Consider the following 50,351-nt stretch of genomic DNA (forward strand, 5'->3'; position numbering starts at 1 on the left):
TCCAAAGGGTGGCCCCCCGCCCGCGCCCCCGGGGCCCCGGCCGGGGGGGGGGGGGGGGGGGGGGCCCGACCCCCCCCCCCCCCCGCCTCCATTTCCGGAAACCTTCTTTAACACCAGGAAAACAACGCTCGCCCCCGCTGGGCTCAACCGTTACTCTCCCAGGCAACACCGGCCTCCGCAGCCGGCACATCAGATTTGGGAGACCGACCGTCCATGGCGAGCATCAGCGAGGTCCTGCTCAGCGCCCTGAAGGATCACGGCGCGCGGGAAATCTTCGGCATTCCGGGCGATTTCGCCCTGCCCTTCTTCCGCTACATCGAATCCACCGGCATTCTGCCGCTGTACTGCCTGAGCCACGAGCCCGGAGTCGGCTTCGCGGCGGACGCGGCGGCGCGCATTCACAAGGGCATCGGCGTCGCCTGCGTTACCTACGGCGCCGGCGCGCTGAACATGGTGAACCCGGTGGCCGGGGCGTATTCCGAGAAGACCCCGCTTGTGGTCATCTCGGGCGCACCGGGCAAGGGCGAGAAGGGGCGCGGCCTGCTGCTGCACCACCAGGCCAAGACCATCGAGAGCCAGTTCAAGGTCTACCAGGAAATCACCTGCGCGCAGGCCGTGCTGGACGACGCCCGCACCGCGCCGCGGGAGATCGCCCGCGTGCTGCGCGCCTGTATCGACGAAAGCCGCCCCGTTTACATCGAGATCCCCCGCGACATGGTGGCCGAGCCCTGCGAGCCGGTGGAGCCCCTGCCCCGCCGCCGCGCAGAGCCCGATGCCGTGGCCGCCTGCGCCGCCGAAATCCTGGAGAAGCTGAAGACCGCCTCGGCACCGGCGCTGCTGATCGGCGTTGAGGTGCGCCGCCACGACATCGAGGACGAGGTCGCGCGCCTCGCCCGGCGCCTCAACATTCCTGTCGCCACCACATTCATGGGCCGCGGCCTGCTGGCCGGGACCGACGCGCCGCTGGTCGGTGTCTACATGGGGCTCGCCGGCAAGCCCGATGTGCGCGACATCATCGAGGATGCCGACGCGCTGCTGGCGCTGGGCGTCATCCTGTCGGACACCAACTTCGGCGTCTCGGGCCGCAACATCGACTTGCGCCGCGCCGTCATCGCCGCCGATGGCGAGGTCGGCCTTGGCTATCACAAGTATCCCGGCATCCCGCTTGCCGACCTGGTGGAGGAACTGCTGCGCCAGGCCGAGGAACCCGGCGCGGCCGCCGCCGCCCGCAAGCCCTCGCCGCAGATCTGCCCCGAGGGACTGGAGGCCGACGACACCCCCGTCGGCCCCATGGACATCGCGCGGGCCGTCAACGACCTGTTCAAGGCCCATGGGCCCATGCCCATCGCCGCCGACATGGGCGACTGCCTGTTTACCGCCATGGACATGCACAACACGGCCCTTGTCGCACCCGGCTACTACGCCACCATGGGCTTTGGCGTGCCTGCCGGCCTGGGCGTGGCGGCGGCGACGGGCGAGCGTCCGCTGATCCTGGTGGGCGACGGCGCCTTCCAGATGACGGGGTGGGAGTTGGGCAACTGCAACGCCAACGGATGGGCGCCCATCGTGATCGTCTTCAACAACGCCAGTTGGGAAATGCTGCGCACCTTCCAGCCCGAGGGCAGCTACAACAACCTGGCCGAATGGCGCTTCGCCGACCTGGCCCAGGCCCTGAACGGCCGGGGCCACCGGGCGACGACGCGGGCGGAGTTGAAGAAGGCGCTTGATGCCGCCGTGGCCGATGCCGAGCGGTTCCACCTGATCGAGGTGATGCTGGAGCGCGGCGCCATTTCCGACACGCTGTCGCGCTTCGTGGCGACCATCAAGGGCAGCAACGCCCCGCCGCGCACCGAATAGGCCCGGCCCGCGCCGCTCGCTCCGCACCGGACGCGAGCGGCGCCCGGCTCTCCCGCGTTGCTGGACTGGCAGACGTGAGGGGAGCATGAGCATCGATACCTATGCAGCGGCGATTGCCGGCATCGGCCTCCTGATCCTCCTCGTCGCCTGGGTTCCGCTTGTCATCCGCCGGATGCCGCTGTCGCTGCCCATGATCTGCATGGGGCTGGGCGTTCTGCTGGACCTCCTGCTCGGCCCGGGCGTGACGATGGATTTCCGGGCACACCCGGCCCTTACCGAGCGCCTGACCGAATTGCTGGTCCTGATTTCGCTCACCAGCGCGGGCCTGCGCATCGACGAGCGGCTGCCGCTGCGCCAATGGCGCGCCACCTTCCTGCTGCTGGGCGTGACCATGCCGCTGTCCATCGTGACGGGCGCGCTGGTCGGCGGCTCCATGCTCGGCCTGTCGCTGGCCACGGCGCTGCTTCTGGGCGCGGTGCTTGCACCCACCGACCCGGTGCTGGCGGGCGACGTGCAGGTCGGGCCGCCCCGGTCCGGTCCCGGCGGCCACGCCCGCTTCACCCTGACCACGGAAGCCGGACTGAACGACGGCCTCGCCTTCCCGTTCGTCTGGTTCGCCATCGGGGCTGCGACCTACGAGGGCCTGGGCGGCGACTGGACGCTCGGCTGGCTCGCCTACGACGTCGGCTGGCGGATCGCCGCCGGGTGCGCCGCCGGCTGGGCCGTGGGCTGGCTGCTCGGCTGGCTGACGTTCCGCCACCCGCGCAGGTTCCACCTCGCCGCCAGCCGGCGCGGATTCGTCTCGCTCGGGATCACCTTCCTGTCCTACGGCGTGGCGGAGCTGGTCCACGGCTACGGCTTTCTTGCAGTGTTCCTGGCCGCCCTCATGGTGCGTCGGACCGAGCAGCGCTATGAACACACCTTCGTCCACGACCTCCATCAGTTCACCGACCAGATAGAGCACCTGATGATGATGGGGCTGCTCATCATCTTCGGCTTCAACCTGACGGGCGGTCTCCTCGCCCCGCTGACCTGGAGCGACATGCTCGTCTGCCTGGTGCTGGTCGTCGTGGTGCGCCCCGCCTGCGGGCTTGTCGGCCTGGCGGTCTCCGGCCAGGGCTGGCGCGAGGCGCTTGTGACGTCGTTCTTCGGCGTCCGGGGCGTGGGGTCGTTCTTTTACCTCGCCTTCGGCATCAACCACGCCGGTTTCGCCGACGTGGAGCGGACCTGGGCAATCGTGTCCTGTACGGTCGCGATCTCCATCGTGCTGCACGGCTTGCTGTCGACGCCGGTCATGGACTGGCTGGACCGTGCCGTGCGCGCCAAACGGAAACAGGTCGCGGAAAACGATGGCTGAACCTGGGCGGCCTTGCGCGGCCGTACCGCCACCAAATGACGAAAGTAAAAGAGAAAAGGCCGGATGCGGTGGGCACCCGGCCTTTTCGTATCGCCATTCCGGCGGTCAGTCGGTCAATCGCTGGCCGAGGAGGCTTCGGCGTTCTCCGCCTCGGGAGCCGGCGCCTCGTCCGCCGCCGGCTTCTTGCGGGAGCGGGTCGCCGTCGCCTTCTTGGCCGGCGCCTTGCGCGTCGCCGTCTTTTTCGCCGTGGTGGACGCCTTGGCGCGCGTCCGCTTGGGCTTGGCCGGCGCCTCGGCATCGGCGGCAGGCTCCGGCGTCGCCGTGGTGGCGGCCTCGCCTTCCACCGGCGCGGCGGGTTTCTCCCCCGCATCCGCAGCCGGCGCCGCCTTCTTGCGGGTTCGCGTCGTGGTGGACTTGCGGGCCGTGGTCGTCTTCTTCGCCGCGGTCCGGCGCGCCGGCGCCTTCTTCTTCGGCGCTTCCGCCTCGGCGTCCGTGGCCTCGTCCGCCGACGCCGCAGCCTCGCCGGTTTCGGCCTCCGCCGGCGCGTCCTTCTTGGCGGCGGTCCGGCGCGGCTTCGCCGGAGTGGCCTTGGCCTTGGTGGTCCGCGTGCGGCGGGTCTTGCCCTTGGGCTCGGCGCCCTCCTCCGCCGGCGGCTCCGTCGAGACCGGCTCACCGGCCGGTTCGGCAACGGATTCCCCGGACGCGTCCGACGCCACCTCGGCCTGGGTGCCTTGGTCTGGCGCCGCTTCCATGGAAACGGGTTCGCCGGCCGGCTCAACGGTGGTTTCCGGCGCCTTGGGCCCCTCCGCTTCGCCGTTCAACACCTCGTCCACCGCCTGCACGGCGGCATCGACGGCGGCAGCCGGCGGCTGGGCGGGCTTTTCCGATTTGCGCGGGCGGCGCGTGCGGCGGCGCTTCTTCGGCTCCTCGGCGGCGGCTTCTGCCGCGTCCGTGGAGACAACGGGTGCGTCCTCGCCGGCCGGCGCCTCGGCCTCGGCCGTTTCGGCGGCCGTCTCCTCGGCTTCCGCCTGGGCGGCTTCCTTTTCGGCGCGACGGGCCTCGGCGGCGGCGCGGCGCTTCTCGGCCTCGGCCTCCTTGCGGTCCTTCTCGGCGCGGATGCGCAGGCCCTCGGCCTCCGGGTCCACCAGCATGAACGCCGGCGTGTGCCCACCGAAGGCGACGGCATCACGCGGCATCTCGATCTCCTCGACCTCCCACGCCGGGTGATCGTCGCGGCGGCGGCTGTTGCGCCGGCCGTTGCCCCGCTCCGGGCGGCGGCGGTCGCCGCCCCGGACCTCGGCCTCGCGGTCGGGCTTCTCCTGAGGCGCCGGCGGCGCGGCCGTTTCCTCTTCCTTGCGCGGCTCCTCGGCGGCGACAGGGGGCTGCTTGTCCTCGCTCCGGCGCGGCTTCTCGGGCCGGTCGGCCTTGCGCCCGCCGCGCTTTGCACCACGACGGCGGCCACGGCCCTCGTCGGCATCCAAATCCGCGGTCTCGACGCTTTCCACCTCGACACGCGGAATGCTATTGCCGATCAGCTTCTCGATGCCCTCCACGTACTTGGTGTCCTCGGGCGTTGCCAGGGTGTAGGCGTGGCCTTCCTTGCCTGCGCGGCCGGTGCGGCCGATGCGGTGGACGTAGTCCTCGGAATGGCTGGGCACGTCGAAGTTGAACACGTGGCTGACGTCGGAAATGTCGATGCCGCGCGCCGCCACATCGGAGCAGACCATCAGCTTGGCGTCGCCCTTCTTGAAGCGGTCGAGCATGACGGTGCGCTCGTTCTGCGGCATGTCGCCGTGCAGCTGCACCGCGTCGTAGCCATGCTTGGTCAGCGAGCGGAACAGCACGCCGACGTCGCGCTTGCGGTTACAGAAGATGAAGGCGTTGCGGACGTCTTCCTTGTCGAGCAGCTCGCGCAGGGCGCGGCGCTTGTCGTGCTGGTCGACGATGACCAGCGCCTGCTTGACGGTGGCGGCCGTGGACGTCTTGGGGCTGACGCGGATTTCTTTCGGGTTCATCAGGAACGCGTCGGCCAGCTTGCGAATCTGGGCGTCCATGGTGGCCGAGAAGAACAGCGTCTGCCGGATCTTGGGCAGGAACGACACGATGCGCTCGACGTCGGGGATGAAGCCCATGTCGAGCATGCGGTCGGCCTCGTCGATCACCAGGATCTTCACGTCCTGCAGCAGGATGCGGCCGCGGTCAAACAGGTCCATGAGGCGGCCCGGCGTGGCGATCAGCACGTCCACGCCCTTGTCGAGCGCCGCTTCCTGTTCCTTGAAGCTCTCGCCGCCGATCAGCAGCGCCATGGCCAGCTTGTGGTACTTGCCGTAGAGCTTGAAGTTCTCCGCCACCTGCGAGGCCAGCTCGCGCGTCGGCGCCAGGATCAGCGAGCGCGGCATGCGCGCCTTGGCCCGGCCCTGCGCCAGGATGTCGATCATGGGCAGGGTGAAGCTCGCCGTCTTGCCGGTGCCGGTCTGGGCAATGCCCAGCACGTCGCGGCACATCAGCACATAGGGGATCGCCTGCTCCTGAATCGGCGTCGGCTCGTTGTAGCCGACGTCTTCAATGGCGCGGAGGGTTTCCGGAGTCAGTCCGAGATCGGAAAAGGTCATGCGAATAAAGTCTGGCCTTTTAGGATTTGGCGGGGGCGGCTGTTCGGCCCGTGTAAAGGCAACGCGCGGCCCAGGGCCAAATTGGTTTGTGCCCGGATAATAGAGCGCCACGGCCCGCTGTCAACGATCGCAAGAAAAAGCTGAACCGGCGCGCCTTGGCGAGGCCCGTGAATTGGTCTACCGTTCGTGGAACCGCGCGCCGCCCCAAGGGCCGGAAACGACGCGAAAAGCCAGGAGGACCGCCATGTTGATGACTGCCGACCAGTCGTCCCTGCTCATCGTCGACGTGCAGGAAAAATTGTGCCCCGTCATGGACGACCCGCGCGCCGTCATCCACAACTGCGGCCGCCTGATGAAGGGCGCGGCGCGGCTGGACGTGCCGGTGACGGTTTCGGAACAATACCCCAAGGGCCTGGGCCCGACCATGGTGGACCTGCGCGACCTGACGGCGCCGGAGAACTTTCTGGAAAAAACCTCGTTCTCCTGCGCCGGCGCTCCCAACATCGTGGAGCGCCTGCGGGGCCTGGACCGTCCCAAGGTAATCGTCGCGGGCATCGAAACCCACGTATGCGTCTGCCAGACCGCGCTGGGCCTGCTGCAGAGCGGCTACGAGGTCTTCGTGGTGGCCGACGCCTGCTCGTCCCGCCATCCTCGGGACCGCGAGGCCGGTCTCGAACGTATGCAGGCCAGCGGCGTGCGCATCGTGCCGACGGAAAGCGTGCTGTTCGAGTGGCTCGGCGACGCCCGGCACGACGCGTTCCGCGAGATAAGCCAGACGCTCATCAAGTAACACCGCCCGAATACATTTTCGATACCCCCATATAAGAAACGGGAGATTACCGCATGTCCAAGACTCCGCTCGTGCTGGTGCCGGGCCTGCTGACCGACGACGAACTGTTCGCGCCGCAGGTGGATGCACTGGCCGACGAGGCCGACATCACCATCGCCGACGTCGCCAACGACGACAGCATGGAGGGCTTCGCCGCGCGCCTGCTGAAGGACGCGCCCCAGCGCTTCGCCATCGCCGGACTGTCCATGGGCGGCTACATCGCGCAGGAGGTGATGCGCCAGGCGCCGGAGCGGGTCACGGGCCTTGGCCTTCTCGACACCAACGCGCGGGCCGACCGGCCCGAGCAGCAGGAGGCCCGCCGCAAGTACATGGAGCGCGCCGAAAGCGGCGACTTCGACATCGTGTGCGACGAGATGTGGCCCATGCTGGTCGCGCCCGGCCGCACCGGCGACGAGGCGCTGAAGGCGCGCGTCGCGGCCATGGCGGCCCGCGTGGGCGTGGTCGGGTTCCTCAAGCAGCAGGAAGCCATCATCAACCGTCCCGACGGACGCGGCGATCTTTCCAACGTGACGGTGCCCGCGCTGGTGCTGTGCGGTGCCGAGGATCAGATGACTCCGCCCAAGGTCCACCAGGAAATGGTCGACAAGCTGCCCGACGCCCAGTACGTGGAGATCGAGGGCTGCGGCCACCTTTCCACCCTGGAAGCGCCGGAAAAGGTGAACGAGGCCATGCGCGCGTGGCTCGCCCGCCTGTAGTCCTTCGACCGGCCGGATAAGGCCCCTTCACAGCCCCCGCTTTCAACGGCATGAAAGCGGGGGTGATTTTTTTGCTACGCTGCGCTAGTAGTAGCCTTACCGTATGGCGTAGGCGCGAAGAGAAGGAGGGGTCTTGGCCCGCTCGGAGAGCGATACGAAACCGGCCAGGGGTCTTTTGGGGCGTCTGCGGCGGGGCAAAAAGGAACGCGCGCAGGCCGACGCCTCCGCCGCGCGTGCCACCGCCGCGGCGGAGGCGCGCAAGAAAAGCCTGTACAAGCCCGAACGCCCTCCGGAAAAACCCATCGACCCGGCCTGGCCGCCCCACCGGGTGCGCCTGATGGATCGCTTGTGGGGCATGGGACACAGCCTGCCCGGCGGCGACGAATACATCCTGGAGCAGTTCCGCGTCTTCTCGCCGTCGAGCGCCATGTCCATGTTGCAGGTCAACGCCGGCATGGGCGGCGACGGGCGCTCGCTGGCGCTGAACTTCGGCACCTGGGTGACCAGCATCGAGGTGTCCGATCCGCTGGTCGAAAGCGGCATGAAGGAAAGCTACAAGCACGGCCTGGAGAAAAAGGCACCGGTCATTTCCTTCAACCCCGAGCGCATGAAGGTCCGCCCCAACGGCTTCGACGTCGTGTTCTCGCGCCTGGGGCTGCACCGGCTGCCGGACAAGGAGAAGACCATCGAGCAGATGTGCGCCGGCGTGAAGCCGGCCGGCCACCTGCTGCTGATCGAGTTCATGCCCGGCGACAAGCCCGACCCCGGCGCACTGGAACACTGGGCGGAGAACGAGCCCTCGCGCCCCCACCTCATCCCCGGCCCGCGGCTGGCCGAACTGATCCGGGCAGAGGACATGGACCTGCGCGTGGTTCAGGACGTCAGCCCCGATTACCGCAAGATGGTGATGCAGGGCTTCGCCACCCTCATGGCCGGCCTCAAGAAGAAGCACCTGCAGGAAGACCGGGAGCTTGGCGTTGCGCTGATGCGCGAGGCGGAAATCTGGATGCGGCGCCTGGCGCTGATGGATTCCGGGGTGCTGAAGATCGTGCGGTTTCACGCCATCGCGCCGGCCAGCAAGCGCAAGAAGAAGAAACCGCCGGAACTTTCCTGATTTTCCTGCCGGAAGCGGGCGGAAAAGCCCCATTCCGGCGTTGACACACCGGGGGCGCGACCGTATGGTGCGCGCTCTCTTTTGATCGGAACCCAGGGCTTCGAGGAACTGGTTATGAAGGTGCGCAACTCTCTGAAGTCGGCCAAGACCCGCGACAAGAACTGCCGCGTCGTGCGTCGTAAAGGCCGTGTCTACGTCATCAACAAGAAGAACCCGCGTTTCAAGGCCCGCCAGGGCTGAGGACAACGGCGGCCGCCATGGCCGCCGGCGGGGCCGGCCCGGTCCGGGATCGGTCTTCTTCGTCGACAGGACACGAAAAAGCCGCGCGAAAGCGCGGCTTTTTCGTTTGCATGGTGAGCATAAAGCCTTAACGCATTGCTCGGCATTGTTTCGGCACCCCCTTCCCCCATATGATGTTCACAAGGACCGCCGACACGACGCGGCCGCATCAACCAGGGAGGAGCCGGCATGAAAATGCCCGCACCGGACCAGGGCACCATCGCCCGCCGGTCGGAAATCGTCGAGGCGCTGCGCCGTATCGTTCCCGGCGAAGGCGTCATCGTCGATGAAGACGAGCTTCAGGCCTACGAGTGCGACGGCCTGACCGCCTACAAGCAACTGCCGCTGGTGGTCGTCCTGCCCGAAACGACGGAGCAGGTCAGCCGCGTCATGCGCTGGTGCCATGAAAACAACGTGAAGATCGTCCCGCGGGGCGCCGGCACCTCGCTGTCGGGCGGCTCGTTCCCGCTGGCCGATGCGGTGACCATCGGTCTTGGCAAGTTCAACAAGATCCTGGACGTCGACTTCGACAACCGCACCGTAGTCGCCCAGCCGGGCGTGACCAACCTGGCGATCACCTCAGCCGTGGCGCACGAAGGCTTCTATTACGCTCCCGATCCTTCCAGCCAGATCGCCTGCTCCATCGGCGGCAACGTGGCGGAGAACGCGGGCGGCGTGCACTGCCTGAAATACGGCCTGACCACCAACAACCTGCTGGGCCTGGAGATGGTCCTGCCCGATGGAGAGGTCGTGCGCCTGGGCGGCAAGCACCTGGATTCGGGCGGCTACGACCTCATGGGCATCGTCACGGGGTCGGAGGGGATGCTGGGCGTCATCACCGAGTTGACCGTGCGCATCCTGAAAAGCCCGGAGACCGCAAAGGCCGTGCTCATGGGCTTCCCGTCGAACGAGCAGGCGGGCGACTGCGTGGCTGACATCATCGGCAACGGCATCATCCCCGCCGGGCTGGAGATGATGGACAAGCCGGCGATTCGCGCGGCGGAGGATTTCGTCCACGCCAACTACCCGCTGGACGTGGAAGCCCTGCTCATCTGCGAGCTGGACGGCCCCGCCGCCGAGGTCGAGCACCTGATCGAGCGGGTGGAGCAGATCGCCAAGGACAACGGCGCGACGGAGCTTCGCATCTCCCGCGACGACGCCGAGCGCGCCACCTTCTGGGCCGGGCGCAAGGCCGCCTTCCCCGCCGTCGGCCGCATCAGCCCCGACTACCTGTGCATGGACGGCACCATCCCCCGCAAGGCCCTGCCCGAGGTGCTGCGGCGCATGCGCGAGATGTCCGACAAGTACGGCCTGCGGGTCGCCAACGTCTTCCACGCCGGAGACGGCAACCTGCATCCGCTGATCCTGTTCGACGCCAACCAGCCCGACGAGTTGGAAAAAGCCGAAGCCTTCGGCGCCGACATCCTGACCATGTGCGTGGAGGTCGGCGGCGTTCTGACCGGCGAGCATGGGGTGGGCATCGAGAAGCGCGACCTGATGCCGGTGATGTTCGGCGAGGACGACATCAAGCAGCAGCAGCGCATCAAGTGCGCCTTCGACCCCGACCACCTGGTGAATCCGGGCAAGGTCTACCCGACGCTCCATCGCTGCGCAGAATTGGGCAAGCTGCACGTCACCGGCGGCCGCCTGCCGTTCCCGGACATCCCGCGTTTCTGAGGCCCGATGACAACCGACATCGTCACCCCCGAAAACGCCGACCAGGTGCGCGACATGGTCGCCTGGGCGGTGGACAGCCAGGCACCGCTCAACGTCCAGGGCCACGGCTCCAAGGCCGGGCTGGGCCGCGCCGTCAACATCGGCACGACGCTGGACCTGTCCCGCCTGTCGGGCATCACCGAGTACAGCGCGCCGGAACTGGTGCTGACCGCCCAGGCCGGCACGCCCATGACCGACATTCATGCCGCATTGGCCGACGCCGGGCAGCATCTGGCCTTCGAACCGCCCGACCTGACGGGCCTGCTGGGCGGCGACCCCGGCCGGGGAACGCTGGGCGGGCTGGTCGCCACCAACCTGGCCGGGCCGCGCCGGGTGCAGGTGGGGGCGGCGCGGGACCATTTCCTGGGCTGCCAGGCCGTCGGCGCGCGCGGCGAGATCTTCAAGGCCGGTGGCAAGGTGGTGAAGAACGTCACCGGCTTCGACCTGTGCAAGCTGCTGGCGGGTTCCTACGGCACGCTGGCCGTGATGACGGAACTGACGCTCAAGGTCCTGCCGGCGCCGGAGGATACGCGCACCGTGCTGGTGCTGGGTGCGTCCGACGCCGACGCGGCCCGGTGCATGAGCCGCGCGCTCACCTCCAGCCACGAGGTTTCGGGCGCCGCGCACATGCCAGCCGCTGCCGCCAGCGCCTGTGAAGCCGAGGCGGTGTCCTCGCGCGGGACGTCGGTTACCCTGATCCGCGTGGAGGGCCCCGGCCCCTCGGTGGAATATCGCGCCAAGGCGCTGTGCCGGGAACTGGCGGATTTTGGCGAGACGGTTGAGGTCGGCTCCGGCGAAAGCCGTCTGGCCTGGGCCGCCGTGCGCGACGTTCAGCCCCTGACCGAGCCGCTGGACCGCCCGGTGTGGCGGGTTTCCGTCGCGCCGACGGAGGGGCCAGGCGTGGTCGACGCCCTGCGCCGCCAGAGCGGGTCCGTCGACTGCCTCTACGACTGGGGCGGCGGTCTCGTGTGGCTGAGCCTGGAGAACGGCGACGTGGCAGGCCAGGCGGAGCGGGTTCGCAACGCCGTCGCTCACGCCGGCGGCGGTCATGCCACCCTGGTGCGCGCCGCGGCCGACGTGCGCGCCGCCGTTCCCGTCTTTCACCCCCAGCCCGAGCCGCTGGCCGCCCTGTCGCGCCGCCTGAAGGACAACTTCGACCCGGCGCGCGTGCTCAATCCGGGCCGCATGGCCGAGGGACTCTGATTTCATGCAGACGAAGTTCACGCCCGAACAGCTTCAGGACCCGGCGATCCAGGAGGCCGACTCCATCCTGCGGAAGTGCGTCCACTGCGGTTTCTGCACGGCCACCTGCCCCACCTACGTGCTGCTGGGGGACGAGTTGGACAGCCCGCGCGGGCGCATCTACCTCATCAAGGACATGCTGGAGAACGACAAGCCGGCCAGCGACAAGGTGGTCAAGCACATCGACCGCTGCCTGTCCTGCCTGTCGTGCCTGAGTACCTGTCCGTCGGGCGTCGATTACATGCACCTGGTCGACCAGGCCCGCGCGCGGATCGAGGAAACCTACACCCGGCCGCCCATGGACCGGCTGACGCGCGCCATGCTGGCCTTCGTCATGCCCAACACCAGCCGCTTCCGCGCCGCCATGACGGCCGCGCGCCTGGGCCGCCCCTTCGCCGGCATCATGCCCAAGCAGCTGCGCACGATGCTGGAGCTGGCACCGGGCAAGCTGCCGCCCATGACGAAGAACAACAAGCCCGGCACCTTCAAGGCCGACGGACCGCGCAAGAAGCGTGTCGCGCTGCTGCAGGGGTGCGTGCAACCGGCGCTGGACCCGCGCATCAACGACGCCACCGTGCGGCTGCTCAACCGCCTGGGCGTGGAGGTGGTCGTCCCGCCGGATGCCGGGTGCTGCGGCGCGCTGGTCCACCACATGGGGCGCGAGGCCGAAGGCCAGGATTACGTTCGGAACAACGTGCGCGCCTGGATGAAGGAGATCGAGGGCGACGGCCTGGACGCCATCGTCATCAATGCGTCGGGTTGCGGAACCACGGTCAAGGACTACGGCCACATGCTCTCGCGCGATCCGGAGTGGGCGGAGAAGGCGGCGAAGGTGTCCGGCTTGACCATGGACATCAGCGAGTTCCTGTCCAGCCTGGACCTGCCGCAGCCCAAGATCGACCTCAGCGACCTGACGGTGGCCTACCACTCCGCCTGTTCGCTGCAACACGGCCAGCAGGTCAAGCTGCCGCCCAAGCAGCTGCTGGCGAAGGCGGGATTCAAGGTTAAGGACGTGCCGGAGGCGCACCTCTGCTGCGGCTCGGCGGGCACCTACAACCTCACACAGCCCGAGATCGCCGGCAAGCTGCTGGCCCGCAAGTGCGCCAACATCGAATCGGTGAAGCCCGACGTCATCGCCGCCGGCAACATCGGCTGCATGACCCAGATCGGCCAGGGCACCCACATTCCCATCGTTCATACGGTGGAGCTTCTGGACTGGGCCCACGGTGGCCCGAAGCCGGCAGGAATGGCGGAGAAGTAAGCCCCGGTGTGGAGGCGGCGGCGAGAGTGCCGCAAGGGCGGCTGACGGCGTCCTTGGGCCCTGCTTCCCCAGGGGCCGACGGATTTTGCACGTTGATGTTTTAGAACAGAAAATTACCCCTTATTCCTGCGAAAGCAGGAATCCACATACAACACCCACCGTCCTGCCGGGCACCGTTTACCGACCTCTTTACAGCCTCGAACGGAGGCACCCGCCTCTGGCGTCGGCCATCCCGTACCGACCCGAAAAAGGGGCGCCGGCGGGTAACCGGCGCCCCTTCTCCTTGCCCGGCGGGCCGGGCTACTTCTTGATGATCACCCACAGCGCGTGGATGATGCCCGGGATATAGCCCAGGATCGTCAGGATCACGTTGATCCAGAAGTGCTTGCCGAGCCCGACCTCGAAAAACACGCCGAGCGGCGGCAGGATGATTGCCAGGATGATGCGGATGATGTCGCCACCGGTACTATCGCCGGTGCCGGTGTTGTGGCGTCCGTCGGCCATGGGGACCTCCGTGCTTCCGTACGTTTGCAAGTCGGCATAGTAACGGCCGGCGGCCCCACCGTGTTCACGGGTGCCCTGCCCTGCACGCAAGGCCCCGGCCGTCAGCGCCTCAGTTCGATCTCCACGCCCGGCTCGCCGCTGAATTCCACCAGGATGTCCTCGTCGCGGACGATGTACTGGCAGGCCAGGCGATAGGGCGGCGGGACGTCGTTGGTCTCGGCCTCGTACAGCTGCTGCTTGGTCAGCTTGCCGTTGACGGACAGCGTCAGCTTTTCCTTGTCGGTCAGCGTGATCGCCATGGGCTTCTTGTCGCCCAGCGTCGTGATCTTCACCAGGCACGCGCCGCACTCGCCGTCCTGGCACTGCAGGGGAATGGGAATCTCGTGGCGCTTGGCGAGCGCCAGGATGGTGGAGGTGTCGCCCGCCACCGCGTAGACGGTTGCGTCACGCGGCATGGCAGGGCTGGAAAAAGTGACGTTCGCCATGGAAAAACCTCATGCGCTCCAGGGGTCCAGGGATATGGACGTTCTCGCCGGTCCTGAGGGGAGTCGCCAAGGCTTTGCATATTTTTTGGGCGCAGGCGCGGCAGGGCCTATTATCTCATCATTTTTCGGGTTATCAAGGATGCCGTCATGCGGACGCGTCGACGGTGCCGAGCGTGCCCCCAGGCTCGACCGGCGACGACGCCGCGCGCCTCATGATGAAGGAGACCCGATCCATGGCGCACATCGTCTTCTACGGCAAGCCGGACTGCCCGGCCAACGCGCGCCAGCGCAAGCAACTGGAGGCCGCCGGCCACACGCTGGAGGTCCGCGACCTGACGGCCGAGCCCTGGACCGCCGAGACCCTGCGGCCCTTTTTCTCCAGCCGGCCGGTGAACACCTGGCTGAACAAGCTGCACCCCAAGGTGCGTACCAACGCCATCGACCCAGACGCGCAGACGCCGGACAAGGCGCTGGAGCACATGATCGCCGACCCGACGCTGATCCGCCGCCCGCTCATGGCGGCCAAGGGCGAGATGCGGTTCGGCTTCGATCCGGTGGCGGTAGACGACTGGATCGGCCTGCGCGCCAAGGCCGACGGCCAATCATGCGACGAGAAGCACGCGCAAGGCCGCTGCGACCACGGCCACCACCAGTTCCCGAAGGCCAGTTGAGTGCGATCCAACGAAGGGACGGTGCCCCCGGCTAGCGGCTTTCCGCCGCCTGCCCGGCACCGTCCCGGCGCTCGCTCCACGCGCCACGGCGCTTGTGGTCGAGCACCGAGAACACCGTGTGCGCCAGCAGACCGACGGCGCACAACAGCGTGAGCGACAGCCACGGCGTGGCGGCGGGGCCGAGGATCATAAGCTCCGCCGTCAATTCGAACGACGCGACGAGCAGGCCGATGACCAGGCTTTTCAGCCAGGCCGGCGGCCCGAGATCCGGTTCGGGAGCGGGAGGCAGGGTCTGAGGCATGAGGCTCATCCTCGGCGATGCGTTTGGAAACCTACGCGCGACCCTCCCGAAGGATCATTTCCGGGCGTGTCAGCCTTTCGGCGCGTCCGGGTCCCGCCCTTCCGAGATCATGTTGCGACGGCGCCGAATCCAGACCTCGTAGGCCAGGAAACCAAGCCCCAGCCCAACCCCGATGCCGAGCGACCGCCACCACCGAGGCTCCACCGCGTTGAAGATCAACTCTAGCGTGAGGGCCAGCGCCGCCCCCACCAGCGCGATGACCACCGCTTTCAGGAAGGGCGGCGGCCCGTATTTGGCGGGTGGCGCGGCCGTGGGCTCGGCCTGCTTCCGGTTGCGGGTTGTCATGGGCGGCTCTCCGGTTCTTGCGACGGAGCGACAGTGTCGTCGGCCGGACCGTTCGCACGCAAGGAAAACCGCGCTGCGACTCGGGCCGGACCGGCTTGACCTTCCACCGGCTGGAAGCGCTACCTATGTTGCCGGAAGACGCCGGGGGAAACCCGGCCCGCATGGGAGATTCTGACGATGCGCAAACCCGCCGCCATCTTGTCCGCCGCCGGCCTGGCTCTGGCTCTCGGCCTCGGCTTTTCCGCCGCCCACGCCGAGCCGTCGCAGCACGGCACCATGACCGTCTACAAGGACCCGTCCTGCGGCTGCTGCGGCGCCTGGGTGGACCACGCCCGCGCCGCCGGCTTCGATGTGGAGGTCAAGGACACCGATGAGATGCATGTGGTGAAGGGCATGCTGGGCGTGCCCGAGCAGCTCGGCAGCTGCCATACCGCCACCATCGACGGCAAGGTCGTGGAAGGGCATGTGCCCGCCGACACGCTCGCCCGCTTCCTGAAGGAAGCTCCGGCCGATGCCCGCGGCATCGCCGTGCCCGGCATGCCCATCGGCAGCCCCGGCATGGAACAGGGCGGCTACACCGAGCCCTACGACATCGTGACCTTCGAGTCCGATGGCGACGTCGAGGTCTACGAAAGCCGCAACTGACGCCTTCACCGGAACATGAAAACGGCGCGCTATCCCGTTGATGGCGCGCCGTTTTTGTGCGTTGAAGGATGATTGCCGGGCGGCGTCTGGCAGCGGATGTGAATTCCCGCTTTCGCGGGAATGACGATTATTTTTCCTTCAATGACAACAACTTAAAAAACCGTCGTCCCTGCGAAAGCAGGGACCCGCGCTCGACGCCCGCCACACTGCCGCGGCCTCCCCCTACTGCGCCGTCCAGCCGCCGTCCATGGGCAGGGACACGCCGGTGATGCCGTCGGCAGCCTCCGAACACAGGAAGACGCACATGGCGGCCAGGTTTTCGGGCATGACGAACCGCTGCGACGGTTGCTTCTCGCTCAGCAGGTCGCGGATGCCGGCATCCTCGTCGCCGCCGAACGTTTCCGCCCGCGCGTCAATCTGGGCCTGGATCAGCGGCGTGCGCGTCCAGCCGGGGCAGATGGCGTTGCAGGTGATGTGACTCTGGGCGTTCTCCAGTGCCACCACCTTGGTCATGCCCACCAGCCCGTGCTTTGCCGCCACATAGGCCGCCTTGTCCTTGCTGGCGACCAGCCCGTGCACGGAGGCCGTGTTGATGATGCGGCCCCAGTTGCGCTTCTGCATGCCCGGAATGGCCGCGCGCATGGTATGGAAGCACGACGACAGATTCACGGCGATGATGGCGTCCCACTTTTCCGCCGGGAAGTCCTGGATGGGCGCGGTGTGCTGGATGCCGGCGTTGTTGACCAGGATGTCGACCGACCCCAGCTCCGCCTCCGCCGCCGTCACCAGATCATGGGCAGCCTGCCCATCCGACAGGTCGGCATGGCGATAGAGGGCGCGGACGCCGAACTCATCCTCGATGCCCTTGCGCGCCGCCTCGATCTCGGCGGCGTCGCCGAATCCGTTGAGCATGACGTTGGCGCCGTCCTTGGCCAGCGCGCGGGCGATGGCAAGCCCGATGCCGCTGGTCGATCCAGTCACGACCGCCGATCTGCCTTTCAGCACCTGTGCGTCCTCCCTTCCTGTCGAAGCGTTGGAGTGGTGTGGTTACTTCTTGAAGAAACTCTCGGCACCTGCGCGGGCCGCCTTCTTGCGGCCGATGACCTCGCGCGTGCGGGCGATTTCCGCCTCCAGGTCCTGGATGTGCTCCTCCAGCCCCTCGATCGACATGGTTTCCAGGTCCACGGCCTTGGGCATCGGGCGTTTGGGTTCCAGATCGTCGGGATTGATGACCATGGCGTTGTCTCCGCGAGTGAAATCGGCGCTTGCCGAACTGGTGTCGGACACACTACCAGACAAGAGGCCCCGGAACACAAGCAGGAGGACCCCAACCATGGCGCCCACCATGTCGTGCATCGAGATCGCCGAGCCCGGCGGACCCGACGTGCTCAAACCCGCCACGCGCCCCCTGCCCGAGGCCGGCCCCGGCGAGGTGCTGATTCGCGTCGCCGCCGCAGGCGTCAACCGGCCCGACGTAATGCAGCGCCAGGGCCTCTACCCGCCGCCCAAGGGCGCCTCCGACATTCCCGGCCTGGAAGTGGCCGGCACCGTGGAGCGCATCGGCGAGGGCGTCACCTCCGTCAGCCCCGGCGACAAGGTCTGCGCGCTGCTGTCGGGCGGCGGCTACGCCGAATACGCCACCACGCCCGACGACCTGTGCCTGCCGCTGCCCAAGGGGTACGACATGCTGTCGGCGGCGGCCCTGCCGGAAACCTTCTTCACCGTATGGCACAACGTGTTCCAGCGCGGCCAGTTGAAGGCGGGCCAGGCGTTCCTCATCCACGGCGGCACCAGCGGCATCGGCACCACGGCCATCCAGCTCGCGAAAGCCTTCGGCGCCACCGTTTTCGCCACGGCCGGCTCCGACGAAAAGTGCCAGGCCTGCCGCGACCTGGGCGCCGACTACGCCATCAACTACCGGGACGAGGACTACGTCTCCGTGGTGCGCGAGAAGACCGGCAAGGGCGTGGACGTCATCCTGGACATGGTCGGCGGCGACTATATCGGCCGCGACATGAAGGCCATGGCGCCGGAAGCGCGCCACGTCTCCATCGCCTTCCTCAAAGGGTCGAAGGTGGAGGTGGACCTGATGCCCATGATGCTCAAGCGCCTGACCTTTACCGGCTCCGTCCTGCGCTCGCGCCCCACCGGGGACAAGGCGGCCATCGCCAAGGAATTGCGCGCCAAGGTCTGGCCGCTGCTCGACCAGGGCAAGGTCAAGCCGATGATCCACAAGGTTTTTCCCCTTGCCGAGGCAGCCCAGGCGCACCACTTGATGGAAAGCAGCGCGCACATCGGCAAGATCATGCTGACGACCGGAGAATGAGCCCGCACAAGGCGCGCATGGCGGTTGAGTCTGGCGGCGGAATACCGTAAACGAACAGTCTCATTTCGCATTCATACCCCAACCCGTTTGTTTGGAAGGAAGTCCCATGGCGCTGCCGCTCATGCCGAAGGCAACGGCCGTCTGGCTGGTGGAGAACACGGCCCTCACGTTCGATCAGATTGCCGAGTTCTGCGGCATGCACGAGCTTGAGGTGCAGGCCATTGCCGACGGCGAGGTCGCGACCGGCATCGTGGGCGCCGATCCCATCGCCAACGGCCAGCTCTCGCGCGAGGAGATCGAGCGCTGCGAGAAGAACCCGGACGCCCGCCTGAAGCTGCGCGTCAGCGACATTCCGACGCCGCAGCAGCGGTCGAAGGGCGCGCGCTACACGCCGGTCTCCAAGCGTCACGACCGCCCGGACGCCATTGCGTGGCTGCTCAAGCATCATCCGGAGTTGTCGGACGCCCAGCTGTCCAAGCTGATCGGCACCACCAAGCCGACCATCAACGCCGTGCGCGACCGCACCCACTGGAATTCGGCGGCCATCAAGCCGCGCAACCCGGTGACGTTGGGCCTGTGCAGCGAGGCCGACCTGGAAAAGGCGCTCATCATCGCCGCCCCGCGCCGCAAGCAGCTTGAGGCCGAACAGGCGCCCGAGCCCGAGGTGCAGCCCGTGCAGATGGACGAACCCAGCATCGAGAAGGTGTTCGGCCGCGACGCCCAGCACGGCGACCAGGCGCCCGAGCCCGAAGAAATGAATCCCGAGGACGTGTTCGAGTCCCGCTCCTCCAGCGAAGAATAAGGTCCGCCGCAGACGGCGCCGCACGACCATGACCAAGGCCGCCCCGCGATCGGGGCGGCCTTTGACGTTCCGGCGTCACGTCCCGTCGGGTTCCGGCGGAACGACGGCTTTCAGAAGGCGCGGGGGCACGGGCTCGCGCAGAACGTCCTCGCCAAGGCGGCGCAACGCCGTCTCCAATCCAGCCAGGTCCAGCGATGCCGACGCCGGCGCTTGGAACGCCGTCGTTTCATCGACCAACGCCCTCTCCGCCTCCCGGCTGTCATGCGGCACGTCAGCCCCGGTCCACCGGGTCAGCGCCCGGGCGGATACGGCAAGCTCCATCAGGACATCGCGCAGCGCCGACTTGGGCACATCCCGCCAGGACAGGGCCTCGCCCAGGCCCTGATAGATGTAGAACGCCGCGACACCGGGATAGCGCTGGCGGGCCGCGTCCAAGGCGCGGCTGACAAGCGGGTGCATGGTCACGCGCCGGTCGGTGTCCTCCACCTCCTCGTCCAGGAGTACGAGGGCCCGTTCCAACGTCGCAGCAAGATCGACCAATGGGTCGTCGATCATGATTACAGTCTCCACACGAGTACAGGGACTACGTGCGGCGCCGCCAGCGCGGATCAGGCGCGCATCAGAATTTCCTGTTTCATGAAAAAGATCGTGACGCCACCCCTGGCGTCAGGGCGGCGCCACGACCAGGCGTTCGACGACGCAGCAAATCAGGCCGCAGTGGCGCGGAGCATCCAGGCGGTCTTGTCGTGCGCCGCCATGCGCTCGTTCATGAGGTCCTCGGTCACCGTATCCTCCGCCTCATGGCAGATCGCGACAACCTGCTTGCAGGCGCGGCTCAGCGCCTCGTTATCCTCGGCCAGCTGGCGGACCATGTCCATGGCGTCGGGCGCATTGCGCGTGTCCACGATGTCGGACATGCGCAGGAAATCCGACAGCGAGCCCGGAGCGACGAAGCCCAGGGCGCGGATGCGCTCGGCAACCTCATCCACGGCGTCCTGCAGGTCCTGATACTGCTCCTCAAACATCTCATGCAGGCTGTGGAACTGAAGGCCCGTGACGTTCCAGTGGAACCCGTGGGTCTTGCCCAGCAGGACGTAGGAGTCGGCCAGCACCTTGGCGAGGCCGTCCGTCAGGCGCTTGCGATGTTCCTCGGGGATGCCGATGCGCACATCCATGCGTTCGGTGGAAGGGGTCAGCGGCGTGTCGTCAGGCATGATGCCTCCTCGCGGCTTGGTTCGACAGGACGACCGGCACCGGGGTGCCGGCCGCTTTCTGCCCAGGGCTACGGGAGGGCCGGCCGCGGCGGATCACGAAAAATTCAGCTGAACGCCTCAGGCCAGCATGTCGAACAGGGGGCTGTCGGCGGGTACACCGTTAGCGCCGCGCAGGCTCATGACCACTTCCTGGTCCACGTTCCGCACCTCGTAGGCGAAGGCGGACCCACCGCCGCCCTGCCCGTTGACGAAGTAGCGGTGCAGGCCGAAGTTGAAGTCCTTGCGGTCGACGGCATAGAAGACCGAGTAGGCACCCAGGCGCCGCGTGCCGTCGTCCAGCACTTCCAACCCGCCGCCCTGGAAACCGTAAGCCTCCAGATCCTCGCGCGCCTTGGCGACCGCGTCGTCGCGCAGGACGCTCCATTCCTCTTCGCTGAGGGGCGGCGTTTCCTCTGGATCGTATTCGGCCGTCACCCATTCCTCCAGCCGGTCGATCTTGCCCTTGACGGTATCGCCCGACGCGACCGCGGCCTCCTCCGCCGCCGTGTCGGCCTGCTTGGCCGTCATGCCGCTGTCGAGCCTGACGAGGAATCCGTTGTCGGTGCGGATTTCACCCGTAAATGCAGTGTTCTGCTCGGCGTTCTTGCGAATCTGGATGATGACCGACGCGCGCACAAGCGGGTCCAGCGCCTCGATCCGCTCGTAGACGCCCAGCAGCGCCGGACCGACAGCCTCCGCCACGTCGCGGCGGTCTTCCTCGGGCAGTCTGTAGAGGGCGTCGAGCATCTTGTAGGTGACGACCCGTCGTGTTCCGTCCCTGGAATCCGCCGCCATGTCGCGGATCTTCTGGACCGGGTCGGTGATCTCCCGCCCTGTATCCGCATCGTCCTTCTTGTCCGTCCCGAACAACTGCTGGACGGTGGACACGGTCATACCCGACGCAGGCCCGCCGATGGATGCCATGATGTTTCCCCTTCTGGAGCCGGGAAGATGACGCGCCATTCTTCGCGTCATGCGCGAATCGGACTCTAGCGCCAGTACCAGAAGCAATCAACAAGATCATGTCGCCGCGCAATGAAAAGGGCCCGGCGCATCGCCGGGCCCTCCCCCTGTCGGCAGTGGCGTGCCGCGGCGTCAGCCGCTGCGCTTCTTGCCGAGGCCGATGCCTTCCAGCGCCTCCTCGATCTCCGGCAGGATGTCCGGATCGTCGATGGTGGGCGGAACCTTCACCTCGGTGTTGTCGGCCATCTTCTGCATGGTGCCGCGCAGGATCTTGCCCGAGCGGGTCTTGGGCAGGCGCTTGACCACGACCGCCTGCTTGAAGGCGGCCACGGGACCGATCTCGTCGCGGACCAGCTTGACCAGTTCCTTGACGATCTCCTCGTCCGGCCGGTCGACGCCCGACTTCAGGCAGACGAAGCCCAGCGGCGCCTGGCCCTTCAGTTCGTCGGCGACACCGATGACGGCGCACTCCGCCACGTCGGGGTGCATGGCCAGCACCTCTTCCATGGCGCCGGTGGACAGGCGGTGGCCGGCGACGTTGATGACGTCGTCGGTGCGGGTCATGACGTAGACGTAGCCGTCATCGTCGATGAAACCCGCGTCGCCGGTCTTGTAGTAGCCCGGGTAGTCGGCCAGGTAGGCGTCGCGGAAGCGCTGCTCGGCGTTCCACAGGGTCGGCAGCGTCCCCGGAGGCAGCGGCAGCTTGCAGACCAGCGCGCCGATCTGGGTCGGCGGGACGGGCTTGTGGTCCTCGCCCAGCACCTGCACGTTCCAGCCCGGCATGGGCTTGGTCGGCGAGCCGTGCTTGACCGGGAACAGCTCCAGCCCCTTGGGGTTGCCGCAGATGGCCCAGCCGGTTTCCGTCTGCCACCAGTGGTCGATCACCGGCACCTGAAGGTGGTTTTCGGCCCACTTCAGCGTCTCGGGGTCCGATCGCTCGCCGGCGAGGTAGAGGGCCGTCAGGCTCTTGGTGGAGTACTTCTTGAGGAACTCGCCGTTGGGGTCGTCGCGGCGGATGGCGCGGAAGGCCGTCGGCGCGGTGAACAGCACCTTGACGTTGTGCTCCTCGATCACGCGCCAGAAGGTGCCGGCGTCCGGCGTGCCCACGGGCTTGCCCTCGAACACGATGGTGGTGCAGCCGTGCAGCAGCGGGCCGTAGACGATGTAGGAGTGGCCGACCACCCAGCCCACGTCCGACGCCGCCCAGTAGACGTCACCCGGCTGCACGTCATACAGCGCGTTCATGGTCCACTTCAGCGCGACCGCGTGGCCGCCGGTGTCGCGCACCACGCCCTTGGGCTGGCCGGTGGTGCCCGAGGTGTAGAGGATGTAGAGCGGGTCGGTCGCGGCCACCGGCACGCAGTCGGCCGGCTCGGCCGTCTTCATGGCCTCGTCCCAGTCCACGTCGCGGCCGTCCTGCATGTCGGCCTTGCACTGCTCGCGCTGGAAGATGACCACCTTGCCCGGCTTGTGGGCGGCCTGCTTGACGGCCTCGTCCACCATGGGCTTGTAGGCCACCACGCGGCCCGGCTCGATGCCGCAGGAGGCGGCGACGATGACCTTGGGCTGGGCGTCGTTGACGCGGGTCGCCAGCTCATGCGCCGCGAAACCGCCGAACACCACCGAATGCACGGCACCCAGGCGGGCGCAGGCCAGCATGGCGACGACGCTTTCCGGGATCATCGGCATGTAGATGATGACGCGGTCGCCCTTCTCCACGCCCTGCGCCTTCAGCACGCCGGCGAAGCGGGACACCTGGTCCTGCAGGTCGGCATAGGTGATGGTGCGCTTGGATCCGGTGATCGGGCTGTCGTAGATGATGGCCGCCTGCTCCGCCCGGCCGCCTTCCACGTGGCGGTCGACGGCGTTGTAGCAGGTGTTCAGCTCGCCCCCGGTGAACCAGCGGTACAGGGGCGCGTTGCTGTCGTCCAGCACCTTGTCCCACGGCTTGGTCCACACGATGTCCTTGGCCGCGTCGCCCCAGAAGCCCTCGGGGTCGTTGAGCGAGCGGTCGTGCGCGGCTTGGTACGGACTGGTCATGACCTGTCTGCGTTCCCTCTTTTGAGTTCGTCTGCCTTTCATGGGGCCGCCGCTGCGGTCGGCGCGGCCACGGCATCACCGGAAGCCCCTCCGATGGGTGGGGGCAGTGTGCAATAATTGTTGCGCAAAGGAAAGGCCGCAGACGTGGAATTGTTCGCGCGCGGTGGCGGTAACGCGGCGAATATTCTCCAGTCGACGCCAAGTTGCTCCGACGGCGGGATTGTCCGACAACCGGCCCGAAGGGGTGGGGAAGCGGGTCGAGCCGCTAAGGGAAATGCGCAAACGAAAAGGCCTCGCCGGCATCTATCGCGGCCGAGGCCTTGGTCGTTGAAAGCCGCTGATCGTGCGGCGCTGGCGCCGGCGGCGCCATGATACGGGACCCGAAGCATCCCGTTGCAGACTGTCAGGTCATGTCAAAGCGGAAGGATGGTCTCTTCCCTCGTGGCGTCCTGTGCCCGTGTCAGTGCCGCGACATGCGGGCCAGTTCGTCCTTGATCTTGAGCTTCTGCCGCTTCAGCGTGGCTACCATGGCCGCATCGGGGATCGGTCGACGACTCTCCTGCTCCAGCTGATGCTCCAGCGTCTGGTGCTTGGTGGTCAGCGAGTCGATCCGAGCATCGTAGCCCATGGCAAACCTCCGTTATCGGGGTATGGTACGCCGAGTATGGTACGCCATTCTGAAGGCCGATTCCAGGCAATCCGTTAAGCTATTGTGACCGTATAACTTTCCGTTTATTACCCTTGTCAGACGGGTGACACGAGCTTCATGTACACCTCAGAGAAACCCCGCATTATTGTCGGAATTACCGGTGCCTCCGGTATTGTCTACGGCCTCAGGACGCTGGAGATACTGCGCGACCTGGAGGTCGAGACGCACCTTATCCTCTCACCCGCCGCCGAAGTGACGCTGGCGCACGAGTGCGACGTGAAGGTCGCCGACATCAAGGCGTTGGCCGACGTGGTCCACCGCCACCACGACCTGGCCGCGCCGCCCTCGTCGGGATCGTTCCGTACCATGGGTATGCTGGTGGCGCCGTGTTCCGTGCGGTCGCTGTCGGAAATCGCGGGCGGCATGGCGTCCAACCTGCTGACCCGCGCCGCCGACGTGACGCTCAAGGAGCGCCGCCGACTGGTGCTGATGGTGCGCGAGACACCCTTTCACCTGGGCCATCTGCGCGCCATGACCGCTGTGACGGAGATGGGCGCCATCGTCGCACCGCCCCTGCCCGCCTTCTACACCCGCCCGCAAAGCCTGGATGACATCGTCGACCATTCGGTCGGCCGGGCGCTGGACCTTTTCGGCCTGGACGCCGGGGTGGTGAAGCGCTGGGGCGGCGGCTGACCGCCTGCCGCCCCAGCGCCCCACCGCTTCGGTCAGATCTTCTCGGGCCCGGCCAGGTTGGGATCGACCGGAGTCGCGCTGCCGCACTCGTCCGGCGACACCGCGTCATCGTCCAGACGCTCGAAGTCGCCACAATAGATGCCCAGCCCGCGCGCCGTGTGCATGAGGGTGCCATTGGGGTCGAGCGAGCGCGGACCGATGGTGACGGCATCCAGCGGCACCTCCACCACGCCGCGGTCGCGCCAGGCCACCATCTTGCCGAACTTGCGCTGGGCGACCAGGTCCACGGCATGCACGCCGAAGGCCGAGGCCAGCAGGCGATCGTGCATCGACGGCGTGCCGCCGCGCTGGACATGGCCCAGGATCGTCACGCGCGTCTCGGCACCGGTCAGGTCGGCGATGTGTTCGGTCAGGTAGTGGCCGATGCCGCCGTACCGCTTCTGCCCGCCGGCATAGGAAATGGTCGGCGTCTCGCCGTCGGCGGTCTTGCAGCCTTCCGCGACGACGACCAGCGCATGGCTGCGGCCCTCGCCGTGCAGGACCTCCTTGATCTTGTCGGCCACGCCCTCCAGCGAATAGGGCACCTCCGGCACCAGGACCACGTCCGCCCCGCCGGAAATGCCGGCGTTGAGGGCGATGTGGCCGGCGTCGCGGCCCATGACCTCCAGGATCATCACGCGGTGATGGCTGGCGGCGGTGGGCTGCAGGCGGTCGAGCGCCTCGGTCACTACGTTGGCCGCGGTGGAGAAGCCGACCGACGTGTCGGTGCAATGGACGTCGTTGTCGATGGTCTTGGGCACGCCCACCATGCCGATGTTGCCGGCGGCGCACAGGCGCGAGACGATGTTCATGCTGCCGTCGCCGCCGATGACCACCAGGGCGTCCAGGCCCAGCAGCTTCACGCCTTCCACGAAATCCTGGCTGCGGTCTTTCTTGCTGCCGTCGGGCATGGGGAAATTGAACGGGTCACCCTTGTTGGTGGTGCCCAGCATGGTGCCGCCTTCCCGCAGGTGATTGCCCGTGAAGAAGTGCAAGTCCAGCGTGCGGTACTGAAGCGGGCGGTTCATCAGGCCCATGGTGCCGTCGACGATGCCGAACACTTCCCATCCATATGTGCGGATGGCGCGATAGGCGACGGCGCGGATCACGGCATTCAGGCCGGCGCAGTCGCCGCCGCTCGTCAACACACCAATGCGCTTGATCGGTTTCGCCATAACAGGTCCTCTCCCTCTCGTGTTCGGCGCGTTCTCCATACCCTTTTGAGGGCGTATCTGATAGTGTCCAAAATATTAAGTCATCCCCAGGACGTCCCCCTCCCATGATTGACGACGAGACTCAACGGCTGCGGTCCCAGCTTGCCATGTTGAAGGAAGAACACCGGGACCTGGACGACGTGATTGCCCGCCTGGTGGAGAAGGCTCCCTTCGATCAGCTACAGTTGCAACGCCTGAAAAAGCGGAAACTGATGCTGAAGGACGAGATTTCCTACATCGAGGCGCAGCTGCACCCCGACATCATCGCCTGAGCCCCGGCCTGTCAGGCCGGTTCCGACGCCGCGCGCATGCGGGCGTCGGCGGCCTCCACCGCGCTTTCCGGCGTCATGCCGGGCTCCAGGATCACCGATGCCGCCCGCACGTCCAGCACAAGGTCGCCATCCTCATGGCGCGGTGGATACGCCGTGACCGCGTCCCGCAGCGCCGCCACCCGGCTGCCGGCCGTGATCGGGTCGAGCATGGTCAGCACCACGCCCACGCCGGCCCCGCCCGTGGCGCCCACCACGTCGGCCCGGCCGACCCCGCTCACCAGCACATCCGCCATGTGCCGCAGGGCCGCCTCGGCGGCGGCGATCCCCTGCTCGGCGTGCAGGGCCTCGAAATTTGCCAGGTAGAACAGGCCCAGCACGGGGGGCGTCCCGGCGTCACGGTCCGTGCCCGCCGCCTGCAGCACAAGGTTCAACTCGCGGTCGAAGGCGCGGCGGTTGAGCACCGGCAGCAGGGCGTCCCGGTCGGCCAGGCCCTCCAGGTAGGCCTGCCGCCCCTCCGCCTGCTCCAGCGCCCAGCGGAAGCGGTCGACGTCGCCCATCAGGTCCTCCAGCGCGTGGCGGACCGAGGGCGTCAGTTCGGCAGTCGGTATTCCGTGCAGCGAGGTGATGTCGTGGGGTGGTGCCACCCTGGCGGCACCGTAGGCTTGCGCCGCGCGGGAAAAGGCGCTGCCGCGGCCCTTGCGGCCGCCGCCGTCGTTCTGCCCTTCCCTGCGCCATCCCACGCCCTGCGTCGGCGGCGGCGGGTTGATGTCCGGCATCGGTCATGTCCTTCTGCCATGGCCTGCAAACCACAGGCTACCACCTTCGGGCAGGGAAACGAACAGGGAGTCGCCGCGCCCCTTGCAGCGGGCTTTCCGGGCCCTATAATCCCGGTCTTTCCGAAACCCAACTCATTGCGGGAGACCACCATGGACGTCGGCATCATCATGGGCAGCCAGTCGGACTGGGAGACCATGCGCCACGCCGCCGATGTCCTGGAGAGACTGGGTGTCGCCCACGAGGTCAAGATCGTCTCCGCCCACCGCACGCCGCAGCGCCTGGTGGACTATGCCACCTCGGCCCGCGAGCGCGGGCTGAAGTGCGTGATCGCCGGCGCCGGCGGCGCGGCCCACCTGCCCGGCATGTGCGCCAGCATGACGCCCCTGCCCGTCTTCGGCGTGCCCGTGCAGTCCAAGGCGCTGAACGGCATGGACAGCCTGCTGTCCATCGTCCAGATGCCCGCCGGCGTTCCCGTGGGGACCCTTGCCATCGGCCGCGCCGGGGCCGTGAACGCCGGCCTGATGGCCGCGTCTGTGGTGGCCTTGCTGGACGACGCCGTGGCGGCCAGGCTGGACGCTTTCCGCGCCGAGCAGACCGAGGCCGTCGCCGACGAACCGCGCGACGACGCCTGATTCCGTTCCGAAACCCGACAGCCGACGAGCCTTCCATGACCGACCACACCACCGCCCCCGCCGCTTTCCTGCCGCCCGGGTCCGTGATCGGCATCCTGGGCGGCGGCCAGTTGGGCCGCATGACGGCGCTCGCGGCGGCGCAACTCGGCTATGACGTGCATGTCTACTGCGGCAGCGAGGACGAGCCGGCGGCCCAGGTCGCGCGCTTCGTGACCACGGCCTCCTTCGATGACGAGGCGGCGCTGGCCTGCTTCGCCGAGGCCGTGAACGTCGTCACCTACGAGTTCGAAAATATCCCGACCGCCCCCGTGCGGTTCCTGGAGGAGCGCGTCGCCGTGCGCCCCGGTGCCGCCGTTCTGGAAACGGGCCAGGACCGCATCAAGGAAAAGGCCTTTTTCAACGGCCTGGACATCGCGACCGCCCCCTGGAAGCCCGTGCACTCGCTGGCGGACCTGGAGGCGGCGGTCGAGGCGCTGGGCCGCCCGTCCGTGCTGAAGACGGCGCGGCTGGGCTATGACGGCAAGGGGCAGGTGCGCATCGATGACGGCACCGATCTGGCCGAGGCGTGGGACTCGCTGAAGACCGACGCCGCCGTCCTGGAAGGCTTCATCGACTTCGACCGCGAGATCAGCGTGATCGTCGCGCGCGGCACCGACGGCGCCATCGCCTGCTATGATCCGGTGGAAAACATCCACGTCCACCACATCCTCGACACCACCATCGCCCCGGCTCCGGTGGACGGCCCGCGCGGGCGGCAAACGCTGGAGGACGCGGTTTCCGTCGCCAGGAAGGCCGCCGACGCGCTGGAACTGGTGGGCCTGCTGGCAGTCGAAATGTTCGTCGACCGCTCCGGCCATGTTCTGGTCAACGAAATGGCGCCGCGGCCGCACAACTCGGGGCACTGGACCATGGACGCCTGCCTCACCAGCCAATTCGAGCAGCTGGTACGGGCGATCTGCGGGCTGCCGTTGGGCAGCCCCTTGCGCCGCTGCGACTGCCGCATGAAGAACCTGATCGGCGAGGACGTGCACCAGTGGCAGGGCGCGCTGTCGGAAACGACGGCCCACGTCCACCTCTACGGCAAGGCAGAGGTGCGGGCCGGCCGCAAGATGGGGCACATCAACTACCTCTACCCGCTGTCCGAGGACGGGCATCACGGGTGAGGCCGGCAGCGGCCTACCGCAGCGCCCCCAGCAGCCCGGCAAGCCGCAGGTAGACCCGGTTGGGCATCACGCGGCCGGCGATGAACTGCGGCGCCAGTTCCTTGGGAAAGACCACCTCGAAGCAGTCCGACGACAGGCCGCGCACGATCTCCTTGGCCGCGCGCTCGGGCGTGATGGCGAACGGCGTGGGCATGGCGCCCTCCGTCAGGCGCGTCTTCACGAAGCCGGGGCTGAACAAAGTCAGGCGGATGCCCTCGCGCTTCAGGTCGCCGTGGATCGATTCGCACAGGTTGATGAGCGCCGCCTTGCTGGGGCCATAGGCTGCCAACCCCGGAAATCCCCGGTATCCGGCTACCGAGCCGACGACGCCGATGCGCCCGCGCGCCCGGCCGCGCATGGCGGGCAGGACGGCGTCCAGGGCGTTGACGACGCCCAGGTAGTTCACCGACATCACCTTGGCGGCGCGCTCGGCGGAGAAGTCGGTGCCGCTCATGTCTTCGTGGGTACCGGCGGCGAACAGCGCGAGGTCGATGGACCCCATGCGTGCCTCGATCTCGCCGACGGTGGCGCGGCAGGCGTCGACATCGGTCACGTCCAGGGGGAACGGTCCGCAGGAGCCCGACAGGGGCTCGGCCTCGCGGGCGAGCGACTCCAGCGATTCCTCCGTGCGGCCGCTGACGGCGACTTTCACGCCCTGCCCGGCCAGGCGAAGGGCGGTGGCGCGGCCGATGCCGGAACTGGCGCCGGTGACCCAGGCGGTGGAGAACATGGCGGGGCCTCCTTTTTTCTGGTGTTGCCCCTCATACGGGGGACGGCCGTCGTCCGATCCCCCCGATTTGGAGGGCACAGCCCTCCAAACCTCCCAGTCTTTTCAAAGTGGTCTGTTCAATCGGCCGAGCAAGCCTCGGAAACGACTAGAAAAACTGGAGGTCCGGAGGCTGCGCCTCCGAGCGTGTGCGGGCGGCAGCCCGCCCGCGTCAGCGGTCAGGTCTCAGGCCCTAACGGCGAAACGGCGACCCCTGCCCCCCGAACTTCGGCGGCCGGGGCATCAGCTTGCGCGGGTCGGGCAGCTTTCCGAAGGCGTTCTTCAAGCGGCGCTCCACGTTGGGAATGACCCCGACGGCGCGGAACTGGCGGTCAAGGAAATCCCAGGTGTCTTCAAAGTCTTCCGAGGTGTCCTCAAACCAGTACAGCAGCGTCGCCGTGTAGATGGGCGCCAACGTCAGGCGCTTGGTGTACCACGAGAAATCGGCGCTCTGGTCGCCGGCGGCCTTCCAGATGGCGTCCACCGTCTTCGCCGTGGAGCGGATGCTCTGGCCGGCGTACTGGGGCAGCGACAGGGTCGCGACGGCGCGACGGATGGCCTCGCGGTCGCCGGCCCAGCGGGTCAGGCGGAGCTGGATGGCGCGCTTGATCCGGGCCGGCGTGTGCAGACCGGTCAGGTCGTCGGCGGCCATATCCTCGATCATCATGCGGTCGGCCAGGTCGGCGAAGTGGGTGATGGCCTCGGCCACGCCGCCCGGAAACAGCCGCTCCGCCGCGCCGGGGCCCAGATCCTCGTCGTCGCAGGCGTGGCGCAGGGTCTTCATGCTCCAGCCGTCGAAGGGCACATGGAACAGTGCGCGCTGAACGACGGCGTCACGGGAAGCGATCAGGTCCATCAAAGGCTCCTTCAGTCGGGTCAGCCGGGCACCGGCTCGTCGGGCTCCGGGCGGTCGGCGGCGGTCATGGCGCGGCGCATCTCGTCGACAAAGCCGAAGGTGGACAGGTCGGTCATGCGCATGGGGTACAGCAGTGCGTCCAGGTGGTCGCATTCGTGCTGCACGACCCGCGCATGAAAGCCCGAGGCTTCGCGCTCGATCACCCCGCCGGCGGGGGTTATCCCCTTGTAGCGTATCCTTTTCGCGCGCGGAACCATGCCCGTCATGGCGGGGATGGACAGGCAGCCCTCCCACCCCTCGACGGTTTCCTCGGTCAGCGCCTCGATCTCGGGGTTGACCAGAGCGGTCAGCGGCACCGGCGTGCCATCCTCGGTACGGCCGCCGGGGACGTGGAAGATCACGACGCGCAGCGGCACGTGCACCTGCGGCGCGGCCAGGCCGACGCCGCCAGCGTCGGCCAGCGTCTCCTCCATGTCCCGCACCAGCCGCGCGATTTCGGGCGCCGTCGGCTCGGGAACGGGATCGGCCACGCGGCGGAGAACCGGATGGCCCATCTTCGCGATTTTCAAAATCGACATGATGTGTAATATGATCCCCAAGTGATGGTTGGACAACAAGCCACGACGGCGCAAACGTCCATCCATATTAATGCCTGCGCCCCCTTCACAGATCGGGGCGACGGTGATAGTATTCGCACCCTTCGATCCGGCCTGCCCCGGACGCGAGATCGCTCGCGACGGCGGAGGCCGGTTTCAATGGTTCAGTACATCGAAAGGAGATGAGGTTCCGTGCAGGTTCTCGTTCGCGACAACAACGTCGATCAGGCTCTCAAGGCCCTCAAGAAGAAGATGCAGCGTGAGGGCATCTTCCGCGAAATGAAGCTCCGTCGTTCCTTCGAGAAGCCCTCGGAGAAGAAGGCCCGCGAAAAGGCCGAAGCCGTGCGCCGCGCCCGCAAGCTGGAGCGCAAGCGTCTGGAGCGTGAGGGCTTCTGAGCACCCACCTGCTTTTTCCTTGCCCTCCCCGCGTAGAACGCCGCCATGCGGCGTCCGCGAAAGGGGGTGAGTGACGACAAGTCATCTCCGACCGATCTTCGGCGCGCCCGGCTTCATGCCCGGCGCGCCGTCGTCGTTTTGGCCACGCCCTGCTCCCGAGGTCCTCGGTTGCGTGACCCGGGCTGTCGAGCCCTTCAGGTTTTCAGGATTTTGCGACAGGGATTCCCGTAGGACCGGGAGATCAGGCAGGCACAGCCTCAGCCCAGGCATAACGCGGCCGCCCCGCTCGTGAGAGGCTCCGGGCACCGCAGAAAAAGACGGCAGCCACGCGCGCACCGCGCTCAGCCGCCGCCCTGTTTCTACTTCCCCATGCGGAATCGTTCGGCGTCGGCCGGGTCGAGGCGGACGATCATGTGCGCCGTCTCCTCGTTGTCCTCGCGCGAGACCACGTCACCCTTGCGGTAGAGCCACGAGATCGTGGCGCCATCGGACAACGGCACGTCGGTCTCGATGGTCTCGCGGCTGCGGGACAGCACCTCGTCCACGGTGGCCAGAAGGCGGTCCACACCCTCGCCGGTGATGGCCGACAGGGCGATCATGTTGTCGTCGCGCGCCGCCTGCTGCACCAGTTCGTCGTGGGCCTCCGGGGCCAGGAGGTCGATCTTGTTCATCGCCTCCAGAAGGCCTGCGTCCACTTCCTCGCCCAGGTTCAGCTCGACACGCAGCACGTGCTCCACGTCCGCCTTCTGGGCGGCCGTGTCCGGGCTGTGGGCGTCGCGGACGTGGACGATCACGTCGGCCTCCAGCACCTCCTCCAGGGTGGCGTGGAAGGCGGCCACCAGTTCGTGTGGCAGGTCGGAGACGAATCCCACCGTGTCCGACAGGATCACCTGCTTGCCCGACGGCAGGACGAGGCCGCGCATGGTCGGGTCCAGCGTGGCGAACAGCTGGTCCTGGGCGTAGACCTCGGACTTTGTCAGGCGGTTGAACAGCGTCGACTTGCCGGCGTTGGTGTAGCCCACCAGCGCAACGATGGGATAGGGCACGCGCCGCCGCGCCTCGCGGTGCAGGTTGCGGGTGCGCTTGACCTCCTCCAGCTCCTTCTTCAGGCGCGTGATGCGCTCCGAGATGAGCCGGCGGTCTATCTCGATCTGCGTTTCACCTGGGCCGCCCATGAAGCCGGCACCACCGCGCTGGCGCTCCAGGTGGGTCCACGACCGCACAAGGCGCGAGCGCTGGTAGCTGAGGTGGGCAAGCTCCACCTGCAACTGACCTTCGCGGGTGCGGGCACGCTCGCCGAAGATTTCCAGGATCAGACCGGTGCGGTCGATGACCTTGGTCTTCCAGTTGCGCTCCAGGTTGCGCTGCTGCACGGGGCTTAAGTGGCAGTCCATGACCACCACCTCCACCTCGTTGTCCTCGATGATGGACTGAAGGCGCTCCACCTGCCCTTCCCCGAGGAAGGTGGCGGGGCGCGGCTTGTTCAGCGTCACCACCTCGCCGTGGACGATGTTCAGGTCGATGGCGAGCGCCAGGCCCTTGGCCTCTTCAAGGCGCTCGGTGGGGTCGCGCGCGTCGTCGTTCGTCCCCCGCTGTTTGATGGCGGGATGGACGACCAGGCACCGCGCGGGGTCCCTTTTCGTGGATGTGGGTTCGGTCAATTGGGTCCAGTCAGGGTCAGGACTGTTGGGCCGCCGCCTCACCCTCTTCCCGCGTCTGCTCGAACAGCGAGATGGGCGTGGTCGGCATCACGGTGGAGATGGCGTGCTTGTAGACGAGCTGGGTATGCCCGTCGCGGCGCAGAAGCAGCGAGAAATTGTCAAACCAGGTAACGATTCCCTGGAGCTTCACGCCGTTGACCAGAAACACGGTGACGGGAGACTTGTTCTTGCGGATGTGGTTCAGGAAAACGTCCTGAACGTTCTGAGATTTTTCAGCAGACATATGTCGGCCCTTTTTCGTTTTTTTGTCCCCGCACGGGCAGATGATCAGCCCGCTTGAATTGCGTACACCAGCCCTGGTTACCATCAAACACGGGCGTTGGAAACCGTCTGTTCGCGCAGGTGTTCCAGAAGCGCGCCCGTTTCGCTGATATGGATATCCGGAGCGCAATTCGCAAACTCCTGCGCATCCGGAGCCGCCGGCCGCAGAAGCACCGACCGGCATCCCGAGTCGCGGGCACACTGGATGTCCACCGGCATGTCCCCGACGAACCACACCACATGCTCCGCCGGGTCCACGCCCGACCCCTTCAGCGCCAGGTGCACGACATCGGTCGCCGGCTTGTCGCGCGGCGCGTCGCCGGCCCCCACCAGCCGGTGGAAATAGGGCGTCCAGCCCAGGTGGTCGGCCTCCTGCCGCAGATAGCGGCCGGTCTTGTTGGAGACGACGGCCAGCAACACCCCCTCCTCCGCCAGGCCTTTCAGCAGGTCGGCGGCACCGGGCAGCGGACGGAGCATGTCGATGTGGACCTCGCCGAAGGTGCGGTAGAAAATTTCCGCCGCCTCCTCCCAGGCATCACCGAACAGCGCGGGGAAGGCCTCCCGCAGCGACCGCGCGATGCGCCGCTGGGCCTCTTCCTCGGTCCAGGGATCGTGCCCCATGGCCTCCAGGGTGGTGTTCATGGCCTTGATGATGCAGGGCCATGTGTCCACCAGTGTGTTGTCCCAGTCGAACAGGATGGCGTCAGGACGCGACATGGGTCCACGCATCCGCCGGGATCGCGTTCAGGTGATCGTAGTAGAGGGCCCGCAGCCGGGTCGCCACGCTGCCCGGCTTGCCGTTGCCCAGCACCGCGTCGTCGATCTGCACCACCGGCATCACGAAGGCCGTGGTGCCCGAGACGAAGGCCTCGCGCGCCTGCTTGGCTTCCTCAAGCGAGAAGGCGCGCTCCTCCACCTCGATGCCGTTGGCGCGGGCCAGGTCCATGAGGGTGGCGCGGGTGATGCCGGGCAGGATTTCATGGCCGAGCGGGCGCGTCACCAGCCGGCCCTGCTGGTCGACGATCCAGGCGTTGGAGGCGCCCGCCTCGGTCACCATGCCGTCCTTGTCCACCTGGAAGACCTCGTAGCAGCCGGCCTCGGCGGCTTTCTGCTTGGCCATGGCGTTGGGCAGCAGGCCGATGGTCTTGATGTCGCGGCGCTTCCAGCGGATGTCCTCCACCGAGATCACCTTCACGCCGTCCTCGATCACCTGCTTGCGGATGGCCGGCATGGGCCGCGCCGTCGCCACCATCGACGGCTTGATGCCCGGCGACCACGTATGGACGCGCGGCGCCTTGCCCCGGTTGACCTGAAGGTAGACGATGCCGTCCGTCACCTTGTTCCGCCGCACCGTCTCACGCAGCACGTGGGCGAGCACCGGGCGGCTCATGGGCATGGGGATCTGCAGCTCCTTCAGGCCTGTCTCCAGCCGGTCGAAATGCCCGGCCAGGTCCACGGGGCGGCCCTTCCACACGGCGATCACCTCGTAGATGCCGTCGGCGAACTGGTGGCCCCGGTCCTCGATGTGCACCGAGGCCGCGCGGTGCGGCAGGTACCGGCCGTTGACGTAGGCGATGCGGGACATGCGGAACGGTTCCTTCTAGCTGCTGCGACTTGAGACTGACCGAATGACGATCAGAAATACTCCAGGCGGACGGAGAACATCTTCTCCACTTTCTTGACGGCCTCCTTGGCGGCAAACAGCACCACGCGGTCGCCGCCCTTGACCACCGTGCCGCCGCGGGGGCTGATGACCTCGGCTCCGCGGACCACGGCCCCGATGATGACGCCGTTGGGCAGCTTCACGTCGCGCAAGGGCTTGCCGACAATGGACGATGTTTCCAGCGCGTCGGCCTCGATCATCTCGCCGAACCCTTCATGCAGGGAGTGTACGGCATGAATGCGGCCGCGGCGCACATGCTGGAGAATGTTCGACACCGTGATGGCGCGCGGATTGACCACCACGTCCACCCCCAGTGGGCTGACCAGGGCGTTGTAGGTGGTCTTGTTCAGCAGCGCGATGGCGCGCGAGGCCCCGGCCCGCTTGGCCAGCAGCGACGACAGGATGTTCACCTCGTCGTCGTCGGTGATGGCGACAACGGTTTCCACATTGCCGATGCTGGCCTCGTCCAGGATCTCCGGGTCCAGCACATCGCCGTTGAGCACGATGGTACGGTTGAGCGTCTTGGCGACGAACTCGGCCCGCTCCTTGTCCTGCTCGATGACCTTGGCGCTGATCTCGGGGTGCTCGTTCTCAAGCTGCTGAGCCAGGAACAGGCCGATGTTGCCGCCGCCGAAAATGAGCACGCGCCGGGTTTCCTGCTCCTCGTGCCCGAAAGCCGCGAGCGCGCGGTCCATGTGGTCACGCGAGCACACGAAGTAGATTTCATCGCCCGGCAGCATCTGGTCGTCGGGCGATGGCACCATGGGCTTGTCGTCGCGCACGATGCCGACGATGACGATCTGCAGGTCGGGGAACAGCTGGGTGAGCTGGCGCAGCGGCGTGTGGACGACCGGCGTGTCTTCCGAACAGCGCACGCCCAGGACCTGCACCTTGCCCTCCACCAGCGGGATGATGTCGATGGCGCCGGGCACGCGCAGCCGGCGGGTGACGGCGCGGGCGACCTCGATCTCGGGGCTGATGATGACGTCGATGGGCATGTTCTCGCGCGAGAACAGGTTCGCCCAGATGGGTTGGAGGTAGGACTGGTTGCGGACGCGCGCGATCTTGGTCGGCACGGCGAACAGGCTGTGCGCCACCTGACAGGCGACCATGTTCACCTCGTCGGCCGCCGTGACCGCGATGACCATGTCGGCGTCGGAGACGCCGGCCTGCTCCAGCACGTTGGGATGGCTGGCGTAGCCCAGCACGGCCTTCACGTCCAGGCCGTCGGAGATCTTGCGGATCAGGTCCGGGCGCTGGTCGATGACGGTGATGTCGTTGTTCTCGACGGCGAGGTAGCGGGCGATGTTGTACCCGACCTGACCGGCGCCGCAGATGATGACCTTCATGGTAGTCCTCCAGCCGGCCCGACCCTTGCGCGAAACGCGCGGAGAGGGGCGGCAGCAGTGTCGAAACGCGCCGGCGTGCCTAGCGCCTGGGCTCCTCGCCGCCGGCCGCCGGACCGCCGGTGACCCCCAGCGCCTTCAGCTTGCGGTGCAGGGCGCTGCGCTCCATGCCGACGAACTCGGCGGTGCGCGAGATGTTGCCGTTGAACCGCGTGACCTGGCTGATGAGGTACTCGCGCTCGAACATTTCGCGCGCCTCGCGCAGCGGCAGGGCCATGATCTGGCCCGAGTTTTCCAGCCGCAGCACTTCCGGCGTGATGGAGCCGATCTCGGCGGGCAGGTGCTCGGCGGTGATGGGCTGCGCCGGATCGCCGGGCGCCATGATCAACAGCCAGTCCACCACGTTGCGCAACTGGCGCACGTTGCCCGGCCAGCCGTAGCTCTGCAGCGCCGCCATGGCATCCTCGCCGATTTCGCGCGGGGCCATGCCGGCGCCGCGGGCCGCCTGCTCCATGAAATGGCGCGCCAGCAGCGGAATGTCCTCGCGGCGGTCGCGCAGGTCCGGCATGCGGATGGGCACCACGTTCAGGCGGTAGTACAGGTCCTCGCGGAACGCGCCTTCGGTGATGGCCTGTTGCAGGTCGCGGTTGCTTGCGGCGATGACGCGGACGTCCACCTCCACCCGCTTGGAGCCGCCGACCCGCTCGAACGTCTGCTCCTGAAGGGCGCGGACGATCTTGCCCTGTGTTTCCAGCGGCATGTCGGCGACCTCGTCCAGCAGAAGGGTGCCGCCGTGGGCCTGCTCGAACAGGCCGATCTTGCGCCCGGTCAGGCCGTCAACGCCCGCTTCCACGCCGAACAGTTCCGGCTCCATGCGGTCGGGATGCATGGCGGCGCAGTTGACCACCACGAAGGGCATGTCGGCGCGCTTGGACTTGGCGTGGATCAGCCGGGCGGCCACCTCCTTGCCCGACCCCGGGGCACCGGTCAGCAGCACGCGCGAGCCTGTGGGCGCCACCCGGTCGATGGCCTGGCGCACCTGGGCGATGCCCGGCGAGCCGCCGACCAGTTCCGGCGGACCGCCGGCGCGCAGGCGCAGTTCCTCGTTCTCGCGCTTGAGGCTGGCGGCCTCCATGGCCCGTTCCACCAGCAGCAGCAGGCGGTCGGACTTGAAGGGCTTTTCGATGAAGTCGTAGGCGCCCAACTTGATGGCGGACACCGCAGTTTCGATGGTGCCGTGGCCGGAGATCATGACCACCGGCACCGTCGGGTGCTCGGCCTTGACCGTCTCCAGCACCTGAAGGCCGTCGATGCGGCTGCCCTCCAGCCAGATGTCCAGGATGACCATGGACGGCGCGCGGCGGCGGATTTCCTCCAGCGCCTCGTCGCCGTCGCCGGCCTCGCGCGGCTCATAGCCTTCATCCTCCAGGATGCCGGCCAGCAGCATGCGGATGTCTGACTCGTCGTCGACGATGAGGATGTCACGCGCCATGGCTGTGTGTTCGAACGTCCGGTGAGGCAGAAGCAGAAACGGAAGGCCCGTCGGGCGGGGTAGCGGTCACGTCGGGCGCGCCGGCCGCGGCTGCGGCGGCACGCGCGGCGGGAAAGACCATGCTGATGCGAGCCCCGCCGTGCTCGCCGTCTTCCAATACCAAGTCGCCCCCGTGGTCTTCCAGGATTTTCTTGACGATGGCGAGCCCGAGGCCGGTGCCCTTGGTCCGGGTGGTGACATAGGGCTCGGTCAGCCGCGCCCGGTCCTCGCCCGTCGGCAGGCCCTTGCCGTTGTCTTCAACGGTGACGGTCAGGGGGCCGCTGCCCGGATCTTCCGGTGCGTCCACGGACAGGCGGACCCAGCCTTTGGGAAGCGCCTCGCCTTCGCCCGGTTTGTCCCGTCCCTCAACGGCTTCCGCCGCGTTCTTCAGAAGGTTTGTCAGCGCCTGCCCCACCTGCCGCGAGTCGCACTCCAGCGGCACGCGGTGGCTCGGCAGGTCGAGCGTGAAGTCGATGGCCGGATGCGCCGTGCGCTGCGAGAACACGGCATGGCGGACCAGTTCCACCATGTTCTCGGCCTTCATCACCGGCTGGGGCATGCGGGCGAAGGCGGAAAATTCATCGACCATCTGGCCGATGTCGCCAACGTGGCGGACGATGGTGTCGGTCAGCTTGGAGAACGTCTCGCCGTCCTCCGTCACCTGCTTGAGGTATTTGCGCTTGAGCCGCTCCGCCGAAAGCTGGATCGGCGTCAGCGGGTTCTTGATCTCGTGCGCGATGCGCCGCGCCACGTCCGCCCAGGCGGCCTTGCGCTGGGCGCTTTGCAGTTCGGTGATGTCGTCGAAGGTCAGCACATGACCAACCACCTGCCCGTCCATTTCCTCGGCCGTCACCCGCACGAGCAGGGTCAGCGGCCGGTTGCCCCGGCGCACGACGATTTCGCGCTGGAGCGTGCGGTCGGGACGCTGGGCGACCTCGTCCATCAACTCCGCGAATTCGGGGATGGCCTCGCCCACCGGCCAGCCGGACCAGGCGTGCAGGTCGGTGTGCAGCAGCATGCCCGCACCGCGGTTGGGCAGGGTGATGCGCCCTTCCGCATCGGTGCCGATGACGCCGGCCGAAACGCCTTCCAGCACCGTTTCCGTGAACCGCCGGCGCTCGTCCAACTCGCGGTTGGTCAGCGTCAGGCGGTGGTGCTGGTTGGCGATCTGGCTGGTCATGCGGTTGAAGGCGCGGCCCAGCGAGGCCACCTCGTCGCTGGCGGCGATCTCGGGCACGCGGACCGAGAGGTCGCCGCCCCGGACCCGTTCGGCCGCGTTGATGAGCGCCACGATGGGGCTCGCCAGCCGGGTCGCCAGGGTCAGGCCGACCCAGACGGCGGCCAGCAGCAGCAGCATGGCGACGATCATGAAGATCAGCGCGAATGTGATCTCCAGTCCCGACTGCTGGCCCTGAAGGGTCTTGTACTCCGAGACGGCCTTCTCGGTCGCCTCCATGTGATTGATGACCTGCGGATCGACGAAACGCCCGACATACAGGTAGGACGCCGGCGTCGTGTCCAGCCGCACCAGCGCCCGGACGCGGTCGTCGGTTTCGCCGGTCAGGACGGCCACCTCGCCGTTGTTGGCCCGCTCCAGCGCCCAGAAGGGCACATCCTCGAACTGCAGGGCGAAGGTGAAGCCGGCACGGGCGAACACCTTGCCGTCGGGCGAGAACATGATCGCTTCCGACAGGCCGCGGATGGAGGCCTGCGCCTCCAGGAACCGCTCAAGCTGCTGCGTCGACCGGGCAAGCTGCGTCCACTGCCGGTTGATGTCGGATGCCACCGAAAGCACCTCGCCGGCCACCGCCTGGCGGTGCTCCTCCATGTAGGCGCGCGCTACGGCCTGGCTTTCATCCAGCGCCGTGCGCACCCGCTCGCCGAACCATGTCTGGACGCCCAGATTGAAGAACAGGGCGGAGAAGATGGCGACCAGCACCGTCGGCGTCACCGCCACGGCCGAGAACAGCAGCACCAGCCGCACGTGCAGGCGCGAGCCCGCCGTCCCGGAGCGATGCTCCAGCCACACGCGCACGATGCGGCGCACGACGATGACCGTCAGCACCAGCAAAAGCACCAGGTCCGCCATCAGCAGCAGGTAGAGCGTGTTGCTCTCCGCCGCCGAGGTGCCCTGGTCGGTCATCACCACATAGGTGCCGGCGCCCGAGGCGATGGCGGCCAGCGTCAACAGGATCGCCAGCCGCCGGCCCAGGTTGACGTGCCGCGCCCACAAGCCCAGGCGCAGGAAGGTGCGCTTGAGCGTCACCCGCGAGGCCGAGGACGTGGACGGGGCGGAGGTCGGGTCACTGCTCACGGTCTGGCTCCCGAAGCGGCACCGGCGGGCCGGCGGCGCCTCACTTCATGCCGCGCACGACGGAAATGTCGAGATCGCGGATCTTCTTGCGCAGGGTGTTGCGGTTCAGCCCCAGCACCTGGGCGGCGCGGATCTGGTTGCCGCGCGTGCTCTCCAGCGTCAGCGCCAGCAGCGGCCGCTCGATCTCGCGCAGCACGCGATCGTAGAGCCCCGGCGGCGGCAGGCCGTCGGAGTGGGCGCCGAAGTACTCGCGCAGGTGCCGCTCCACCATGTCGGACAGGCCCTCGGCATCGTGGCCGTTGCCGTTGCTGGCGGCGGGCGCGGTGGAGGCGGCGGCGAGTTCCTGCTCGATCACCTCGACCCCGATGACCTCTTGCGAGTACAGGGCGGCCAGGCGGCGCATGAGGTTTTCCAGCTCGCGCACGTTTCCCGGCCAGCGGTGGCGCTTCAGGCGCTCCACGGCGGCGGGCTCCAGCGTCTTGGGCGGCAGGCCCTCCCCGGTCACCTGCGTCAGGAAATGGCTGGCGAGTTCCGGAATGTCCTCGCTGCGCTCGCGCAGGGGGGGCAGGCGGATGGGCACCACGTTCAGGCGGTAGAACAGGTCCTCGCGGAACAGGCCCTGGCGGATGAGTTGCTGCAGGTCGCGGTGGGTGGCGGCGACGATCCGCACATTGGCGCGGATGCTGGTGCGCCCGCCGACCGTCGTGTACTCGCCCTCCTGCAGCACGCGCAAAAGCCGCGTCTGGGCCTCCGGGGGCATGTCGCCGATCTCGTCCAGGAACAGCGTGCCGCCCTCGGCCTGCTCGAAGCGGCCCTGCGCGCGGGCCGTGGCGCCGGTGAACGAGCCCTTCTCGTGGCCGAACAGCTCGCTCTCGATCAGTTCGCGCGGGATGGCGGCCATGTTGACGGCGACGAAGGGCCCGTTGCGGCGCTTGCCGTAGTCGTGCAGGGCGCGCGCCACCAGTTCCTTGCCGGTGCCCGACTCGCCGTTGATCATCACCGTCAGGTCGGTGGTCATGAGGCGCGCGAGCGTGCGGTAGATTTCCTGCATGGCCGTGGAGCGGCCGATGAGGGGCAGCGCCTCTTCGTCGTCGGCGGCCACCGACGCTCCGGTCGTGCTGGGCTTGGGCAGGCTGATCGCGCGGTTGACCACGTTGACCAGCTCGGTCAGGTCGAAGGGCTTGGGCAGGTACTCGAACGCGCCGCGCTCGGTCGCCTTCACCGCCGTCAGCAGGGTGTTCTGCGCCGACATGACGATGATGCGCATGTCGGGACGGATCTTCTTGATGCGCGGGATCAGGTCCAGGCCGTTCTCGTCGGGCATGACCACGTCGGTAATGACCAGGTCGCCCTCGCCGTCCGACACCCAGCGCCACAGAGTGGCGGCGTTGCCCGTGGTGCGCACGTCATAGCCCGCGCGCCCCAGCGCCTGGCTGAGGACGGTGCGGATTCCGTGGTCGTCGTCGGCGACGAGGATGGTCGAGGGTGTCATGGGGTCGGCGTGCTCTTCTTGCGGCCGTCGCGGCGGCCGGTGGTCATGATGGGCAGCATCACCTTGAAGACGGTGCGCCGCGGCTGGCTGTCGAACTCGATGATGCCGCCGTGGTCGTTGACGATCTTCGCCACCAGCGCGAGGCCCAGGCCCGAGCCCTTCGGCTTGGTGGAGACGAACGGGTCGAACAGGTGCTGCCGCAGGTCTTCCGGGATGCCCTCGCCGTTGTCCTGGATGGACACGACAAGCGGCAGGTTCATGCGGGTCCGCGAGCCGGGAACGGCGACGCGCACGCCATGCTGATAGCCGGTGGACAGGATCACCTCGCCGCCCTGCTCGGGCGCGGCCTCGACAGCGTTCTTCACCAGGTTGAGGAACACCTGAACCAGCTGGTCGCGATCGCCCGGCACCGGCGGCAGCGACGGGTCGTAGTGCTCGATGAAGCGCACGCTCTTGCCGAAGCCGTTCTCGGCCACGCGGCGCACGTGCTCCATCACCTGGTGGATGTTCACCGGTTCGCGCTGGGGCGGACGGGTATCGGAGAACACCTCCATGCGCTCCACCAGCTTGACGATGCGGTCGGCCTCGTCGGTGATGAGGCGGGTGAGCACGCGGTCGTCCTCGGACCCGCTCTGCTCCAGAAGCTGGGCGGCGCCGCGGATGCCCGACAGCGGATTCTTGATCTCGTGCGCCAGCAGCGCCGACATGGCCGAGACCGACCGCGCGGCATTGCGATGCCCCATCTGCTGGCCGATGCGGATGGCGAGCGTCTGCTCCACCAGCGCCAGAACCACCCAGCCGACACGCTCGGCCACCGGCGTCGCCTGCACGGTGACGGTGCGCAGGCCCGTGCGCGGGCTGTCGAGCGTAACGCCGTGTTCCGAGACGCCGTAGTTGTCCTCGCTGACCACCTGCACCAGGCCGACGATGGGGCTGTCGCCGGGCAGGAACTCGGTCAGCGGATGTCCGCACAGGCTGTTGGAGCCCAGGTGGAACAGCTGTTCCGTGGCGGTGTTCACCTGGCGGATGATGCCCTTGTCGTCCAGCACCATGACGGCGGTGGGCAGGGTATTCAGGACCGATGAGGGGTCGAGCGGCTGGGCATTGCGGCCGCCCTTGGTGGCGTTCTTCAGCACGTTCAGTCTGACCATCAGGCGGCCGCCTTCGCGCGGGCCGCGGTGTCGTAAAGGGCGTCGATCTCGGCCCGCACGGCGTCGGCATCCTCCAGCACGTTGACGCGCTCGCGGAAGGCGTTGCCACCGGGCAGCCCGGTCGTATACCAGGCAATGTGCTTGCGCGCCACGCGGATGCCCTTGTAGCCGCCGTAATGGTCCAGCAGGGCATCCAGGTGCTCCAGCAGCACCGCCCGCTGCTCGGCCAGCGGCGGGTCGGGGCGGCGCTGGCCGGTCGCCAGGAAATGCGCCACCTGCCCAAGGAACCACGGCCGCCCCTGGCAGCCGCGCCCGATCATCACGCCGGCCGCGCCCGAGGCGGTCATCAGCCCGGCGGCATCGTCCAGGCTTTCCACGTCGCCGTTGCCGATGACGGGGATGGAGACAGCCTCCACGGTCGCCCGGATGGCGCCCCAGTCGGCCGACCCCTTGTACATCTGGTTGCGGGTGCGGCCGTGAACGGTGACCATCGCCAGCCCCTCTTCCTGGGCGATGCGGGCGAGGCGGGGGGCGTTCAGACAGTCGTGATCCCACCCCAGCCGCATCTTCACCGTCACCGGCACGGCCGGGTCCACGGCCTTGCGCACGGCGGCCATGATGCGCCCGGCCAGCGCTTCGTCGCGCATGAGGGCGGAGCCCGCATAGCCCTTGACCACCTTCTTGACGGGACAGCCCATGTTGATGTCGATGAGCGCCGCGCCACGGTCGACGTTCATGCGGGCGGCCTCGGCCATCACCTCGGGCTCGTTGCCGGCCAGCTGGACGGCCATGGGGTGTTCGTCGCCGCAGGCCGTGGACATGCGGAGCGTATCGGCGTGGGCGCGGATCATCTGGGCGCTGGCGATCATCTCCGAGAACACCAGCCCGGCGCCGAACCGCTTGACCAGCCGGCGGAACGGCTGGTCCGTCACGCCCGACATGGGCGCCAGCAGAACGGGGTTGGCGACGGTCAGCGGACCGATGCGCAAGGGAAAGGCAACTGCGGTCATGCGAACTCTCGGGCTCCGGGGAGCCATGGCCGGATGAAACAAACCTGCATAATAATTAGGCACACCGCCCACCGCAACAGCAAAGAGGCGGCCGGGTGCACAATATCATGCCGGATGGTGTGCGAGGGTGTCAGGCGAGCAGGACGTCGGTGACGAACTTCACGCCCGGATAGGCCAGCGTCAGCAGCAGATAGGCCACCAGCACCACCCGCGCCGCCGCCCGTCCCCGCAGGCCCCACAGGCGTTGGCCCAGCAGCAGGCCGCCGATCACCACGAAGGCCAGGATGGACAGCGTGGTCTTGTGCGAAACCTGGATCAGCTCGGCGGTCTCCAGATACTGCACGGCCATGCCGGTGACAAGGCCCAGGCCGAGAACGACCTCGGTCGCGACCAGCAGACGGACCTGCAAGCCCTCGCTGTCCATGACCGGCGGCAGGATGGCGGTCAGGGCGTTGCGCTTCTTGCGCTTGAGCGCCCGCTCCTGCAGGAAGGCCGCCAGCGCCGCCACGGCGGACAGCGTCAGCAGGCCGTAGGTGACGACGGAGACGCCGATGTGCAGCTCCACCCATGCGTCGGGCACGGGCGCGGTCAACCGAGGCCCGGCCGCCCAGCGCCACACCACGGCCAGCAGCGACAGGCCGATCATGTAGGGCGCGAGCAGCGGCGCCAGGCGCCAGGCGCGGCGGCTGACCACGGCCAGCAGCAGGAACAGCGCCATCGAGACGGCGACGGCCACCCACATCGCCATGGCGAAGCCCGTGTTCCACGGCCCCACCACCTGACTGGCGGCATGCACGGCCGGCCCCGCCACGGCCAGCGCCGCGGCGACCCAGAAGGGCCCGTCGCGCCCCGCGTTCGGCCGCCCGTTGACCAAGGCCAGCGGCACAAGCGACAGGACGGCGCCCAGATCGAGGAGAAATCCCGGAATCATGCGGGGACTATAGGCACAGCCTCGGGCGAAAAACAATCGCGCCGAGGGGGCGCGGCTGCTACCGTCCGCTGCAAGAGGAAAGCCTTGCGCAACAACGGAGAAGAACGGCGATGACGACGGTGGTGGCTTTGGTCGTGGCGGCGGGACGGGGAGCGCGCATGGGCGGCGGCGGCCTGCCCAAGCAGTACCGCCTGCTGGGCGGGCGCCCGGTGCTGCGCCACAGCCTGGGAACGCTGGCGGGCCACCCGTCCGTCGATCATGTGCTGACCGTCATTCACCCCGACGACCGCCCGCTGTACGAAGAGGCCGCCGCCGGGCTGAACCTGGCCGACCCCGTCCCCGGCGGGGCGGAGCGGCAGGACAGCGTGCGCCTGGGGCTGGAGGCCGCCGCCGGGCTGGGCGCCGACGTGGTGCTGATCCATGACGGCGCGCGGCCCTTCGTCGACGCCGGGGTCATCGACCGGGTGGTGGCGGCGCTTATCGACCACGACGGCGCCATCCCCGCCCTGCCCGTCGCCGACACGCTCAAGCGCGGCGATGCCTCGGGCAGGATCACGGAAACCGTGCCGCGCGACGGCCTGTGGCGGGCCCAGACGCCGCAGGGGTTCCGCTTCGAGGCCATCCGCCAAGCCCACCGCGCCGCCGAGGGCAAGGTGCTGACCGACGACGCCGCCGTGCTGGAAGCCGCCGGCGGAACGGTCGTGCTGGTGCCGGGGGCGGAAGCCAACGTCAAGATCACCACCGGCGAGGACCTGACCCGCGCCGAGCGCCTGTTCGACCGGCCGCTGGAGCCGCGTACGGGCACGGGCTTCGACGTCCACGCCTTCGCCGCCGGCGGCGACGGGGTGCAGTTGTGCGGCGTGCTGGTGCCCTACTCCGCCCGCCTGGCCGGACATTCCGACGCCGACGTCGCGTGGCACGCCATCACCGACGCCATCCTGGGCGCCATCGGCGCCGCCGACATCGGCCGCCATTTCCCGCCGACCGACGAAAAGTGGAAGGGCGCGGACTCGGCCGTCTTCCTCGCCCATGCCGCCCGGCTGGTGGAAGCCCGCGGCGGCCGCATCGCCCACGTCGACGTGACGGTGATCTGTGAGCGGCCGAAAATCGGCCCCTTCCGCAGCGCCATGCGCGCGCGTACTGCCGAGGTACTGGGCCTCTCGGCGGAGCGCGTCAACGTGAAGGGCACCACGACGGAGAAGCTGGGCTTCACCGGCCGGCGCGAGGGGATCGCCGCCCAGGCGGCGGCGACGGTGCTGCTGCCGGCGCTGTTCTGAAGCAGGGCGGTGCCGCCGCTCAGACCTCCGGGATCATCTGGCTGAGGCGGCCGCCCAGGCGAAGCGGCTCGACCCGGCGCGCGAGGCCGGAGCGGTCGTCGGTTTCCACGAACACGCCGCAGACGGTCGCCGGGCCCTCCGCCGGTGCCAGGCGCTCGCCGGGAATCTTGCGGACCAGCTTGCTGACCGCGCCGTCCTTCTTCATGCCGATGACGCTGTCGTAGTCGCCGCACATGCCGGCGTCGGTCTGGTACGCCGTGCCGCCGGGCAGGATGGCGTGGTCGGCCGTCGGGATATGGGTGTGGCTGCCGACCACAAGGCTCGCCCGGCCGTCGCAGAAGTGGCCGACGGCGCACTTTTCGCTGGTGGCCTCGGCATGGACGTCGACCAGGATGGCATCCACCGTCGCGCCCAGGCGGAAGCGGGCGAATTCCTGCTGCAGGGCGGCAAAGGGGTCGTCCAGCGGGTCCATGAACAGCCGGCCCATGACCTGCACCACAAGCAGCTTCTTGCCGCGCTCGGTGGTGTGGATGCAGGCGCCCCGGCCCGGCGTACCCTGCGGATAGTTGGCCGGGCGCACCAGGCGCGGCTGCTTGTCGATGTAGGACAGCATCTCGCGCTGGTCCCAGGCGTGGTTGCCCAGCGTGATGACGTCGACGCCGGCCTCCAGCAGGTCCTGCGTGATGCGCACGTTCAGGCCGAAACCGTGAGCGGCGTTCTCGCCGTTGACGATCACCGCGTCCAGCTTCAGGTCCTGGCGCAGTTTCGGCACGCACTCCTGCACCGCGTCGCGGCCGGACCGTCCGACCACGTCTCCCAGATACAGAAGTCTCATGCCTTTTCCTTTCGCCGGTTCACCACGATGATCCCGCGCTCCGTGGCGATCCAGTCGAGCGGTTCGTCGTGCGATTCCTCGGGCACCTGGGGCAGTTCCTGCCCCGCGTAGGCGACGCCGATGGAGAGAATGTCGGTATCGACGCGCAAAGCTGCCAGGGTGCGGTCGTAAAATCCACCCCCATAGCCGAGCCGCCCGCCCGCGCGATCGAAGGCCACCAGCGGCACCAGCACCACCGAAGGCGTCACCTCGCCGGCCTCAGGCCCGGGATGGCGGGTGCCGAAGACGCCGTCCTCCAGTGCCATGCCGGGATGCCAGCGGCGGAAGGTCAGCGCCGCGTCACGGGCTCCGACGACAGGCAGGGCCGCCGTCGCGCCCGCCTCCACCACGGCGGTCAGCAGCGGCAGGACGTCGATCTCTTCGCGCATGGGCCAGAAGCCGGCGACGACGCTTTGCGGGCCGATGTGCCAGCGCCCGGTCACCACGTCCCGCAGGCCCAGCGCCGCACGGCCGCGTCCGGCCTGCTCGGCCACGGCGGGACGCCTTGCCAGACATTCGGCGCGCAGGCGCTTCTTGGTCTCGGCAAGGTCGGCGGTCATGGGTCGGGGTTACCGGCTGGTCGTCTTTGGGGAAGATAGGGGATGCGAAGCCACCCTGGCCGTCGGCTCTACGCGACCTCCACATGGGCCACGAGCAACTACGTGGGTGCCGTGTAGTAAGGCCAGGGCCCTACCAGGGACAGCTCCCTATCTATGATTATAGCCCCCGGGAGTTGTGCGGCCTAACGAACCGGGCAGCCTCGCAGGATCATACCTAGGACTGTTCGAGGCGCTGCGCAACGGTGTTGATGCGTTCGGAGACATTCTCCAGCTTTTCCACCACATCGGCTTCGGCCTGTTCGCGGGCCTCGCCGTCGCCCCGCAGGTGCTCAAGCTCGCCCTGCGCGTCGGTCAGTTCGTCGGCGACCATGAGCGCCGTCATGACCAGCAGCAGGCTGTCGCTGACGGTGCCCACGTCGCGGGTGATCCCGCGCGCCTTGTCGTCGAGCATGCGGCCAAGCTGGAGGATGTGCTCCTCCTGCCCGTCGTCGCAGGCGACGGTGTAGGCGCGTTCGTTGATGGTGACGGTAACCTGCCCCAAGATGTCCCCCTGCGTGGTGTCGACGATGACATGCCGGCCGCGGCCCTCAGCGCTCCAGGACCGCCTTCAGGCGGCCGATGGTGGTGTCCAGCCGGCCGCTGATGCGTCCCGAAGCCTCCTTGAGGCGCGCGTGGTCGGCCTCCAGCGCCTGAAGCCGCTCGGACAGGCGGCTCCGCTCGGCGCGCACCTCGGCCAGTTCGGTGGACAGACGCTCGGCCTCCGCCTTCGCGGCATCCAGGTCTTCCGACGCGCCGGCCCGCGCCTCCAGGTCTGCGACGCGGGTGGCGGCGTCGGAAAGCTGTTCGGACAGGCGGTCGCGCTCGGCCGTCACGGCCTCCACCTGCTCGCGCGCCGCCGCGAGATCGGCCTCGGCGCTGGCGTCGGCCATGGTGCGCAGGCGCTCCACCTCGGCCGCCAGACGGTCGCGCTCCGCCTGCGTGTCGCCCAGTTCCGTGTCCAGCCGCTCGGCCTCGGCCTGAACGGCCCGCAACTCGCCCAAAAGGTCCTCGCGCTCCTCGGCGGCCTGCCCGCGATGGGCGTCGGCCATGCGGGCGTTTTCCGCCTGGGCGCGGGCGAGCTGGTTGCGCAGCGTCTCGATCTCGGTCTTGAGCCGGCCGTTCTCCTCGGCCAGGGAGGCATCGCCGGAGCGGGCCTGCTCCAGCGCCGCGACGGCCTGATCGCGATCCTCGGCGGCGCGGTCGCGCTCGGCGATCAAGGCCGCGCGCTCCTCCTCGAAGCCCGTCGCGTTGGCGGCGGCGGCGTCCTCCAGGCGTTGCAGGGCCTCGACCAGGCCCTCCACCGCGCCGTCGATCCGCTTGAGCTTGTAGATCGCGATATTTTCCAAGGCTCTATCGCTTTATGCTTGAGTTTGATCTAAGATTATTCGCGATTGAACGCCTGCGTCAACCGCACAGGCGTGAGGAAGCCGTGACGTCTGATCCCAACGCGCCACCACGCATCATCGTCCACAGCCCCGCCCATGCCAGGGCGGCCCTGGCCGCCGCGCGCGAAGCCGGCCGCCGGGTCATCCTGCAAAGCCCGCCGCGCTGCGCCCTGATCCAGGGAGCGGCCTGGTTCCACACGCTGATCGAGGCCGCCCGCGCACAAGAGCCGGGCGCGGATGCCCTGCCCGTCCTGGACTGCGGCGACGCGCCGGGTTTGGCGCTCGCCGCCCTGCGCGACGGGGCCGAGGCGGTGCGGCTGGAGGTGACGGGCTCCGCCCGCACCGCCGTCGCCGACATCGCGGACCAGCTGGGCGCCCGGCTCGACGAAGGGCCGGCGGCACCGGTGCTCGATCTTCTGGACGCCCGCGAGCCGTCGGAGGCCTGCCGCCGATTTCTGTCCAGCGGGCTGGAGGTGTAGCGCGGCCTCGGGTATGTAGGGCCGACGTTTTCTATATTCCGACTGGACCCGCCGATATGGCCGAGCGCGACGACGACATTCCTGAAGACCTGGACGACCCGGACGCCTTTGAGGACGAGGACGAGGACCACGAAGGGCTGGACGGCGCCGAGGTGCCCGACCTGGAAACCATGGTCGGCATGGTCGAGCGCGAGCCCTGCCGGCTGTACCTCATCACGCCCCCGCGCCTTGATGACCTGGATGCGTTCGCCGACACCCTGGCGCGCGCCCTGGATGCCGGCGACTGCGCGGCCCTGCAGATCCGCCTGAAGGACGCGGATGACGATGCGGTCAAGCGCGCCGTCGACCGCCTGCGCCCCATCGCCCAGGACCGCGACGTCGCCGTGCTGCTCAACGACCGGCCGGATCTGGCGAAACAGACCGGCTGCGACGGCGCCCACGTCGGACAGGAGGACACCCCCTACCGCGAGGCACGGCGCATCCTGGGCGAGGACGCCATCGTCGGCGTCACCTGCCATGACAGCCGCCACCTGGCGATGGTCGCCGCCGAGGACGGGGCCGACTACGTGGCCTTCGGCGCCTTCTACCCCACGCTGACCAAGAATCCCAAGGCCGCCGCCGACCTGGACATCCTGCGCTGGTGGCAGGTGATGATGCAGGTGCCTTGCGTCGCCATCGGCGGCATCGTCCCGGACAACGCCCGGCCGGTGGTCGAGGCCGGCGCGGACTTCCTGGCCGTCTGCGGCGGCGTGTGGAACCATGCCGAAGGACCCGAGGCCGCCGTGAAGGCGCTCAACGCCATCATGGCTGAGGTCACGGGCACCGCCTGATCCCGGTCCGGGGGTGACGGCGCGGCGGGGGGGGGCCCCCCCCCGGGGGGCGGCCCCCCCCCCCCCCCCCCCCCCCC

General features: G+C 68.1%; 53 protein-coding genes and 1 other RNA gene. 21 read left to right on the forward strand and 33 right to left on the reverse strand.

Features of this window, described 5'->3' with window-relative positions; all coding sequences use genetic code 11:
• Positions 1-213 precede the first annotated feature (213 nt).
• On the forward strand, positions 214-1,857 hold the full coding sequence (ipdC, locus tag C882_RS21160; RefSeq protein ID WP_009542729.1) for an indolepyruvate/phenylpyruvate decarboxylase: 1,644 nt from the start codon (positions 214-216) through the stop codon (positions 1,855-1,857).
• Between the two features lie 85 nt (positions 1,858-1,942).
• Positions 1,943-3,214 carry a cation:proton antiporter gene (locus tag C882_RS21165; protein ID WP_009542730.1) on the forward strand — a complete coding sequence of 424 codons (1,272 nt, stop codon included), beginning with the start codon at positions 1,943-1,945 and terminating at the stop codon, positions 3,212-3,214.
• Positions 3,215-3,327: 113 nt separating this feature from the next.
• Here the strand turns inward: C882_RS21165 and C882_RS25860 are convergent, their stop codons facing one another.
• On the reverse strand, positions 3,328-5,826 hold the full coding sequence (locus C882_RS25860) for a DEAD/DEAH box helicase (RefSeq protein WP_009542731.1): 2,499 nt from the start codon (positions 5,824-5,826) through the stop codon (positions 3,328-3,330).
• Positions 5,827-6,070: 244 nt separating this feature from the next.
• Between C882_RS25860 and C882_RS21175 the strand changes: the two genes are divergently transcribed.
• The 7 genes from C882_RS21175 (at position 6,071) to glcF (ending at position 12,983) form a co-directional block, all read left to right on the forward strand.
• A complete protein-coding gene (locus tag C882_RS21175) occupies positions 6,071-6,616 on the forward strand; it encodes a hydrolase (protein WP_009542732.1) in 546 nt (181 codons plus the stop codon).
• A gap of 53 nt (positions 6,617-6,669) precedes the next feature.
• On the forward strand, positions 6,670-7,371 hold the full coding sequence (locus tag C882_RS21180) for an alpha/beta fold hydrolase (protein ID WP_009542733.1): 702 nt from the start codon (positions 6,670-6,672) through the stop codon (positions 7,369-7,371).
• Positions 7,372-7,504: 133 nt separating this feature from the next.
• Positions 7,505-8,485 (forward strand): class I SAM-dependent methyltransferase, encoded by a 981-nt coding sequence (locus C882_RS21185; protein WP_152415454.1) that lies wholly within the window; start codon positions 7,505-7,507, stop codon positions 8,483-8,485.
• Between the two features lie 114 nt (positions 8,486-8,599).
• Positions 8,600-8,725, forward strand: a complete 126-nt coding sequence (gene ykgO, locus C882_RS21190; protein ID WP_009542735.1) for a type B 50S ribosomal protein L36 — start codon at positions 8,600-8,602, stop codon at positions 8,723-8,725.
• A gap of 228 nt (positions 8,726-8,953) precedes the next feature.
• Positions 8,954-10,441 (forward strand): FAD-linked oxidase C-terminal domain-containing protein, encoded by a 1,488-nt coding sequence (locus tag C882_RS21195; RefSeq protein WP_009542736.1) that lies wholly within the window; start codon positions 8,954-8,956, stop codon positions 10,439-10,441.
• A 6-nt stretch (positions 10,442-10,447) separates the two neighbouring features.
• Entirely contained in the window at positions 10,448-11,683 is a 1,236-nt protein-coding gene (glcE, locus tag C882_RS21200) for a glycolate oxidase subunit GlcE (RefSeq protein WP_009542737.1), read from the forward strand.
• 4 nt (positions 11,684-11,687) lie between these two features.
• Positions 11,688-12,983: a glycolate oxidase subunit GlcF gene (glcF, locus tag C882_RS21205; protein ID WP_009542738.1), complete on the forward strand. Its 1,296-nt coding sequence runs from the start codon at positions 11,688-11,690 to the stop codon at positions 12,981-12,983.
• Positions 12,984-13,283: 300 nt separating this feature from the next.
• On the opposite strand, the gene C882_RS21210 is transcribed toward glcF, so the two are convergent.
• Together C882_RS21210 and C882_RS21215 are read right to left on the reverse strand one after the other, a co-directional pair.
• Positions 13,284-13,487, reverse strand: a complete 204-nt coding sequence (locus C882_RS21210) for a YqaE/Pmp3 family membrane protein (protein ID WP_009542739.1) — start codon at positions 13,485-13,487, stop codon at positions 13,284-13,286.
• Between the two features lie 101 nt (positions 13,488-13,588).
• On the reverse strand, positions 13,589-13,972 hold the full coding sequence (locus tag C882_RS21215) for a 2Fe-2S iron-sulfur cluster-binding protein (protein ID WP_009542740.1): 384 nt from the start codon (positions 13,970-13,972) through the stop codon (positions 13,589-13,591).
• A 233-nt stretch (positions 13,973-14,205) separates the two neighbouring features.
• Here C882_RS21215 and C882_RS21220 point away from each other — a divergent pair, with 233 nt between their 5' ends.
• Positions 14,206-14,643, forward strand: a complete 438-nt coding sequence (locus C882_RS21220; protein WP_043647077.1) for an ArsC/Spx/MgsR family protein — start codon at positions 14,206-14,208, stop codon at positions 14,641-14,643.
• 31 nt (positions 14,644-14,674) lie between these two features.
• On the opposite strand, the gene C882_RS21225 is transcribed toward C882_RS21220, so the two are convergent.
• Entirely contained in the window at positions 14,675-14,944 is a 270-nt protein-coding gene (locus C882_RS21225) for a hypothetical protein (RefSeq protein WP_009542742.1), read from the reverse strand.
• 69 nt (positions 14,945-15,013) lie between these two features.
• Complete coding sequence (locus C882_RS21230) at positions 15,014-15,289, reverse strand: hypothetical protein (protein WP_009542743.1); 276 nt, start codon at positions 15,287-15,289, stop codon at positions 15,014-15,016.
• 177 nt (positions 15,290-15,466) lie between these two features.
• On the opposite strand from C882_RS21230, the gene C882_RS21235 reads away from it, so the two are divergent.
• Positions 15,467-15,934, forward strand: a complete 468-nt coding sequence (locus tag C882_RS21235; RefSeq protein ID WP_009542744.1) for a DUF411 domain-containing protein — start codon at positions 15,467-15,469, stop codon at positions 15,932-15,934.
• 222 nt (positions 15,935-16,156) lie between these two features.
• Here the strand turns inward: C882_RS21235 and C882_RS21240 are convergent, their stop codons facing one another.
• Both C882_RS21240 and C882_RS21245 read right to left on the reverse strand, forming a co-directional pair.
• Positions 16,157-16,939, reverse strand: coding sequence for a 3-hydroxybutyrate dehydrogenase (locus tag C882_RS21240; RefSeq protein WP_009542745.1), 783 nt, complete (start codon positions 16,937-16,939; stop codon positions 16,157-16,159).
• Positions 16,940-16,981: 42 nt separating this feature from the next.
• Positions 16,982-17,170: a DUF1192 domain-containing protein gene (locus tag C882_RS21245; protein WP_009542746.1), complete on the reverse strand. Its 189-nt coding sequence runs from the start codon at positions 17,168-17,170 to the stop codon at positions 16,982-16,984.
• A 97-nt stretch (positions 17,171-17,267) separates the two neighbouring features.
• Between C882_RS21245 and C882_RS21250 the strand changes: the two genes are divergently transcribed.
• Both C882_RS21250 and C882_RS21255 read left to right on the forward strand, forming a co-directional pair.
• On the forward strand, positions 17,268-18,260 hold the full coding sequence (locus tag C882_RS21250; RefSeq protein WP_009542747.1) for an NAD(P)H-quinone oxidoreductase: 993 nt from the start codon (positions 17,268-17,270) through the stop codon (positions 18,258-18,260).
• A 106-nt stretch (positions 18,261-18,366) separates the two neighbouring features.
• The gene (locus C882_RS21255) at positions 18,367-19,062 is read left to right on the forward strand and encodes a DUF1013 domain-containing protein (RefSeq protein ID WP_009542748.1); all 696 of its coding nucleotides are present in this window, start codon (positions 18,367-18,369) and stop codon (positions 19,060-19,062) included.
• Between the two features lie 75 nt (positions 19,063-19,137).
• On the opposite strand, the gene C882_RS21260 is transcribed toward C882_RS21255, so the two are convergent.
• The 5 genes from C882_RS21260 to C882_RS24250 form a co-directional block, all read right to left on the reverse strand.
• Positions 19,138-19,617 (reverse strand): hypothetical protein, encoded by a 480-nt coding sequence (locus tag C882_RS21260; RefSeq protein ID WP_009542749.1) that lies wholly within the window; start codon positions 19,615-19,617, stop codon positions 19,138-19,140.
• Positions 19,618-19,769: 152 nt separating this feature from the next.
• Positions 19,770-20,276 carry a Dps family protein gene (locus C882_RS21265; RefSeq protein WP_009542750.1) on the reverse strand — a complete coding sequence of 169 codons (507 nt, stop codon included), beginning with the start codon at positions 20,274-20,276 and terminating at the stop codon, positions 19,770-19,772.
• Positions 20,277-20,393: 117 nt separating this feature from the next.
• On the reverse strand, positions 20,394-21,239 hold the full coding sequence (locus C882_RS21270) for a hypothetical protein (RefSeq protein WP_043647079.1): 846 nt from the start codon (positions 21,237-21,239) through the stop codon (positions 20,394-20,396).
• 171 nt (positions 21,240-21,410) lie between these two features.
• On the reverse strand, positions 21,411-23,360 hold the full coding sequence (locus C882_RS21275) for a propionyl-CoA synthetase (protein WP_083876121.1): 1,950 nt from the start codon (positions 23,358-23,360) through the stop codon (positions 21,411-21,413).
• A 418-nt stretch (positions 23,361-23,778) separates the two neighbouring features.
• On the reverse strand, positions 23,779-23,946 hold the full coding sequence (locus C882_RS24250; protein ID WP_009542754.1) for a YdcH family protein: 168 nt from the start codon (positions 23,944-23,946) through the stop codon (positions 23,779-23,781).
• 138 nt (positions 23,947-24,084) lie between these two features.
• Here C882_RS24250 and C882_RS21280 point away from each other — a divergent pair, with 138 nt between their 5' ends.
• Positions 24,085-24,660 carry a UbiX family flavin prenyltransferase gene (locus C882_RS21280; RefSeq protein ID WP_009542755.1) on the forward strand — a complete coding sequence of 192 codons (576 nt, stop codon included), beginning with the start codon at positions 24,085-24,087 and terminating at the stop codon, positions 24,658-24,660.
• A 32-nt stretch (positions 24,661-24,692) separates the two neighbouring features.
• Here the strand turns inward: C882_RS21280 and C882_RS21285 are convergent, their stop codons facing one another.
• On the reverse strand, positions 24,693-25,874 hold the full coding sequence (locus C882_RS21285) for an ATP-dependent 6-phosphofructokinase (RefSeq protein ID WP_009542756.1): 1,182 nt from the start codon (positions 25,872-25,874) through the stop codon (positions 24,693-24,695).
• 104 nt (positions 25,875-25,978) lie between these two features.
• Between C882_RS21285 and C882_RS21290 the strand changes: the two genes are divergently transcribed.
• Entirely contained in the window at positions 25,979-26,185 is a 207-nt protein-coding gene (locus C882_RS21290) for a YdcH family protein (protein ID WP_009542757.1), read from the forward strand.
• Positions 26,186-26,196: 11 nt separating this feature from the next.
• Here the strand turns inward: C882_RS21290 and C882_RS23665 are convergent, their stop codons facing one another.
• Positions 26,197-26,961, reverse strand: a complete 765-nt coding sequence (locus tag C882_RS23665) for a GGDEF domain-containing protein (RefSeq protein WP_009542758.1) — start codon at positions 26,959-26,961, stop codon at positions 26,197-26,199.
• A gap of 150 nt (positions 26,962-27,111) precedes the next feature.
• On the opposite strand from C882_RS23665, the gene purE reads away from it, so the two are divergent.
• Together purE and C882_RS21305 are read left to right on the forward strand one after the other, a co-directional pair.
• Entirely contained in the window at positions 27,112-27,594 is a 483-nt protein-coding gene (purE, locus tag C882_RS21300; protein ID WP_009542759.1) for a 5-(carboxyamino)imidazole ribonucleotide mutase, read from the forward strand.
• 35 nt (positions 27,595-27,629) lie between these two features.
• On the forward strand, positions 27,630-28,757 hold the full coding sequence (locus tag C882_RS21305) for a 5-(carboxyamino)imidazole ribonucleotide synthase (RefSeq protein ID WP_009542760.1): 1,128 nt from the start codon (positions 27,630-27,632) through the stop codon (positions 28,755-28,757).
• 13 nt (positions 28,758-28,770) lie between these two features.
• Here C882_RS21305 and C882_RS21310 read toward each other — a convergent pair whose 3' ends face one another.
• From C882_RS21310 to def, 3 genes are all read right to left on the reverse strand, one after another.
• The gene (locus C882_RS21310; protein ID WP_009542761.1) at positions 28,771-29,526 is read right to left on the reverse strand and encodes an SDR family NAD(P)-dependent oxidoreductase; all 756 of its coding nucleotides are present in this window, start codon (positions 29,524-29,526) and stop codon (positions 28,771-28,773) included.
• A 229-nt stretch (positions 29,527-29,755) separates the two neighbouring features.
• On the reverse strand, positions 29,756-30,418 hold the full coding sequence (locus tag C882_RS21315; protein WP_009542762.1) for a COQ9 family protein: 663 nt from the start codon (positions 30,416-30,418) through the stop codon (positions 29,756-29,758).
• 20 nt (positions 30,419-30,438) lie between these two features.
• On the reverse strand, positions 30,439-30,996 hold the full coding sequence (def, locus tag C882_RS21320; RefSeq protein WP_009542763.1) for a peptide deformylase: 558 nt from the start codon (positions 30,994-30,996) through the stop codon (positions 30,439-30,441).
• A 210-nt stretch (positions 30,997-31,206) separates the two neighbouring features.
• Here def and rpsU point away from each other — a divergent pair, with 210 nt between their 5' ends.
• Complete coding sequence (rpsU, locus tag C882_RS21325; protein ID WP_009542764.1) at positions 31,207-31,410, forward strand: 30S ribosomal protein S21; 204 nt, start codon at positions 31,207-31,209, stop codon at positions 31,408-31,410.
• 359 nt (positions 31,411-31,769) lie between these two features.
• Here rpsU and hflX read toward each other — a convergent pair whose 3' ends face one another.
• The 11 genes from hflX to C882_RS21380 form a co-directional block, all read right to left on the reverse strand.
• Complete coding sequence (hflX, locus tag C882_RS21330; RefSeq protein WP_009542765.1) at positions 31,770-33,071, reverse strand: GTPase HflX; 1,302 nt, start codon at positions 33,069-33,071, stop codon at positions 31,770-31,772.
• Between the two features lie 16 nt (positions 33,072-33,087).
• A complete protein-coding gene (gene hfq, locus C882_RS21335; protein WP_009542766.1) occupies positions 33,088-33,354 on the reverse strand; it encodes an RNA chaperone Hfq in 267 nt (88 codons plus the stop codon).
• A gap of 83 nt (positions 33,355-33,437) precedes the next feature.
• On the reverse strand, positions 33,438-34,109 hold the full coding sequence (locus C882_RS21340; RefSeq protein ID WP_009542767.1) for an HAD family hydrolase: 672 nt from the start codon (positions 34,107-34,109) through the stop codon (positions 33,438-33,440).
• On the reverse strand, positions 34,096-34,977 hold the full coding sequence (locus C882_RS21345; protein WP_009542768.1) for a D-amino-acid transaminase: 882 nt from the start codon (positions 34,975-34,977) through the stop codon (positions 34,096-34,098). Before C882_RS21345 ends, C882_RS21340 begins: the two co-directional genes overlap by 14 nt.
• A gap of 50 nt (positions 34,978-35,027) precedes the next feature.
• Positions 35,028-36,404 (reverse strand): Trk system potassium transporter TrkA, encoded by a 1,377-nt coding sequence (gene trkA / locus C882_RS21350; RefSeq protein WP_009542769.1) that lies wholly within the window; start codon positions 36,402-36,404, stop codon positions 35,028-35,030.
• A 79-nt stretch (positions 36,405-36,483) separates the two neighbouring features.
• Positions 36,484-37,893 carry a nitrogen assimilation response regulator NtrX gene (ntrX, locus tag C882_RS21355; RefSeq protein ID WP_009542770.1) on the reverse strand — a complete coding sequence of 470 codons (1,410 nt, stop codon included), beginning with the start codon at positions 37,891-37,893 and terminating at the stop codon, positions 36,484-36,486.
• Positions 37,883-40,246, reverse strand: coding sequence for a sensor histidine kinase NtrY-like (locus tag C882_RS21360; protein WP_009542771.1), 2,364 nt, complete (start codon positions 40,244-40,246; stop codon positions 37,883-37,885). Before C882_RS21360 ends, ntrX begins: the two co-directional genes overlap by 11 nt.
• A 40-nt stretch (positions 40,247-40,286) precedes the next feature.
• Entirely contained in the window at positions 40,287-41,738 is a 1,452-nt protein-coding gene (gene ntrC / locus C882_RS21365; RefSeq protein ID WP_009542772.1) for a nitrogen regulation protein NR(I), read from the reverse strand.
• On the reverse strand, positions 41,735-42,889 hold the full coding sequence (locus C882_RS21370; RefSeq protein ID WP_009542773.1) for a two-component system sensor histidine kinase NtrB: 1,155 nt from the start codon (positions 42,887-42,889) through the stop codon (positions 41,735-41,737). Before C882_RS21370 ends, ntrC begins: the two co-directional genes overlap by 4 nt.
• Positions 42,889-43,899: a tRNA dihydrouridine synthase DusB gene (gene dusB / locus C882_RS21375; RefSeq protein ID WP_009542774.1), complete on the reverse strand. Its 1,011-nt coding sequence runs from the start codon at positions 43,897-43,899 to the stop codon at positions 42,889-42,891. The genes C882_RS21370 and dusB overlap by 1 nt, the downstream gene beginning before the upstream one ends.
• A 130-nt stretch (positions 43,900-44,029) precedes the next feature.
• Complete coding sequence (locus C882_RS21380) at positions 44,030-44,830, reverse strand: cytochrome C assembly family protein (protein ID WP_009542775.1); 801 nt, start codon at positions 44,828-44,830, stop codon at positions 44,030-44,032.
• Between the two features lie 110 nt (positions 44,831-44,940).
• Between C882_RS21380 and C882_RS21385 the strand changes: the two genes are divergently transcribed.
• Complete coding sequence (locus C882_RS21385; RefSeq protein WP_009542776.1) at positions 44,941-46,107, forward strand: bifunctional 2-C-methyl-D-erythritol 4-phosphate cytidylyltransferase/2-C-methyl-D-erythritol 2,4-cyclodiphosphate synthase; 1,167 nt, start codon at positions 44,941-44,943, stop codon at positions 46,105-46,107.
• A gap of 19 nt (positions 46,108-46,126) precedes the next feature.
• On the opposite strand, the gene C882_RS21390 is transcribed toward C882_RS21385, so the two are convergent.
• The 5 genes from C882_RS21390 to C882_RS21405 form a co-directional block, all read right to left on the reverse strand.
• Positions 46,127-46,942 (reverse strand): TIGR00282 family metallophosphoesterase, encoded by an 816-nt coding sequence (locus C882_RS21390; RefSeq protein ID WP_009542777.1) that lies wholly within the window; start codon positions 46,940-46,942, stop codon positions 46,127-46,129.
• Complete coding sequence (locus C882_RS21395; RefSeq protein WP_009542778.1) at positions 46,939-47,541, reverse strand: 5-formyltetrahydrofolate cyclo-ligase; 603 nt, start codon at positions 47,539-47,541, stop codon at positions 46,939-46,941. The genes C882_RS21390 and C882_RS21395 overlap by 4 nt, the downstream gene beginning before the upstream one ends.
• Before the next feature lie 43 nt (positions 47,542-47,584).
• Positions 47,585-47,745, reverse strand: a non-coding RNA gene (gene ssrS, locus C882_RS24255) — 6S RNA.
• A 10-nt stretch (positions 47,746-47,755) separates the two neighbouring features.
• The gene (locus C882_RS21400) at positions 47,756-48,082 is read right to left on the reverse strand and encodes a cell division protein ZapA (protein ID WP_009542779.1); all 327 of its coding nucleotides are present in this window, start codon (positions 48,080-48,082) and stop codon (positions 47,756-47,758) included.
• Positions 48,083-48,128: 46 nt separating this feature from the next.
• On the reverse strand, positions 48,129-48,926 hold the full coding sequence (locus C882_RS21405) for a DUF4164 family protein (protein WP_009542780.1): 798 nt from the start codon (positions 48,924-48,926) through the stop codon (positions 48,129-48,131).
• A gap of 83 nt (positions 48,927-49,009) precedes the next feature.
• On the opposite strand from C882_RS21405, the gene C882_RS24470 reads away from it, so the two are divergent.
• Positions 49,010-49,444, forward strand: coding sequence for a hypothetical protein (locus C882_RS24470; RefSeq protein ID WP_009542781.1), 435 nt, complete (start codon positions 49,010-49,012; stop codon positions 49,442-49,444).
• A gap of 179 nt (positions 49,445-49,623) precedes the next feature.
• Positions 49,624-50,274 (forward strand): thiamine phosphate synthase, encoded by a 651-nt coding sequence (gene thiE, locus C882_RS21415; RefSeq protein ID WP_043647116.1) that lies wholly within the window; start codon positions 49,624-49,626, stop codon positions 50,272-50,274.
• The last annotated feature ends 77 nt before the right edge of the window (positions 50,275-50,351 follow it).

Origin of the sequence: Caenispirillum salinarum AK4, from assembly GCF_000315795.1 — a bacterium.
Taxonomy (GTDB): Bacteria; Pseudomonadota; Alphaproteobacteria; order Rhodospirillales; family Rhodospirillaceae; genus Caenispirillum; species Caenispirillum salinarum.

Bases quoted from the DNA above. Each gene is read 5' to 3' on its own strand.
- ipdC (WP_009542729.1), top strand. From the start codon at position 214: ATGGCGAGCATCAGCGAGGTCCTGCTCAGCGCCCTGAAGGATCACGGC.
- C882_RS21165 (WP_009542730.1), top strand. From the start codon at position 1,943: ATGAGCATCGATACCTATGCAGCGGCGATTGCCGGCATCGGCCTCCTG.
- C882_RS25860 (WP_009542731.1), bottom strand. From the start codon at position 5,826: ATGACCTTTTCCGATCTCGGACTGACTCCGGAAACCCTCCGCGCCATT.
- C882_RS21175 (WP_009542732.1), top strand. From the start codon at position 6,071: ATGTTGATGACTGCCGACCAGTCGTCCCTGCTCATCGTCGACGTGCAG.
- C882_RS21180 (WP_009542733.1), top strand. From the start codon at position 6,670: ATGTCCAAGACTCCGCTCGTGCTGGTGCCGGGCCTGCTGACCGACGAC.
- ykgO (WP_009542735.1), top strand. From the start codon at position 8,600: ATGAAGGTGCGCAACTCTCTGAAGTCGGCCAAGACCCGCGACAAGAAC.
- C882_RS21195 (WP_009542736.1), top strand. From the start codon at position 8,954: ATGAAAATGCCCGCACCGGACCAGGGCACCATCGCCCGCCGGTCGGAA.
- glcE (WP_009542737.1), top strand. From the start codon at position 10,448: ATGACAACCGACATCGTCACCCCCGAAAACGCCGACCAGGTGCGCGAC.
- glcF (WP_009542738.1), top strand. From the start codon at position 11,688: ATGCAGACGAAGTTCACGCCCGAACAGCTTCAGGACCCGGCGATCCAG.
- C882_RS21210 (WP_009542739.1), bottom strand. From the start codon at position 13,487: ATGGCCGACGGACGCCACAACACCGGCACCGGCGATAGTACCGGTGGC.
- C882_RS21215 (WP_009542740.1), bottom strand. From the start codon at position 13,972: ATGGCGAACGTCACTTTTTCCAGCCCTGCCATGCCGCGTGACGCAACC.
- C882_RS21220 (WP_043647077.1), top strand. From the start codon at position 14,206: ATGGCGCACATCGTCTTCTACGGCAAGCCGGACTGCCCGGCCAACGCG.
- C882_RS21225 (WP_009542742.1), bottom strand. From the start codon at position 14,944: ATGCCTCAGACCCTGCCTCCCGCTCCCGAACCGGATCTCGGGCCGCCG.
- C882_RS21230 (WP_009542743.1), bottom strand. From the start codon at position 15,289: ATGACAACCCGCAACCGGAAGCAGGCCGAGCCCACGGCCGCGCCACCC.
- C882_RS21235 (WP_009542744.1), top strand. From the start codon at position 15,467: ATGCGCAAACCCGCCGCCATCTTGTCCGCCGCCGGCCTGGCTCTGGCT.
- C882_RS21245 (WP_009542746.1), bottom strand. From the start codon at position 17,170: ATGGTCATCAATCCCGACGATCTGGAACCCAAACGCCCGATGCCCAAG.
- C882_RS21250 (WP_009542747.1), top strand. From the start codon at position 17,268: ATGGCGCCCACCATGTCGTGCATCGAGATCGCCGAGCCCGGCGGACCC.
- C882_RS21255 (WP_009542748.1), top strand. From the start codon at position 18,367: ATGGCGCTGCCGCTCATGCCGAAGGCAACGGCCGTCTGGCTGGTGGAG.
- C882_RS21260 (WP_009542749.1), bottom strand. From the start codon at position 19,617: ATGATCGACGACCCATTGGTCGATCTTGCTGCGACGTTGGAACGGGCC.
- C882_RS21265 (WP_009542750.1), bottom strand. From the start codon at position 20,276: ATGCCTGACGACACGCCGCTGACCCCTTCCACCGAACGCATGGATGTG.
- C882_RS21270 (WP_043647079.1), bottom strand. From the start codon at position 21,239: ATGGCATCCATCGGCGGGCCTGCGTCGGGTATGACCGTGTCCACCGTC.
- C882_RS21275 (WP_083876121.1), bottom strand. From the start codon at position 23,360: ATGAAAGGCAGACGAACTCAAAAGAGGGAACGCAGACAGGTCATGACC.
- C882_RS24250 (WP_009542754.1), bottom strand. From the start codon at position 23,946: ATGGGCTACGATGCTCGGATCGACTCGCTGACCACCAAGCACCAGACG.
- C882_RS21280 (WP_009542755.1), top strand. From the start codon at position 24,085: ATGTACACCTCAGAGAAACCCCGCATTATTGTCGGAATTACCGGTGCC.
- C882_RS21285 (WP_009542756.1), bottom strand. From the start codon at position 25,874: ATGGCGAAACCGATCAAGCGCATTGGTGTGTTGACGAGCGGCGGCGAC.
- C882_RS21290 (WP_009542757.1), top strand. From the start codon at position 25,979: ATGATTGACGACGAGACTCAACGGCTGCGGTCCCAGCTTGCCATGTTG.
- C882_RS23665 (WP_009542758.1), bottom strand. From the start codon at position 26,961: ATGCCGGACATCAACCCGCCGCCGCCGACGCAGGGCGTGGGATGGCGC.
- purE (WP_009542759.1), top strand. From the start codon at position 27,112: ATGGACGTCGGCATCATCATGGGCAGCCAGTCGGACTGGGAGACCATG.
- C882_RS21305 (WP_009542760.1), top strand. From the start codon at position 27,630: ATGACCGACCACACCACCGCCCCCGCCGCTTTCCTGCCGCCCGGGTCC.
- C882_RS21310 (WP_009542761.1), bottom strand. From the start codon at position 29,526: ATGTTCTCCACCGCCTGGGTCACCGGCGCCAGTTCCGGCATCGGCCGC.
- C882_RS21315 (WP_009542762.1), bottom strand. From the start codon at position 30,418: ATGGACCTGATCGCTTCCCGTGACGCCGTCGTTCAGCGCGCACTGTTC.
- def (WP_009542763.1), bottom strand. From the start codon at position 30,996: ATGTCGATTTTGAAAATCGCGAAGATGGGCCATCCGGTTCTCCGCCGC.
- hfq (WP_009542766.1), bottom strand. From the start codon at position 33,354: ATGTCTGCTGAAAAATCTCAGAACGTTCAGGACGTTTTCCTGAACCAC.
- C882_RS21340 (WP_009542767.1), bottom strand. From the start codon at position 34,109: ATGTCGCGTCCTGACGCCATCCTGTTCGACTGGGACAACACACTGGTG.
- C882_RS21345 (WP_009542768.1), bottom strand. From the start codon at position 34,977: ATGTCCCGCATCGCCTACGTCAACGGCCGGTACCTGCCGCACCGCGCG.
- trkA (WP_009542769.1), bottom strand. From the start codon at position 36,404: ATGAAGGTCATCATCTGCGGCGCCGGTCAGGTCGGGTACAACATCGCC.
- ntrX (WP_009542770.1), bottom strand. From the start codon at position 37,893: ATGGCGCGTGACATCCTCATCGTCGACGACGAGTCAGACATCCGCATG.
- ntrC (WP_009542772.1), bottom strand. From the start codon at position 41,738: ATGACACCCTCGACCATCCTCGTCGCCGACGACGACCACGGAATCCGC.
- C882_RS21370 (WP_009542773.1), bottom strand. From the start codon at position 42,889: ATGGTCAGACTGAACGTGCTGAAGAACGCCACCAAGGGCGGCCGCAAT.
- dusB (WP_009542774.1), bottom strand. From the start codon at position 43,899: ATGACCGCAGTTGCCTTTCCCTTGCGCATCGGTCCGCTGACCGTCGCC.
- C882_RS21380 (WP_009542775.1), bottom strand. From the start codon at position 44,830: ATGATTCCGGGATTTCTCCTCGATCTGGGCGCCGTCCTGTCGCTTGTG.
- C882_RS21385 (WP_009542776.1), top strand. From the start codon at position 44,941: ATGACGACGGTGGTGGCTTTGGTCGTGGCGGCGGGACGGGGAGCGCGC.
- C882_RS21390 (WP_009542777.1), bottom strand. From the start codon at position 46,942: ATGAGACTTCTGTATCTGGGAGACGTGGTCGGACGGTCCGGCCGCGAC.
- C882_RS21395 (WP_009542778.1), bottom strand. From the start codon at position 47,541: ATGACCGCCGACCTTGCCGAGACCAAGAAGCGCCTGCGCGCCGAATGT.
- thiE (WP_043647116.1), top strand. From the start codon at position 49,624: ATGGTCGAGCGCGAGCCCTGCCGGCTGTACCTCATCACGCCCCCGCGC.